Raw genomic sequence first — 56,006 nt, 5'->3', positions numbered from 1 at the left:
CGCGGTAATAGCGGCGGCGCAGGCCGATCTGCTCGAACCCGACGCTGGTATACAGCCCGATGGCGGCCTCGTTGTCGGTGCGGACCTCCAGGTACACCGCGCCGCCGTCGGCGAAGGTCAGCAGCTCGTCGAGCAGCAGCCGGCCGATGCCCCGGCCCTGATATGTGGGATCCACGCCGATGGTGTGCACCTCGTATTCGTAGGGCGGGGTGCGGCCCAGCCGCGAGATACCGGCGTAGCCGACCAGCGTCTCGCCCACCCGTGCGCCCACGTAATGGTTGTGCGCACTGGCCAATTCGCGGTGGAACGCCGCCGCGGGCCAGGGGTCGTCACCGTCGAAGAGCTGCGCCTCCAGCTCGGCGCAGCGCTGCGCGTCGGCCCGGGTCAGGCCGCCTACCGTGACGGCCTCGCTGTGGGCGGTCATGGGCGTGCCGCCAACGGTTTGGCGTCGGGGCGACGCAAGTACAGGGCTACCAGCGGCTCGGGCTCGACGGACCAATCGGCCACCGCCGCAACCAGTCCGGCCGGTGTCGGGCAGCCGGGCTCGCGCACCGGCAGGCCGAACAGGGCGGCGTGTTCGGGTGAGCCCGCGACGGCCGCGGCGGTGTCCGGGTCGACGTCGGCAGGCGCGCTCACCGCGGGGCCGTGGGTGCGTACGCCGTCGCGGTAGCGGGCCCAGTAGACCTCGCGGCGGCGGGCGTCGGTGACCACCAACGTGTCCCCGGTGGTTCGCACGCCGATGGCGTCCAGGCTGCACACACCGTGCACCGGGATCCCCAGCGCATGCCCGTAGGCGGCGGCGGTGGCCATCCCGGCCCGCAGGCCGGTGAACGGGCCCGGGCCGCAGCCCACCACGACGGCGTCCAGGTCAGCCATCGTCAGTCCTGTATCTCCCAGTGCCGCAACGACATTCGGGGTGAGCCGTTCGGCGTGGGCGCGCGGGTCGACGGTGACCCGCGCGGCCAGCACGCTCAGGTCGTCGCGGCGAACGAGGCCGGCCGTGACGGCCGGGGTGGCGGTGTCCAGGGCAAGCACGACGCTCATGAACGGCCCCGGGTGTCGACGTTGTCGGCGTTGTCGGTGTTGTCGGCCCACTGCCAGGTCGCGATCCGGACGTCGGAGTTGGTGACCCGCTCCAGCCGGATGTCCAGATGACGCTCGGCGAGCCGCTCGACCAGGCCCTCGCCCCATTCCACCACGACCACAGCGTCGTCGAGATCGCTGTCCAAGTCCAGTGAATCGAGTTCACCGAGCAGGTCGGCGCCCTGGTTGTCGGTGTGGTCGAGCAGCCGGTACATGTCGACGTGAATCATGGTCGGGGCGCCGGCGCGCCGGGGCGGATGCACCCGCGCCAACACGTAGGACGGCGAGGTGACCGGCCCGTCGACATCCATTGCCTCGGCGATTCCCTTGGCCAGCACGGTCTTTCCCGCCCCGAGCGGTCCGGAGAGCACCACCACGTCGCCCGCCCGCAGGTGTCGGCCCAGCCGCGACCCCAGCGCCATGGTGTCCTCGACGCGCTCCAGCGTCGCGGTGCCGACATTGACCTCAGCCACGGCGCCGCAACCTTTCCCGGATCCGTCGTAGCCGCAGCGCCGCCCTACCGGGGGTGGCCCGCCTCACCAGCCGGACCAATCCGCCGTTGATGGCCTCGGGATTGTCCAGCAGCGCCAGGTGGCTGGCCCCGGCGACGATGACCAGTTCGGACTGCGGCAGGCTGGCGGCCATCTTTCGTGAATACTCGTCGGGGGTGAGCAGGTCGTGGTCGCCGCAGGCGATCAGGGTCGGGACGCGCAGCAGCGTCCACAGCCCCGCGGTTTCGTCATGCTTTTCCAGCGCGTCGAGGAAGCCCACCATGGTGGGGATCGGGGTGCTGTTCATCATCCGCTGGGAGAACGCGTCCAGGCTGCGGCTGACCTGCAGGTCGCTGTAGGAGGCGGCCCGCAGCACCGGACCGATCAACGAGCGGGACACGTTGCGCCCGCGGTGCATCAGCTTCGGCGCGGACCGGGCCGCGACCCGGACGGCTTCCAGCGCAGGGTTTTTCAGTATCTCGCCCAAAGGCGACCTCGAAACACCTTCGGCCGCGGAGGAAATCAGCGCCGCGGCCACGATGCGCCGCCCGTACTGCTCGGGGAACTGGCGGGCATGGGACAACACCGTCATGCCGCCCATCGAATGACCCACCAGCACGATCATCCCGCGCGGGGCCACCACGTTCAGCACGGTCTGCAGGTCCCGGCCGAGCTGGGTCAGCGTGTAGGTCTCGGGGGCGGCCTCGCCGGACCTGCCGTGCCCGCGCTGATCGTAGAAGACCATCCGCACGTCGGGGCCCAACTGATCGGGCAGCCGCGTGCGCTGAAAATGAAAGGCGCCCATCTGCAAGCAGAATCCGTGCACAAACACCAGGGTCAGCGGCGCGTCGGCCGGGCCGGCCTCACGGACCGCCAGCGGTATCCCGTCGGGCGTGGTCACCACCAGGCTGGCGTCGTCCTCGAGCCGGTTGAAATCCTCGTGGGCGTAAGGGTCTTCGACCGTGGCGCGCTGGGTCATCGACCGCCGGGCCGAGGCTCCGATGATAGTGGCCACGGCGGTCACCCCCGCGCCTCCCGCAAGCCAGGCCCTGCCCTTGCGGCGCCTGCGGGATTCCTCAGGACTCAACGGTTTGCGCCTCGCGGTAGGTCCTGGTGATCCGCCCGCGGGGGCTGGTCACCACTTCGTAGTGGATGGTGCCGAGCAGATCGGCCCAGTCCTGCGCGGTGGGCTCGCCATTGGTGCCCGGCCCGAACAGGATCGCCTCGTCGCCCTCGGCCACGTCGGTGCGCCCCGGGCCGAGGTCGACGACGAACTGGTCCATGCAGATCCGCCCGACGCCCGGTCGCCGGGTGCCGTTGATCGACACCTCCAGCCGACCGCCCAGCGACCGGAAGACACCGTCGGCGTAGCCGACCGGGATGAGTGCGAGGTTGGTGTCGCGCTGCGCGGTCCAGGTGTGGCCGTAGGACACGCTCTCGCCCGCACGAATCGACTTCACCAGCGCCACAGTGCATTTCACCGTCATCGCCGGGACCAGGCCCATGTCGCCGCGCTCGGGGACCGGGCTCAGCCCGTATATCGCGATGCCGGGGCGCACCATGTCGAAGGCCAGGTCGGGACGGGACATGGTGGCCGACGAGTTCGACAGGTGTGCCACGTCGAACCGCACACCCCGCTCGCGCGCCTGGGCCAGCATGTCGCTGAATCGTTGCGCCTGAACGTTATTCACCGGGTTGGCGGGTTGGTCGGCGTACACCATGTGCGACATCAGGCCCCGCAGCGCAATGGCCTCCTCCGCGACGGCCTTGCGCAGCGCGGTCAGCATCGCGGGGTATTGCCCCGGCGGCACCCCGTTGCGGTTCAGCCCGGTGTCGACCTTGACGGTCACCGGCGCGGTCCGGCCGGTGCGGCGGGCCGCGTCCAGCAGCTCGTCGAGCTGGCGCTCGGACGACACCGCGATCTGGAGGTCGGCCAGCAGCGCGGGCCCGAAGTCGAAGCCGGGCGGGTGCAGCCAGGCCAGCACCGGGGCGGTGATTCCGGCCGCGCGCAGCGCCAGACCCTCGGCGACGGTGGCGACGCCCAGCTCGGTGGCCCCCGCGGCCAGCGCGGCGCGCGCCGTCTGGGGGGCGCCATGGCCGTAGCCGTCGGCCTTGACCACAGCCATCACCTGCGCGCCGCCGGCCTGCTCGCACAGCAGCCGCACGTTGTGCTCAATCGCGCCCAGGTCGACCAGGGCCTCGGCGAGGACGCCCGGTGTCAGGGATATCGGCGTAACGGCCAAGGAAGTCGCGCTCCACTCGTCTGTCTGTCAGTTCGCAGCAGCCATTGTCCCAGAACCGGTCGGACACACCGTTCGCCGACGGCGCGCCGGCCGCACCCAGCAGGGGGCGCTCCGTCGCAATGGTCACAGCCGCCACACGCGCCCCGCCCTGGATGCGCCCGTGTGACCAAGCCCCCACAACGGCTCAGTGTGCGAAGTGCTCGGCGCTGTAATGCCCACCCGGCTTGAGCTTGTCCAGCGACGCCAGCGCGGTGCGGGCGTCGTCGTGCAACGCCCGGGCCAGGTCGGCGGACAGGCCCTCGCGCACCACGATGCGCAGCACCGAGATGTCGGTGGCGTTGTCGGGCATGGTGTACGCCGGCACCTGCCAGCCGTAGCCGCGCAGCTCGTGGGAGACGTCGAACTCGGTGTAGCCGCGGTCCCTGGCAAGCCGGAAGCTGACCACCGGGATCGCCGAACCGTCGGAGATCAGCTCGCAGTGCTCGCCGACGCGCAGCTGCTCACCCAGCCACCGCGCGGTCGACGACAGCGTCCGCATCACCTGCGTGTAGCCCTCCCGGCCCAGCCGCAGGAAGTTGTAGTACTGGCCGACCACCTGGTTGCCGGGCCGGGAGAAGTTCAGCGTGAAGGTCGGCATGTCGCCGCCGAGGTAATTCACGTGGAACACCAGGTCCTCGGGCAGGTACTCCTTGCTGCGCCACACCACGAACCCGACACCGGGATACGTCAGCCCGTACTTGTGCCCGCTGACGTTGATCGAAACCACCCGGGGCAGCCGGAAGTCCCACTTCAGCTCGGGATGCAGGAACGGCACCACGAAGCCACCGCTGGCGGCGTCGACGTGCACCGGGACGTCCACCCCGCCACCGGCGGCCAGTTTGTCCAGCGCCGCGCAGATCTCCGCGATCGGTTCGAGCTCGCCGGTGTAGGTGGTGCCCAGGATCGCCACCACGCCGATGGTGTCCTCGTCGACGGCGTCGAGGACCTGCTCGGGGGTGATGACGTAGCGCCCCTCCTCCATCGGCAGGTAGCGCGGCTCGACGTCGAAGTAGCGGCAGAACTTCTCCCAGACGACCTGGACGTTGGAGCCCATCACCAGGTTCGGGGTGCGCGTCTTCCAGTCTTTGCCGACCTTCTCCCGCCACCGCCATTTCATCGCCAGGCCGCCGAGCATCACGGCCTCGCTGGACCCGATGGTGGACACCCCGCACGCGCTGGACGGGTCGTCGTCGCGCAGGCCGTCGGCGTGGAACAGGTCGGCCACCATGCAGACGCAGCGCTGCTCGATGGCCGCCGTCGCCGGGTACTCGTCCTTGTCGATCATGTTCTTGTCGAACGTCTCGGCCATCAACCGCCCGGCCTGCGGGTCCATCCAGGTGGTGACGAAGGTGGCCAGGTTCAGCCGCGAACTCCCGTCGAGCATCAGCTCGTCGTGGATGAAGCGGTAGGCGGCGTCGGGGTCCATCGACTCGTCGGGCATCCGCAGGGCCGGCACCGGCGCGGTGAACAGGCGGCCGGTGTATGCGGGGGCGATGGAGTGCGCGGGCATGGAAGGGTGTTGGGGCACAACGATTTCCTTTCTGAAGGTCTGCTCCTACAGGGCGGCCAGGGCGGCCCGGATGTGTGGCACCATGCGCGACGACGAGGTGGGCGCCTCGCCGGGGCCCGGGTCGGCGGCCGACAGTGCGGCCGCGCGGGCGTGCACGAAGGCCGCGGCGGCGGCCGCCTGGGCCGGTGGCAGGCCCGACGCCAGCAGCGCGCCGATCATGCCGGACAACACGTCACCGGAGCCGGCGGTGGATGCCCACGACTGCCCCGCCGGATTGAGATAGACGGGGCCGCCCGGGTCGGCGATGACCGTGACGTTGCCCTTGAGCAGCACCGTGGCGCCGAACGCGTCCGCCAGCTTGCGGCACGCACCCACCCGGTCATCACCGGGCGGGTTACCCGCTAATCGGGCGAATTCACCGGCGTGCGGGGTCAGCACCGTCGGCGCGGTGCGGTTGGCCACCAGTTCGGGATGGGCCGCCAGGATGGTCAGCCCGTCGGCATCCACGATCACCGGCAGGTCGGTTTCCAGCGCGAACCACAGCGCCGCGGCCCCGACGTCGTCTGTGCCCAGTCCCGGCCCGACGACCCAGGACTGCACGCGCCCGGCCGACGCCGGGGTGGGCGAGGCGATCACCTCGGGCCAGACCGCGAGCACCTCGCGGTGGGCGCTGCCGGCGTAGCGGACCATGCCGGAGGTCGCCGCGACGGCGGCGCCGGTGCACAACACGGCCGCGCCCGGATACGTCGCCGAGCCGGCCATCACGCCGGTGACGCCCTGGGTGTACTTGTCGTCGTGGGGTCCGGGCACCGGCCAGCGGGCGGCCACGTCCGCGGCCTCGAACCCCAGCATGTCGGTGTCGGGCAGATCGAGCCCGATGTCGATCAGCTTCACCCGCCCGCACTCGCCGAGCGCGTGCACGGGTTTGAGCCCGCCGAAGGTGACGGTCAGCGCGGCGTGCACCGCGGGGCCGCTGATCGCCCCGGTCGCCGCGTCGATGCCGCTGGGGATGTCGACGGCGATCACCGGGATTCCCGCGTCGTCGACGGTGGCGAACACCTCGGCCGCCGCCGGCCGCAGCGCCCCGGAGCCGGAGATGCCCACCACGCCGTCGATCACCAGATCCGTTGTCGGCGAGACACTTTCGACGACACGACCGCCGGCCTGCCGAAACGCCGCCAACCCCTTGGCGTGGGCGCGTTCCGGGTTGAGCAGGATCGCGTCGGCCGCCGCGCCGCGACGGCGCAAAAAGGTGGCCGCCCACAGCGCGTCACCGCCGTTGTCTCCGGACCCGACGACCGCGCACACCCGTCGCCCGGTCACCCCGCCGGTGCGGTCGGCCAGCTCACGGATGATCTCGGTGGCCAGCCCATAGGCCGCGCGCCGCATCAGCGCACCGTCGGGCAGGCTGGCCAGCAGTGGCGCCTCGGCCTGGCGGATCTCGTCTACGGAGTAGTAATGCCGCATCAGAGTCAGATTACGTGGCAGCGTCGCGGTGTACAGCCGCGCTCGGATCGTCGGCGTGCACGGCGGCCGGCGCCATTACGGAGTGGCTTGGCGCCCAAGGTCTTTCGGTGCCGGCCGGAGCCGGCATCAGGTCGGGGTATCCGGCGGCACGTTGCGGCGCGCCATGACCTTGAGCCGCGCGGGACTCAACGGGCTGCTGCGTTTGGAGCGCGTGCGGGTCATCGGGTAGAAGCACAGGCCGATGAGGATCGAGGTGAAGTGCCCGATCGCGGTGAAGTTCAGCTCGCTGCCCATCGTGATCAACGGGAAACCGAAGATGATGAACAACACCCCGAGATATCCCCAGCGCCACGGCCGGGCGATGTGGTAGCTCAGCACGGCCATCACGCCGACCAGGAAGTAGCTGACCCCGATGTCGCGGGCGTGCACCAGCCGTTGGGAGGCGTCGTGTTCCTCGATCGCGAAGTAGAGGATGCCTTCGCTGATGTAGGTGGCGAGGATGTGCGAGCTCAATCCCACGCTGAGCCAGCGCAGCTGGCCGAGCCAGTGTTCGGCCGGCGCCAGGAACAGGGTGAACAGCAGCAGGTAGGGCTCGAAGTTTTTGCCGTCGATCCACAGCAGACTGGAGAACAGGACGTGGAGCGGGTCGCGACCCAGCTCGTGAATGTTGGTGGAGCGGTGCAGCAGTACCGAGTGCAGCTCCCGGCCGGTGAGATGGGTCTGAATGAACGTCGTGATCATCAGCACGACCAGCCAGCCGTAGGTCAGCGGGGCGCTGATGACGAAATGCCAGACGACCAGCGTCATGCTGCGCACCCGTTCGCGAACCGATGGACCTGCCACGACATCAACCTTCGCACGCGGGGCGGGGGGCCGGACAACTTCGGCGGCAAACACGCCGCCGGCGATCGGCTACTTCGCCGGTGCGGGTGCGGGTTCCGGTGCGGGCGCGGGTTCCGACGGTGCGGGAACGGGCACCGGTTTCAAATGCCGCCACCAGCAGCCGATATAGAGGATCATCGAGACCGCCAGCGCGACCAGCACCCAGATGACGACGGTGATGTCGACCCAGCTGCCGAACGGCGGCGAGCCGGGCAGCGCGTTGCGCAGCGGCACCACCGCGAACAGCATGGCCGCGTACCACGTCGTCATCGGCGGCTGAAACGGCCGCCGGTCGCGCGCCGTCTGAATCGCCACCACCAGAGCCAGACTGGCGATCGTGATGAGCACGCCAAGGATGACGATCGCGAACGCCGCGGTGCTCAGCGAGCGATGCACGTTCAGCCGGTAGGGACCGTCCGCCTGGGTTCTGGTGGCGGACAGCCGCCAGCCCGACAGGTGATCGACGAAGGTGACCGGCACGTGGTCGGGCGCCCGGTCGGTGTCAGGGCCGTAGAAGATCTCGACTTCGATCGGCCCCGAACGGTATTGGTCGAACGGCCACCGCTCGATCTGGCCGGCGATGGTCAGCGGGACGGCCATCAGCCCGGGCAGCATGCCCTTGGTCCAGGTGTGCCGGGCCGGCATCGCCGACGACCTGACGCGCAGGCTGAGGTCGTCCTTGAGGTGGTGGGTTTTCGGGTCCAGCAACGCCGATCCGGGATTGAACGCCAGATTGACGGCGAGCACGCTGTTGTTGGACTGGATGTCTTCGACGTTGATGGTCGCCGACGGTTTGTCGCCGTCGACGCTCGGAGCGGTCACATCCAGACGCCGGCCGGTGCCGCTTTGCGCGTACATCGCGACCGCCACCACGTATGCCGCGAGGATGAGGACGATAAGACCCACGACGCCGAATTTTGTGCCGGCCGAACGCATACTTCCTCCCGTACGGACTTAGCCCAACCCACCTGCCGCAAAAGCTGTCCCAGGGCAATGTAATGGATCGGCCGCGCGTCCGCCGGGGATCCGGGCGAAGCGGCGCACGCTGTTCGCCGTCTATTCGACGGTGACGGACTTGGCCAGGTTTCGCGGCTTGTCGACGTCGTAACCGCGGGCCTGCGCCACCGACGCCGCGAACACCTGAAGGGGGATGGTCGACAGCAGCGGCTGCAGAAGTGTTGACACAGAGGGAATTTCGATCAGGTGGTCGGCGTAGGGCCGCACGGTGTCGTCGCCTTCCTCGGCGATGACGATGGTGATCGCGCCGCGGGCCTGGATCTCGCGGATGTTGGACAGCAACTTGGCGTGCAGCACGGCCGACCCCTTGGGCGACGGCATGATGACGATCACCGGCAGATCGTCCTCGATCAGCGCGATGGGTCCGTGCTTGAGCTCGCCGGCGGCGAATCCCTCGGCGTGCATGTACGCCAATTCCTTGAGCTTCAGCGCACCTTCGAGCGCCACCGGGTATCCGACATGGCGGCCCAGGAACAGCACCGTCGGCGACTGGGCGAATTGATACGCCAGGGCGGCCACCGGTTTGATCGTCGCGATGACCCGCGCGACAAGGTCCGGCATCGCTTCCAGCTCGTGGTATTCGCGCCAGACCTCGTCGGGATACTTGGTGCCGCGGGCCTGCGCCAGCGCCAGCCCCACCAGATAGTTGGCCGTGATCTGCGCCAGGAACGTCTTGGTCGAGGCCACCCCGATCTCCGGGCCGGCGCGGGTGTACAGCACCGCGTCGCACTCGCGCGGAATCTGCGAGCCGTTGGTGTTGCAGATCGCCAGGACCTTGGCCTTCTGCTCCTTGGCGTGCCGGACGGCTTCGAGGGTGTCCGCGGTCTCGCCGGACTGTGAGATCGCGACCACCAGTGTGCTGCGGTCCAGAACCGGGTCGCGGTACCGGAATTCGCTGGCCAGCTCGACCTCGACCGGCAGCCGCGTCCAGTGCTCGATCGCGTACTTCGCCAGCAGGCCGGAGTGATACGCGGTGCCGCAGGCCACCACGAACACCTTGTCGATCTCGCGGAGTTCCTGGTCGGACAGCCGCTGTTCGTCGAGGACGATCCGGCCGTCGACGAAGTGGCCCAGCAGCGTGTCGGCCACCGCGGCGGGCTGCTCGGCGATCTCCTTGAGCATGAAGTACTCGTAGCCGCCCTTTTCGGCGGCGGCCAGGTCCCAGTCGATATGGAACTCGCGGTACGCCCCGGGCCCCAGGTCCTCGTTGCCGTCGAAGTCGGTGATCCGGTAGCCGTTCGCGGTGATCACCACGGCCTGGTCCTGGCCGAGTTCGATGGCGTTGCGGGTGTGCGGGATGAACGCCGCCACGTCGGAGCCGACGAACATCTCGCCGTCGCCGATGCCGATCACCAGCGGGGTGGAGCGGCGGGCGGCGACGATGGTGCCGGGGTCGTCCGCGTTGGCGAACACCAGCGTGAAGTGGCCGTCCAGGCGGCGCAGCACCGCGAGCACCGACGCGGCGAAATCGCCCGCGGTGGGGCCGTGCCGGTATGCCTGTGACACCAGGTGCACCGCCACCTCGGTGTCGGTGTCGCTGGCGAATTCCACTCCCTGCGCCTCCAACTCGTGGCGCAGTCCGGCGTAGTTCTCGATGATGCCGTTGTGGACCACGGCGATCTTTCCGGCGGCGTCGCGGTGCGGGTGGGCGTTGCGGTCGGTGGGACGTCCGTGGGTGGCCCACCGGGTGTGGCCCAGGCCGGTGGTTCCGGTCAGCGACGACGCCGGCATCTCGGCGATCGCCTCTTCCAGGTTGGCCAGCCGACCGGCGCGACGGCTGACCGTCAGGGTGGCTGCTGAGGGGCCACTGCCGTTGACCAAGGCGACGCCCGACGAGTCGTAACCCCGGTACTCCATCCGGCGCAGCGCGGCCATGACGACCTCACAGGCGGGCTGCTGCCCGACGTAGCCGACGATTCCGCACATTCTGAACAGGGTAGTGCAGGTGGACCACCACCCCCGCACTCCGCGGCCGGGGTCAGGCCGCCCACCTGCGCGAACGGCCCACTGTGACCTACCCCTACCGCGAGTTCCCCATCCGGCCCGTCGAGCCCGGGCGCCTTGGACCCGGCCGTCATTCACTCAGTCGTCATATACGGCGGAAATGTTTTCACCTGATGTATGTGCGACGTTTTCGTGTCGCAACAACGCCCACCCGAAATACCGCTTTAATATTCGAAATATCAGCAAAGACTGGAAAGGACCGGATCCAGCGGAAGGACGAGCTGCTTGAGGCCCGCCCGATCACGATCACGCAGCGTATCAGCGACAAATCCGTGGTCATCGATTAGCATTCCGATTTTTATTGGGCATAGGACAGATATTCTGGCTATCTGGGACCACGCTTTTAGCCGAGCCATGAATTCTCTTCGTCAGTGGTTGTTAACCGGGAATTGTGCAACGGGTCGTATTGAGATGCGTAACTTTCTGGACCGCCCGCCGGGCGCCATGAGGAGGCAATCATGACCGCTGTTCGCTACGAGGACGTGGTGCCCGCCCCCATGGCGCCGGCGCCCCAGGCCCGCAAGGGCCGGCCGCAGTCGCCGGCCGCTTCCGGAAACCCCTTGATGGACATGACCACCCAGCTGCTGTCCATCCCGCTGCACCAGCTCTACGCGGCGCTGTGGCGGATGGGTTTCATCGAGGTCAGCGGCTAGAAAGCGCCCGCGCCCGCGCCGGGCAAGCCGGCCGGCGTTCCTTCTCCCCCGGCGCCCGATCGCGATGCGCTAACGTCAACGCGTGGCCCGCATCCGCAAGCTCGTCGCAGCTCTCAGCCGCCGTGGCCCGCATCGGGTTTTGCGTGGTGACCTGGCTTTTGCCGGCCTGCCGGGCGTGGTGTACACCCCTGAGGAGGGGCTGAACCTGCCCGGCCTTGCGTTCGGGCACGACTGGCTCGCAGGCGCGACCCGTTATTCGAACCTGCTCGAGCATCTGGCGTCGTGGGGCATCGTGGCCGGCGCCCCCGACACCCAACGCGGCGTGGCCCCCTCGGTGCTGAACCTCGCCTTCGACCTCGGCACCGCGCTGGACATCGTGTCGGGCGTGCGCCTGGGCCCCGGCAAGATCAGCGTGCATCCGGCCAAGCTGGGCGTGGCCGGTCATGGCTTCGGCGGTTCGGCGGCGGTGTTCGCGGCGGCCGGGATGCCGGCCAAGCCCGCGGCGGTGGCGGCAATCTTCCCCAGCGTCACCAGCCCGCCCCCCGAGCAGCCGGCCGCGACTCTGAAGGTTCCCGGGGTGATCTTCACCGCGCCGGGCGATCCGAAAAGCCTGAACTCCAACGCGTCGGCGCTCGTCGACGTGTGGGACGCGGCGACCCTGCGCATCGTCAGCAAGGCCGAATCCGGCGGCCTGGTCGAGGGCCGGCGGCTGACCAAGGTGCTGGGTCTGGCCGGACCGCACCGACGCACCCAGCGGTCGGTTCGGGCGCTGCTGACCGGCTACCTGCTCTACACCCTGGGCGGCGACAAGAAGTACCGCGACTTCGCCGACCCGGAGGTGCACCTGCCGGGCACCGATGCGATCGACCCCGAGGCCGAGGCGATTCCACTGGAAGACAAGATCGTCGCGCTGCTGAAGTGAGAAAGGGTATTCGCCCCTTCATGTCGACCGTGCACGCGCTCTACGACCGCTGGATCATCGAACTGTGGAACGGTCAGCCCATCGCGGCCGAGATCGTCACCGACGACTTCGTGGGCCACTGGCCCGGCCGCGAGGTGCACGGGCCCCAGGAGCTCGCCCAGGTCATCGAACAGACACGAAACATGTTCTCGGACTTGAGCTTTGCCATCGAGATCGGCCCGCTGCGCGACGGCGACCTGGTCGCCGGGCGCTGGGTGGGCACCGGCCTCGGCCCGGACGGCCCGGTCTCGTTCACCGGCAACGACATCCTGCGCCTGGCCGCTGAAGGGCAACGGTTCGCCGAGTACTGGACCGGTACGTCCGCGGGCTGAGGCTCCCGGCCCGCGCGTAGGCGTGGTAAGTGTCAGGGATGCGAATCGGGATCGCTCTGAATTATTCGGGTGGCTTTCACGAGGCCGTGGACCGCGTGGTCGAACTCGAGAAGTCCGGCATCGAGGTCGTGGTGGTGGCCGAGGCGTACGCCTTCGACGCCATCAGCCAGCTGGGTTATCTGGCCGCCAAGACGAACACCGCCGAGTTGGCGTCGGGCGTGCTGCCCATCTACATCCGCACGCCGTCGCTGCTGGCGATGACCGCCGCCGGGCTGGACTACGTGTCCGACGGGCGATTCCGCCTGGGCATCGGTACCTCGGGGCCGCAGGTGATCGAGGGGTTCCACGGCGTGCCGTTCGACGCCCCGATCGGCCGCACCCGCGAGATCGTGGAGATCTGCCGCAAGGTGTGGCGCCGCGAACGCGTGCAATACGCCGGCAAGCACTACCAGCTGCCGCTCCCCGCGGATCGCGGAACGGGCCTGGGCAAATCGCTACAGCTCATCAATCACCCTGTGCGCGAACGCATCCCGGTCAGCATCGCCGCGCTGGGCCCCAAGAACGTGGAGCTCACCGCCGAGATCGCCGAGGGCTGGCAGCCCGTCTTCTACCTGCCGGACAAAGCCGACTCGATCTGGGGCGAGGCCTTGGCGGCCGGCGCCGCCAAGCGTGATCCCGCGCTGGGCCCGCTGGACGTGATGGTGCACGCGTCGCTGGCCATCGGGGACAACCTCGACGAGCGGCTGGCGTGGGTCAAGCCGCAGCTGGGCCTCTACATCGGCGGGATGGGCGCCAAAGGCCGCAATTTCTACCACAATCTGGCGACACGCTACGGATTCGGCGAGGTCGCCGACCGCATCCAGGAGCTGTATCTGTCCGGTCGCAAGCAGGAGGCCATCGACGCGGTACCCGACGAGTTGGTGCGCGGCATGTCGCTGATCGGCCCGCCCGGTTACGTCGCCGAACGCATGGCCGCCTTCGCCGAGTCCGGCGTGACCACGCTGCTGGTGAACCCGCTGTCCACCGACCGCGCCGAATCCATCCGCTTCGTCGAGGAAGCCCTGAAGCTCAAGCCCGCCTGAGGCCTCACTGCCCCGCCTGAGGAAGCTGGTCCGCCGCAATCTCGCACGGCGTTTTCTCGGGGCCGGCCGCGGGTTCCGGCTCGGCGACGGAAGCGGCGGGCGGCGCGTCCGGCGGTGTGTCGGTCGGCGGTGGTGTGGCGGTCGGCGGTGGTGTGGCGGCCGGCGGTGGCGCCGCGACCGGTTGGATCGCGTCGTCGGGCTCGGGTTGAGGTTCGTCCACGGGTTGAACCTCATCGGCTTCGGCGGCGCCGTCCGCATCGTCGGCGGTCTTGTCGGTGGCCGGGACCTCGGGATCGTCGGCGTGGAACGGCTTTTCGTCGAAGGCGTCCTCGTCGCCGGTCAACGCGTCCGCGCCGGTGTCCGCGCCGTCCAGCCCGTCACCCGCCGATCCGATCAGGCCGCCCAACGCATCGACGATCCGGCCCGCCAGCCCGAGAATCCCACCGCCGCCGCCCAACCCACTGCCACCGAGTCCACTTCCCAGGTCGCCGAGTCCGCTTCCCAGGTCGCCGCCCAGGCCGCCGAGGCCGCCGCCCACATCGCCCGCGGGCATACCCAGGGCGTCACCGAGAGCAGATCCCCGGTCCGCTGGAGGTGCTGCAGCGGCCGGCGGCGGCGCCAGGGCCGCCGAATCCGGCACGGCGCCAACCGGTCCGGGCACGGCGGCCGTCAACGTCGGGGCGGGATCGGCCGCCGGGACGGGCGCGACGGATATCGGCGGGGCGAGCTGCATCGGCGCGACGCCGGTGCCGAGATCGCCGGGAAACTCGAAGCGCGCCGTCGGGACGGCGGCCATCTTGTCGATCACCATGGCGTAGGACGTCTCGACCCCGTCCGAGGCCGACCGCATCGCCGTCAACCAGTCATTGCGAATATCGTTGTCCACGTAGGGCATTACCTGGTCGCGCACCACGTCGGCCACGCCGTCCCGGTCGCCCGCCGTCACCGCGGCGGCGGCCGTCAGCCACGCTGGCCGTTGAGCGCGCACGCGGTCGTCGACGGCAATGGCGCTCGCCACCTCCGAATCGACCAGGTACCACAGGTTGTCGCGCAGCGACTCGCATCGTTGAGCCGCCGCGCGCAGTTCGGTGGCGACTGCGTCCGCGGTCTCGCAGTGCCGCTGCAGCAGCTGCACGGCGGCGTCCCCGCCCGGACCCGTCCACGCCGCGGCCAGCTCGGCCACCTGGGCGCGCTGCATCCGCAGCGCTTCGGCCGTCACCACTCCCGCCGCCCGCAGCTCGGCACAATCGCGGTCCAGCGCACGCAGGTCCAGGCCGTCCTCCCCCGCGTACCATTCCCGAATCTGCGCGGGATGCGTTGTCAAATCGGGGTTTTGGTAGCCCAGCGCATGACACGCCTGCACGTAGGCCTCGGTGCGCTCGACGGCCGCCCGGCCCTCGGCGAGCCGCCCGGCCACATCCAATCGGTCGGCCACGGCTTAGGCGATCCGCGCCGCGGCATACAGTTCGGCGTCGGCGTAGCGCTCGGCGCTGGACCGCAGCGCGGCGCCGATCTCCGCCGACACGCGCGACCACTGCGACACCTGGGCCGCCAGCCGCTGCAACTCGGCGCGCAGCGCGTCACCGCGGGCGGCGTGCGCCCGCCCGGCATTGGCGCCGCCGAAGGACAGCCGGGACAGGTGGTCGCTGACGGCGCGGTCGATGAAGTCGGCCGCCATGGCGAATTGGTTAGCGGCCCGCAGCGCCGCCGGCACGTCGATCTGCGTGTAAGCGATGGCTACGGGGCGTGTTCCCCCAACGGATTTCATGCCTTATCCGACGCCCGCGGGCGCGACGGGGTTCCGGGGAGATCTACAGGGCGTCGCTGACCGCTTCCGCGACCCGGGTGGCGACCCGCTGGGCGATCTCCTTCTCGGGCGCTTCCACCATGACGCGGATCATCGGCTCGGTTCCCGAGGGGCGCAACAGGATTCGTCCGGTGTCGCCCAGTTCCGCCTCGGCCTGCCCGAGGGCGGTCTGCACCGCGGGCGCGGTGGCGGCGATGTCCTTGTCGGGGACGGTGACGTTGATCAGCACCTGCGGCAGCGTCTTCATCGCCGAGGCCAGCTCGGCCAGCGATGAGCCGGTCTGCACCATGCGGGTCATCAGCCGCAGGCCGGTGACGATGCCGTCGCCGGTGGAGCCCAGCGCGGGCATCACGATGTGGCCGGACTGCTCGCCGCCCAGGCTGTAGTCGCCGGCGCGCAACTCCTCCACCACGTAGCGGTCGCCAACGCCGGTGGTGCGCACCGTGATTCCGGCCGAGCGCATGGCCAGGTGCAGCCCCAGGTTGCTCATCACGGTGGTGACGAGCGTCTTGGACGCCAGCTCGTCGGCCTCGTGCATCGCCAGGGCGAGCACCACCATGATGTGGTCGCCGTCGACCAGGTTGCCTCCTGCATCGATGGCCAGGCAGCGGTCGGCGTCGCCGTCGTGGGCCAGGCCCAGGTCGGCGCGGTGCGCGACGACGGCCGCGCGCAGTGAATCCAGGTGCGTCGAACCGCAGTTGTCGTTGATGTTGAGCCCGTTGGGGTCGGCGTTGATCGCGATCACCCGGGCACCGGCGGCACGGTAGGCGCGCGGGGCCACGGCGGAGGCCGCGCCGTGGGCGCAGTCCACCACCACGGTCAACCCGTCGAGGCGCAGCGTGCTGGCCTTGCTCAGGTGGCGCAGGTAGCGGTCGTCCGCGTCCTCGGCGTCGATGACCCGGCCGATCCCGACGCCGACCGGACGCAGCCCGGGATCGATGCCGAGCAGCGCCTCGATCTGGTCCTCGGTGCCGTCGTCGAGCTTGCGGCCGCCGGGTCCGAAGATCTTGATGCCGTTGTCGGGCATCGGGTTGTGCGAGGCGGAGATCATCACGCCGAAGTCGGCGTCGTAGGCGCCGGTCAGGTAGGCCACCGCGGGGGTGGGCAGCACCCCGACGCGCAGCGCGTCGACACCCTGGCTGGTCAGCCCGGCGATCACCGCGGCCTCCAGCATTTCGCCGCTGGCCCGCGGATCGCGGCCGATCACGGCCACACGTCGGCCCGGCGCCGGAGCGCTCGCCAGCTGCCGCGCCGCCGCGGAGCCCAGCGCCAGCGCCAGCTCGGCGGTCAGTTCGCGATTGGCGACCCCACGGACACCGTCGGTGCCGAATAGTCGACCCATGCGGATAAACCTCTCACAGTTGTCGGGCTTGCACCTAACGTGCCCGTTCCTTTGTGGACGAAACGGGCGGCGTCCGGGCGCAGACACGCCGCAACCGGCCACAACTTGTGCATCACGATGCCAAGTTGTGGCCGGTTAGCGACGGCTGATCAGCGCTTGCTGTACTGAGGCGCCTTGCGGGCCTTCTTCAGGCCGTACTTCTTGCGCTCGGTGGCGCGCGGGTCACGGGTCAGGAAGCCGGCCTTCTTCAGCGGGGGCCGGTCCTCGGGCTGGGCCAGGATCAGGGCCCGGGCGATGCCCAGCCGCAGCGCGCCGGCCTGCCCCGAGGGGCCGCCGCCGTGCAGCAGCGCGTAGATGTCGAAGCTGTCCGCCCGGTCGACGGTGACCAGCGGCGCCTTGATGAGCTGCTGGTGCACCTTGTTCGGGAAGTAGCCCTCCAGGGTGCGGCCGTTCAGGTTGAACTTGCCGGTGCCGGGCACCAGGCGCACCCGCACCACGGCCTCCTTGCGGCGGCCGACGGTCTGGATGGGCCGGTCGAACACAAAGGACTCGGCGGGCGCGGGGGCCTCCGCGGCCTCGACGGGGGCTTCCGCGGCCTCGACGGGGGCTTCGGTCACCTCGGCGACGACCTCGACGGTCTCTGCGGCTTCTGGGGTGGCCGGGTTCTCCGGGTTTTCGGGGTTTTCCAAGGCCTCGGTCGTTTCGGTCACTGGGCCACCTGCTTGATCTCGTACGGAACGGGCTGTTGTGCGGCGTGGGGGTGCGTCGGGCCGGCGTAGACGTGCAGCTTGCGCGCGATCTGCCGGGCCAGCTTGTTCTTGGGCAGCATGCCGACGATCGCGTCCTCCACGACGCGGTCGGGGTGCTTGTCCATCAGCTCGCGGATGGTTCGGCTGCTCAGACCGCCGGGATACCCCGAGTGGCGGTAAGCCAGCTTCTTGTCCAGCTTCTGGCCGCTGAAGGCGACCTTGTCGGCGTTGATGACGATGACGAAGTCACCGCCGTCGACATTGGGGGTGAACGTCGGCTTGTGCTTGCCGCGCAGCAGGGTGGCTGCCGCGACGGCAAGGCGGCCAAGCACCACGTCCGTGGCATCGATGACGTGCCACGACCTCGTGGTGTCACCCGCCTTTGGCGTGTACGTAGGCACAGCGCTTACCTTCTTCTTCTCGAGGGTGGATCCCGGTGTGACCCGGGGGCCGGTCAGGCGCTGCGGTGAGGGCTTGGTTTCGGCGACCGACATTGACCCGAGGCCCCGGCGTACCGCACGCCAACGGAGCAGCTTACCGACCGCCATCCCCGCAGGTCAAAATGACTGTGTGGTCCCGACGGCTCTCCTCCGTCAGGACCACACAGTCTCACGGCGCGGCTAGGACCGCGCGGTGGTCTGGTCGGCCGCTACCGCGCCCACACGCCGGCGGCCCGGCGGTCGGCGTCGGCCACCTCTTCGGCGCCGTCGCGCACGGCGTTTCCCAGCTCGACCAGTATCTCGTTGAGCGCGGTCGCCGACTGGTGCCATTTCAGCTGCTCGGCCTGGTAGGCGGCGGCCGCCTCGCTGGTCCACAGCTGCCGCAGCGGCGCGATGTGCGAGCTCAACTCGTCCAGCGCGGCGTTGAAGCGGGCCGAGGTGGCATGGATCTCCTGTCGCACGGAGTGTTCGATCTCGCCGAAGTTATAGGAAAGCACCGGGTCCACGGGAATCCTCTCTCGTCACAGGTTTCCGCCGGCGGCGGCGATGTGGTGTGCATGGTTCTGGCCGGCCTCCTGCAGGGTGGCCGCGTTGTGCCGGATGGTGTCGGCGATGGTGGTGAGGGCGTGATAGAGCCGAAGCGACTCGGCGTTCCAGCGGTCCATCACGTCTTTGAAGCGTGCGGCCGCGAGCCCACCCCACGCCGAGGGCGGCACGCCGTTCATGCGGCCGACGAAGGCCTGCAGCATCGCCCTGATTTCCTCGTTGCGGGCGTCGGTGACCCCCGCCACCGACCGCATCAGGTCGAAGTCGGTGCTCAGCGTGTTCGATGCAGTCATACCAACTACGACCCCGGGGCGGGTCGTTCGGTTCCACCGAATTTCATCCGATCGCGTGGGCGGACCGCACCGCCTGCTCGCAGGCGTCGCGGACGGCGCCTTCCTCGCCGGTGCGGCTCTGGCAACCGATGCTGATCCGGACGGGGCCGTCCACCAGCACCGTCCACCGCACCTGATGTCCCCGGCGCACTTCGCGATAAGTCACCGCCGGTCGGCCGGCACTGGTCGCGGACGGATTGAAGTCGACGAACACCCCGGGGGCCTCGGCATCGATCGCGCGCTTCAACCGCTCGGCGGCGCCGCTCAGGGTCTCGCCGGCGACGGGCGATTGGGTGATGTGCAGGGCCAGGTCGGGATCCGTCGGCGAGGTGACCTGCACCCGGGCCGAGCCCGGTCCGCCGACCACCCGCCGCGACGACCACGTCGCCGGCACCGACAGCGCCACCCCGCCTTCCACCAGAAACGTTGTGGGCGCGGTTGCCACCGGCTTGCGCGCCACCTCATCGGGTCGGCCCATCGTCACCGCGGTCGGCGCCGCCGCGGCGACCACGATGGCCGCCGCCCCGACCCCGCTGAGCATCCGGCCGCGCGCTCGCCCGGCACCGACGGGCGAGGAGGCGGCCGCTCCCGACGAATGCGTGGTCGCCGGGAAGGCCGACCGCGCGATGCGCGCCAGCCGAATGTCGTTGACTTCGATGATGTCTGGGCTGTCCCGGTCGGCGCCGCGCACCGCGTCGGCAATGAGCCGCGCCAGCGCCGAGGCGCCGACTACACCGTTCGGCGTATCGATCAGCACGGCTTCGGGCGCCATCGCCGCAACGACGCCCGCTACGTCGCGGGCGACGCCACGCGGCGCCGCCGTGCGCGGTATCGCGGCGACCTCGCCCGCGGTGATCGCCACCAGTCGCTCGGCGATTTCGACCACCACCGTCGCGTCCGGTGCGACGCGGGACGCCCGCGTCAGCAGCGACGATCGGGTGTGCAGCTGACCGGCCACGCCCGCGGCGGCCGCGCTCACCACACCCACACGCGCGGCCGACCACCAGGACGGGTGCACGACGATCGTTGCGTCGCCATGGCCGCGGCGTGCTGACCGCAACGCGGCTTCCCACAGTGCATCGACGGCCACCGGCCGCTGCCCCACCAGCGCCACCCGGTCGTCGACCGCATCCAGCGCCGCCCGAGCGACGTCGGTCATCTCGTCGTCGACGAGGGCGCTTGTGGCGCAACACAACCGCCGGATCGTGCCGGGCCCGGCTTCGACGATTGCGCGGTGTGCACTCACGGTGGGCTCCAGGCGACCTGGACGAGTTCGCCGTCACCGGACCGAGTGGTCAAAGTGCCGCGTCCCGGCGGCAATCGCGGCGGCGCAGCCGAACCGAATGCCGCGCCCTCAGCCGGGCATCCGCTCATCATCAGCGACGCGCAACCGAGGTCGCGCAGACTCGCCAACAGCGGCTCGAACATCGCGCGCTCGAGCCCACCGCTGCGACGAGCAATGACCAGATGCAATCCCAGATCCGCGGCATACGGCAGGAATTCGACGATCGGCGCCAGCACATTGCCCGCGGGGCCGGCGACAAGGTCGTAGTCGTCGACGACGACATAGAGGTCCGGCCCGGACCACCAGGAGCCAGCGCGCAACTGGGCCTGGCTCGCGTCGGGCGGCGGCATCCGCTCCCGCAGAGAATCGAGAAGGTCGGGCAGCAACGCGGCCAGGGCGGCGGGCGACATGGCGTAGCCGCCGAGATGTTCCGACTCGACGACACCGAGCAGCGCGCGCCGGAAGTCCACGATCGTCAGCCTGGCTTGGGTGGGCGTCCTGGTGCGGACGATCTCCCGGCACACGGTTCGCAGCGTCGCGGTCTTCCCGCACTCGTTGTCACCGAGGACGAGGAGATGCGGCTGGTGTTCGAAATCGATTGCTATTGGCAGCAATTCGCGCTCCGCCACGCCGAGCAGCGTGCGCGCTCCCACCTCGGCGCCCGACCGGCGCAGCAAGGCTTCGCGATCGACATGCGTGTGCAGCAGCGGTATCGGCGGGGCGGCCGACGCACCGGCGGGCACCTCGGCGACGGGCAAGGCGATCACCATGTGCAGCCCCTCGTGGGAAAGACCACGACCCGGACTGTCACGGGGCACGTGCTGCGCGGCCTTTCGGTCGATTTCGGAGTCCGCGGGATCGCCCAGCCGCAGCTCGATGCGGGTGCCGATCTGGTCCCTCAGCGAGGGCCGCACCTCGGCCCACCGCGACGCCGTCAACGCGACGTGCACGCCATACGAAAGGCCTTGCACCGCAAGCATGCCGATCGACTCCTCCAAAGTGCCGAATTCTTGGCGCACGCTTGCCCAACCGTCGATGACGAGGAACACGTCACCGAACGGATCATCGGCTGCGTCGATGCCCCTGCGCCGCTCGCGGTATTCGGCGATCGACGCGACGCCTCGCTCCCGGAACAGCGCTTCACGGCGACGAACGACCGCCTCGCATTCGGCGACTATCCGGCCGGCGAGACGGGGGTCGGCTCGCCCGGCGATGGCACCCACGTGCGGCAGCGTTCGGATCGCCGACAGCGACCCGCCACCGAAATCCAGGCAGTAGAACTGCACCTGGCCAGGATCATGCGTGGCAGCCAGGGCGGTGACGAGCGTGCGCAACGCCGTCGACTTTCCCGATTGGGACGCGCCGACGACCGCCAGATTGCCCGCGGCCCCGGACAAATCGACCATCAGCGGCGCTCGGCACTGATCGAGGGGCCGGTCGACAGCGCCGATGGGGACCGCCAGGCCCCCCGGCGTGCCCGCGACGTCGGCCAGCACGGTGGCCAGCGCCGGCGCCGGCCCGAGCGGAGGCAGCCACACCCGATGCGCGGGTGGCCCCTGGCCGTCCAGCCGGTCCAGGACGGCGTCCGAGATGGTCCGTTCGGGGGTCCCGGCCTCCTCTGTGGCCCGGCTGACCGCCCCCACGATCCGGGTGCCGAATACCCGCACCGCCGCCACTGTGTTCGCGCGTGCATTCGTCCGCAGCGGCGCCGACACCAGCGCCGCCTGGAAACGAATCGGCTCGCCGGCGCCGATGCGCAGGTAGCCGGCGCCAGGCGTGCTCGGCAGCCGATACGCATCGAGACTGCCCAGCACGGTCTGGGATTCGCTGGCGGACAGCGTTTTCAGGCATAGCCGGTATGACAGGTGGGCTTCCAGTCCGCGTAGCCGTCCCTCGTCGAGACGCTGACTGGCCAGCAGCAGGTGCATGCCCAGCGACCGGCCCAGGCGGCCGATCGCGACGAACGTGTCGGCGAAATCTGGGTGCTGGCTGAGCAATTCGGAGAACTCGTCGACGATGACGAACAGCGTGGGCAGTGGGGGCGATGCCCGGCCCGCGCGCGCCCGTTCATACGCCGCGACGCTGACGCACCCAGCGGTCCGCAGCAGCTGCTGTCGACGGTTCATCTCGCCGGCCAGGGCATCGCGCATCCGGGCCACCAGCGGCGCGTCGTCGGCCAGGTTGGTGATCACCGCGGCGACGTGTGGGGCCCGGGCGTAGTCGAGAAATGTTGCGCCGCCCTTGAAGTCGACGAGCAGCAGGTTCAGCGTTTCCGGCGGGTTGTGGGCCATCATGCCCAGCGCGATGGTGCGAAGCAGCTCCGACTTGCCCGACCCGGTGGCGCCGATGCACAGTCCGTGTGGGCCCATCCCGGCCTCGGCCGGCTCTTTGATGTCGAGCTCGAGTGCAACACCGTCACTGGTGGTTCCGATCGGCACGCGAAGCCGGTCGCGGTGCCGTTGACGTCGCCACAAAGCGGCGGGGTCGAAACGGTCCAGGGCGGAAAGCGACGTCAGCTCTGGCCAATTGGGGCCGGCGCCTCCCGGGCGCGCCGAGCGGGCGTGATACCCGGCCAGCCGGCGCGCGCAAACCAGCGCGTCGATCGGCGCCATCTGGTCGGGACACCACCCGGGTGCCGTCAGGGCGGGCGGTCGAAATGTCAGCGATCCGCCGTCGCCGCCGGTGCCGGCCCCGATGACGGCCGCGCCGACGATCGGATCGACGCCCTCGGACAGCTCCGTGACCACGACGAGTTCGGGACCTTGCACCGCGGCGAGCGCACCCCGCGCCTGCGCCACGCTCGAGTAGATCATGCGCACCGGGCCCGCCTCGTCGTCGTCCAGCGGATGATGGTTGTGCGGAAGCCATTTGAGCCAATCCCAGTGGCCGCGATTCTCGTCGTCGACGGCGGCCGCGATCAGCATCTGGTCTGGCGCATGCAGCACGGCGAGTTGGCAGACAATCGCGCGCAGTAACCCGCGCACCTCGCCCGGATCGCCATCGATCGTCACGAGCGTTCCCGCTCGCAGGCCGATCGTGACCGGGGCGTGGATCGTCGAATGCGCGTGCAGGAAGCGCCGTAGCGCCGTGGCGGTGACAGGATCGCAGAGCTGCTCCGACGGAAGCTGCGGGGCCACCAAGCGGCGGGCGAGCGGCTGGCTCCCCATGCCGACGCGGGCGAGGCCGAAGTCGGGGTCGCCTGGCCGCCGCTCCCACATCCGGGGGCCGCCGACCAAAGTCCACAGCGTGTCGGGATCGGGATGGCGGCGCATCGTTGACCGGCGCTGTGTCACAGCAATTTCGGACACGGACCGAGTGAGACCGTTGAGGTAGTAAAGATATTCATCGCGGTCGGCATCGAGCCCAGCGCCGCGCCGACGCGCACGACCGGTCATCCCCGTCACGACTGTCGACACCAGCATCATCGCCGGCAGCGACAAGAATGCGGGGTTGCGCGTCACGCCGCTCCCCGCGGAGAACACCACCGCCGTGGCGCCCATGCACACCAGCGAGACCACAACCGGCAGCATCCGTGGCAGCATGCCCGGCGACGCCGGGGAGGGCAGTTCGGGCGGGGCGTCGACGACGATGTCCCCGGTCGGCGCCGCGGGCACCAAAGCATTTGTCATCTCACACCTCCCGGTCCGACGACGGTAAGTAGCACCGAAATCGGCCACAAGTCAGCTGTGCACAACCGGATACCGGGCCGGGCAGACCTGGCTATCCTCTTGGCAATTCGACCGAAGGGTTCGCTGTTGCCTGCATCCGACAACGGGTTGCGGCGCGTCGCAGTGCATTGGGGCACTACGGCCGCCGACGTCACCCTGCCCGCGGGACTGCCTGTCGCTGTTCTGATTCCGTCGGTCGTCGATATCCTTGGGATCGACCACCCCGACCGCGAGGCGGCGCGTTATCACCTGTCGGCGCCCGGCGCGGCCGGGCTGGATCCGTCGATGACGCTGGCGGAGCAGGACATCGGGGATGGAACCATCCTGCTGCTGAGTCGGCGCAGCACCTCGTTGCCTGCGCCACGCTACTTCGATGTGGCGGAGGCCGTGTCGGCCACACTCGACGGGGCGGCCGCGCCGCGCAGCGGCGCCCCACGTAAACGCGCGGCCCGACTCGTCGGCGCCGCGGCGGCCATGCTGTTTACCGGCATCGGAGCGCTGGTGATCGTGCGCGACACGTTCGGCGCCAACGCCGGCCACGATATCGCCGCGACGGTCGCCGCGCTCGTGTCGGCCGGCGCCCTGGCCGTCGGCCTGGCGGCCATCGCACACCGCGGCTATCGAGATCCGACCGCCGCGCTGGCGTTGAACGTGATCGCCACGGCGTTCGCGGCGGTTGCCGGTTTTGTGGCGGTTCCCGGGGCGCCGGGAATGCCCACTGTGTTGCTGGCCGCGACGGCCGCCGGCGTCACCGCGGTTGTCGCGATGCGCGTATCGGGTTGTGGTGTGGTCACATTGACGGCCGTGTCGGGCTGCGCCGCGGTGATCGCGGTGGCGGTTCTGGTGGGTGTGATCAGCGCGGCGCCGCTGCGCGTCGTCGCTTCGGCTGCTGCGCTGGTATCCGTCGTCCTGCTTCCTGCCGCGGCGCGCGCATCGATCGTGCTGGCCGGGCTGTCGCCCCGGCTGGAGGCGCCGCACCCGGCGAAGAGCGAACCGAGCGACGCGGACACCCGCTCTCAGGTGGCCCGCGCCGACAGGTGGCTGACCGGCCTGCTCGCCGGGTTGTCGGTATCGGCCGCCGTGGGCGCGATAGTCACCGTGTTGGCCGGCGCGCCGCGCCTGTCGTGCACCGCATTCGGAACGCTCACCGGCGCGCTCCTGCTGCTGCGCGCACGATGCACCGACATCGAAAGAATGCTGGTGTTTGCGGTCGGCGGAATCGCCGTTGCCGCAACGACGTTCGTTGTCGCCACCTCACACGCACCGGCGCCCGGTCCCTGGATCGCTACGGTGACGACACTGGCGGTCGCCGCGGCGATGTATCTCGGCTTCGCCGGCCCGGCGCGACCCGCCTCGCCCGTTCTGCGCCGAGGCGCCGAACTGCTGGAGTGGCTAGCGCTGGCCACGATGGTTCCGCTGACCTGCTGGATAGGTGGACTCTATGGCGCGGCCCGGGGATTGAACCTCACATGATGGGGGCGTGCGCCGGCCGCCTGCTGGCGGTGTCGGGGATCACGCTGGCCTCGGCGTTCGGAACGCCGATGGCGCAGGCGTTTTCGCCGCCGGACATCGACGACAAGTGGTTGCCGAATCCCGCCTTGCCGGCGGCCCCGTGGCCAACCGTGCAACGCGAGGTGTGCGCGCCGATGACGGTGGACGCTGGACCGGGCCGCAACCAGCCGACGGGCCTGGGCGACCTGTCGGCGGTCTGGCCACTCACCCGCGGCGCCGGTCAACGGGTCGCGGTCATCGACACCGGAATCTCACGACACCGCCGGCTACCCGATGTGGTGCCCGGTGGCGACTACGTGTCCACTGGCGACGGCACGCAGGATTGCGACGCACACGGCACGCTGGTGGCCGGAATCATTGCGGCCACAGCCGATTCCAAGGCTGACGGCTTCAGCGGGGTCGCGCCGGAGGCCACGTTGATCAGCATTCGTCAGTCCAGCGCCAAGTTCGCCCCCGCCGGCGACCGGTCCCGCGTCGGCGTCGGCGACGTCGACACCCTGGCGAGGGCCGTCCGGACGGCCGCCGATCTAGGGGCCTCGGTGATCAACATTTCGTCGGTTGCGTGCGCACCGGTGGCCTCGGCGCTCGACGACCGCGCGCTGGGTGCGGCACTGGCCTACGCCGTCGACGTCAAAAATGCCGTCGTCGTGGCCGCGGCCGGCAATACCGGCGGCGCCGGTCAGTGTCCACCGCAGCGGGCCGACGCGACGTGGCAGACGATCACGGTCGCCGTCAGCCCCGCGTGGTACGACGACTACGTCCTGACCGTCGGCTCGGTGAATGTCCGCGGCGCGCCATCGCCATTCACGCTTGCCGGCCCCTGGGTGGACGTCGCCGCGCCCGGCGAGGCGGTGCCGTCGCTCGCGACGGAACCGGTATCCGGCACCAGCTACGCCGCTCCGGCGGTCAGCGGTCTGGCCGCGCTGATCCGGGCCCGCTTCCCGGCGTTGACCGCCCGCCAGGTGATGCAGCGCATCGAGACGACGGCGCATCATCCCCCCGCCGGATGGGATCCCTTCGTCGGCAACGGCACCGTCGACCCCGTCGCCGCCGTCAGCACCGGCACGGGCCCGGCCGCCGACAGCGCCGGCCCACCGCCGGCACCGGTGCCGATCGCCGCGTCGCCGTCGATCCCGCCGCGCGATTTGCGCGCGCGGGACACCGCGCTCCGGGGCGCCGCGGTCTGCCTGGTCGCGCTGACCGTCGCGTTGGGCACCGCGGCGATGAGGGGTCGTTCACGGCGAGCGCGCGACCACATCGCGTGCGATTGACGCGTTCTGTCGGCTCAACTCGGGCCCGGCCGGCAACAGCGTGAGCGCCGGCCACGGCGCCGGTCCCGCGTCGCCGAGGCCGAGATCGTGCGCGGCGGCGTCGTCATGAACGGCGAACCGCACCCCGGTGTCGGCGATCAGGTAGCGGGTGCCGGCCCGATCACCCGCCCGCACGTACACGCATGCGCCGGGCGGCACGTACGCGCCGTCCAACGCGGGGCCGTCGCCGTCGGCCTGCGCCAACGCCACCGGCGCCCGATCGGACGGGATCGGCAGCCCGACCTCCTCCAGAAGCGCGACCCCGGATGCCGCCCCCTCCCAGCCGGCGCACACGGTGCCGGCGGACTGGGAGAGCGCTGGCGCCCGGTCGGGAAAGAGGGTAACCGGCAGCTCGGCGACGACGGGAGCGGCGCGGATCGCATCCGGCGCCACGGTGACGGGGTTCGCCGTCCCCTGCGGGTTGCTGAGGCGCAATAGGTCGGCCGCCACCTCACCGATGCGCTGCACCCCCGCAGCCAGGACCGCGTAGTATTCGTCGCCGTCGGCCCGTGTGATGCGAAGCACACTGCCGACCGCGAATCCGGGCAGTTCCGGCGTCCTGGCGCCACGGCCGCGGATCCGTGGCGGCGCGATCGGCGGGGCTTCCGGCACGGCATTCAGCAATGCCTGCGAGACGAGCAGCGGTGTGCGGCCCTCGATGCGCAACGCGCGGACCACGGCGGCATCGTCGAGGTCCACCAGCGCCCGGTGGCCGTCGTAGAGCAGGTAGACGGGCGAGCCGGAAGGCGGAGCCACCAGGATCGCGTGCCCGGCGGCCAGGCGGTGCACCGCCGGCGCCTCGGAGCGACGGCCGATGATGACCGTCGTGGTGGTAGCGCCGGCGCTGGCGCATATCGACCAACCCACATCCCCCGGGGGCAGCGGTTTACCGAGAAATTGCGGGGCGCCCGGAATGCCCAGCAGCGGGCCGCGTTTGGTGGCGCTCAGGTCGAACTCGGTGACCGGCTGGGGGTCGGCGGACGTCGCCGCGATGAGCCGCGCGGAGGCCAGGTTGAGCACCGGATGCCAGACGTTGCCCACCCGGACGAAGAGGGCACCCGACTCCCGGCTCACCACGATCTGGGCGCGATCCAGCGCGACATGCGGTCGCAGCAAAGCGAGGACCGCGCAGCCCGCCACGACGACGGCCGTGACGACGCACCCGAGCGCCAGCGGTGCCGAGCGGGGGCGCAAACGAACCGCTGTCGCCCGGAAATTCTCGCCCAGCAACGCGCTTTCGGTGCGCCGCAGCAAATACCGATACGCGCTGGCATACAGCCACGTGGCCGGCTGACGCGGCACTGAATCTCCCCATATCGTGAATTCGTCAACGCCCACGGTAAGCCGCCGTTTCCGGGCGCCAGAGCGGTTATCCACAGGTCGCGGGAGTTTCGGCGCATAACAATTTGGGTAAAATTGGCCGGTGCAAACTCACCGTGTACTCGCCCCTGCGGCCCGTCGGGCCGGAGTCGCGCGGTCAGCGGGCCGTTTGATCGGCCTGGGTGCTTCTGCCCTGGTTATCGCTGCTGGCCTGCTCGCCGCCCCCGCCGCGGCGCCCAAAGCCTCCGCCGACGACTGCCCGGACGTCGAGGTCATCTTCGCCCGCGGCACCAACGAGCCGCCCGGCCTGGGTCGGGTCGGCGACGCGCTCGTGGACTCGCTGCGCCAGCAGACCAACGGCCTGAACATCCTGCCCTACGGGGTGAACTACGCCGCCAGCAAGCTGCAGCTGCACGGCGGCGACGGCGCCAACGACACCATCGACCGCGTCAAGAAGAGCGTGGAGAAGTGCCCCAACACCAAGATCGTGCTGGGCGGCTACTCCCAAGGCGCCTCGGTGATGGACATCGTGGCCGGCGTGCCGATCGGCGGCATCAGCTGGGGCAGCACCCTGCCCGCGCAATACGCCAGCAACATCGTGGCCGTCACCACCTTCGGCGACGTGGCCGACCGCGCCGGCGGCACCCTGCCCAGCCAGAGCAAGTTGCTGGGCTCCAAGGCCGTCGACTATTGCAACCCCAACGACCCGATCTGCCACGCCGGCCCCGGTAACGAGTGGAGCGGCCACACCGAGGGCTACGTTCCCGTCTACACCACCCAGGCCGCGGCGTTCGTCGCGCAGAAACTGGCGGCCGCCGGTGTCGGCCAGCAATCGCCCGCGTTCGGGCCGCCGCTAGGCCCCGTACCCGGGACTCCTGGATACGGCCCGCAGTCGCCCGGCTACGGCCAGCCGTCGCCCGTCTACGGACAGAACCCGCCCGGATCGGGCCCCTCGATCCACGACGGCACCGGCACCGCTCCGGCGCCCGCGCCGTCGCTGCCGACGCCGGCGACCGACTCACCGCAAGCACCTCTCGTCTAAATCGTTACCGTCGGGTTATCAACGCCCCCTTAACATCGCTGTGTGAGGCTTATCCCGTTAGGGCTGGGCATCGTCATCGGCGCGGTTGGCGCGTTATTGGTTGCTCCCCAATTGGTTCCGCGTGCGTCGGCGTCGTGTCCCGGCGTTGAGGTGGTGTTCGCCCGCGGCACCGACGAGCCGCCCGGCGTCGGCAAGGTGGGCGGTGCGTTCGTCAGCTCGCTGCGCGAGCAGACCCGCAAAAGCGTTGGCGCATATGCGGTGAACTACCCGGCCAGCAAGGACTTTCTTGCCGCGACCAACGGCGCCAACGACGCCAGCACCCACATCCAGCAGATGGCCGCCAACTGCCCCAACACCAAACTGGTGCTGGGCGGATACTCGCAGGGCGCCGCCGTCGTCGACATCGTCACGGCCGCACCGGTGTCCGGCCTCGGCTACCGCCAGCCATTGCCGCCCGCGGCCGCCGATCACGTCGCCGCGGTCGCCCTGTTCGGCAACCCGTCCGGCCGGGCGGGTCAGCTGATGAGCGCCCTGTCCCCGAATTTCGAGGGCAAAACCATCGACCTCTGCAACCCGGGCGACCCGATCTGCTCGAGCGGCATGCAGTGGAGTTCGCACCTGGGCTACGTCCCCGGATTGACCAACAAGGCAGCGAATTTCGTGGCGGCCAGGGTCTAGCCTTGGGCCACCGCCGGTACGGCGCGGCATGCGCCGCGTCCATCGCCGTGGCGTCGCTGCTCGCCCTGGCGGTCACGACATTCGCCGCGCCGGCGGCGTCGGCCGGGTGCCCCGGCGCCGAAGTGGTGTTCGCCCGCGGACGTGAGGAACCACCCGGCGTCGGCTACGTCGGCGCCGCGTTCGTCAATTCCCTGCGCGCCAAGACGCGGATGCCGGTCGGGGCCTATGGGGTCAACTATCCGGCCGACGTGAGTCCGGCCAAGGGCGCCAACGACATGAGCGCCCACATCCAGCAGATGGCGCGCATGTGCCCGAACACCCGTGAGGTGCTGGGCGGCTATTCGCTGGGCGCCGCCTCCGCCGACCTCGTGGTCGCGGTGACCGAACCGGCATTCGGGTTCACCAACCCGCTACCGCCGGCCCTGGATCAGCAGGTCGCGGCGGTGGCCCTATTCGGTAACGGCACCCGCGGAATCCTTGGCCCAGTCCCCGATTTCAGCCCCGCCTTCGCCGGCAAGACGATCGACGTGTGCGCCAAGGGCGACCCGATCTGTTCCGGCGGCTTGAACTGGCCGTCGCATCTACAGCCCTCCTACATCGACTCCGGACTGGTCGACCAGGCCGCCGGTTTCGTGGCCGCCAGGCTGTGACCGCTCAGTCGCGCGAGCGGATATCCCGGGTGATCAGGTTGCGCGCGGCCAGCTGGTCATCGGGTGGATAGTCGACGCCGATCAGCGACAACCCGTGCGCGGGCGCGGCGGCGAAGTCGCTGGAACGCTCTGTGGCGCTGAGTAATTCGCGGCAATACGAGACCGGGCGGCGGTGTTCGCCGACGGCCAGCAGCGCGCCGACCAGTGAACGCACCATCGACCAGCAGAACGCGTCGGCGCTGACCTGCGCGGTGATCAGGTCACCGTCGCGGGCCCACTCCAGCCGCTGCAGGTCGCGGATGGTGGTGGCGTTCTCACGGTGACGGCAGAACGCGGCAAAATCGTGCAACCCCAGCAGGTCTCGCGACGCGGCGGCCATCGCCTCGATGTCCAGCGGACGCGGCCAGGCGGTGACATAGCGGGCCTGCAGCGGCTGCACGCCCCACGGCGCGGTCGAGATCCGATACTCATAGTGCCGCCGCAACGCCGAGAACCGGGCGTCGAAACCCGCAGGGGCGCGGCCGATATCGACGACCCGGACGTCGGTGGGCAAAAATCGGCCCAGCCGGCGCAGCAGCGGCAGAAACTCGGGCTCACCGACATGCGGCGCGCGCGGGTAGGCATTCGGCAGCGCCTCGAGCGGCACGTCGACGTGGGCCACCTGTCCGGTGGCGTGGACTCCGGCGTCGGTGCGTCCCGCCGCGCGCAGCCGCACCGGCGTGCGAAAGACGGTCGTCAGCGCCTCGTCGAGAATTCCGGCCACGGTCCGCTGGCCGGCCTGGGCGGCCCAGCCCGCGAAACCTGTTCCGTCGTAAGCGATATCAAGCCGCAGACGGACGTCCTCGCTAACTCTCGTCAGCCTCGTCGTTCGCCTCGGCGGCTTCGGCCTCGGCCCGTGCGGCCACGGCCTTCTCGGCCTTGTCCTCGGCTTCGGCCTGCGCCTTGGTCGGCTCGGCCTCGGCCGTGGTCTCCTCGACCTCGGCGGTGGCCTCCTCGGCCGTCGGGCCGACGGCTTGCTGCGGCTCGACAGCCGCCTGAGGTGCCGCCGCTGCCGCGACAGGAGCGTCAGACTTCTTGGAAGCCTTCACCCGACGAGCCCGATCGGCCTCGGAGGTGACCGTCTTCTCCCGCACCAGCTCGATCACGGCCATGGGCGCGTTGTCGCCCTTGCGCGGCTCGACCTTGATGATGCGGGTGTAGCCGCCGTTGCGGTCGGCGTAGAACGGGCCGATCTCCGCGAACAGGGCGTGCACCACGTCCTTGTCGCGGATCTTCTTCAGCACCTCTCGACGGTTGTGCAGCGCACCCTTTTTCGCGTGGGTGATCAGCTTCTCCGCGTACGGCCGCAACGCCCGCGCCTTGGGCTCGGTCGTCTTGATCCGGCCGTGCTCGAACAGGGAGGTGGCCAGGTTGGCGAGAAGCGCCTTCTGGTGCGAAGACGACCCGCCGAGGCGAGGTCCCTTGGTGGGCTTGGGCATTGCGACTATCTCCTAATTGGGGCCGGCCCCCGTATCAGGTAGGGCCGGGACGGAATTCTTTACAGCTGTTCGGTTTCCGCGTAGTCCTGGTCGTCGTAGGACGCCTCGTTGGACCAGGTGCCGGTGGCGACGTCGTAGCCCGCGACCTGCGAGGGGTCGAAGCTCGGCGGGCTGTCCTTGAGCGACAGGCCCAGCTGGTGCAGCTTGACCTTCACCTCGTCGATGGACTTCTGACCGAAGTTGCGGATGTCGAGCAGGTCGGACTCGGTGCGGCTGACCAGCTCACCGACGGTGTGCACACCCTCGCGCTTGAGGCAGTTGTAGGACCGCACCGTCAGGTCCAGGTCATCGATGGGCAGCGCGAACGACGCGATGTGGTCGGCCTCGGCCGGCGACGGCCCGATCTCGATGCCCTCGGCCTCGACGTTGAGTTCGCGTGCCAGACCGAACAATTCGACCAGGGTCTTACCCGCGGACGCCAGGGCGTCGCGGGGGTTGATCGAGCTCTTGGTCTCGACGTCCAGGATCAGCTTGTCGAAGTCGGTGCGCTGCTCGACACGGGTGGCGTCCACCTTGTAGGTGACCTTGAGCACCGGCGAGTAGATGGAATCGACCGGGATGCGGCCGATTTCGGCACCGGAGGCGCGGTTCTGCACGGCGGGCACGTAGCCACGGCCGCGCTCGACGACCAGCTCGACCTCGAGCTTGCCCTTGTCGTTCAGCGTCGCGATGTGCAGGTCGGGGTTGTGCACGGTGACACCAGCGGGCGGCACGATGTCCCCCGCGGTGACCTCACCCGGGCCCTGCTTGCGCAGGTACATGGTGACCGGCTCGTCCTCCTCGGAGGACACCACCAGGCTCTTGAGGTTCAAGATGATCGCGGTGACGTCTTCCTTGACGCCCGGCACGGTGGTGAACTCGTGCAGCACGCCGTCGATGCGGATGCTGGTGACGGCGGCACCCGGAATCGAGGACAGCAGCGTCCGGCGCAACGAATTGCCCAGGGTGTAACCGAATCCCGGCTCCAGCGGCTCGATGACGAACTGGGAGCGGCTGTCGGTGAGGACTTCCTCCGACAAGGTGGGTCGCTGAGAGATCAGCATGGTGTTTCTTCTTCTCCTTCTCGGCACCCGCTATTTGATGCCGTCAAGACCTGCGCCGGGTTGCGCGCAGGGGGTCCTTACTTCGAGTAGAACTCGACGATGAGCTGCTCGGTGAGCGGCACGTCGATCTGCGCCCGCTCCGGCAGCTGGTGCACGAGGATGCGCTGACGCTCCCCCACGACCTGCAGCCAGCTCGGGATCGGTCGGTCGCCCGCCGTCTCCCGCGCGATCTGGAACGGCACGGTGTTCAGCGAGCCGTCCCGCACGTCGATGATGTCGTACTGCGACACCCGGTAGCTGGGCACGTTGACGTGCACGCCGTTGACGCTGAAGTGTCCGTGGCTGACCAGCTGACGCGCCATCCGGCGGGTACGAGCCAGGCCGGCGCGGTACACGACGTTGTCCAGCCGGCTTTCCAGGATGCGCAGCAGCTCTTCACCCGTCTTACCGGGCTGGCGCACGGCCTCTTCGTAGTAGCGACGGAACTGCTTCTCCATCACGCCGTAGGTGAAGCGGGCCTTCTGCTTCTCCTGCAGCTGCAGCAAGTATTCGCTCTCCTTGATCCGCGCGCGGCCGTGCTGGCCGGGCGGGTAGGGGCGCTTCTCGAACGCCTGGTCGCCGCCGACGAGGTCGGTGCGCAGCCGGCGCGACTTGCGGGTAACGGGTCCGGTGTAACGAGCCATTGGGTTCTTTTCCTCCTAGACCCTGCGTCGCTTCGGGGGGCGAACGCCGTTGTGCGGCTGGGGGGTGACGTCGGAGATCGCGCCGACCTCCAGACCGGCGGCCTGCAGCGACCGGATCGCCGTCTCCCGGCCCGAGCCCGGGCCCTTCACGAACACGTCAACCTTCTTCACACCGTGCTCCTGCGCCTTGCGGGCCGCGTTCTCGGCGGCCAGCTGCGCGGCGAACGGCGTCGACTTCCGCGAGCCCTTGAACCCGACGTGACCCGACGACGCCCAGGCGATGACGTTGCCCTGCGGGTCGGTGATCGTCACGATCGTGTTGTTGAACGTGCTCTTGATGTGGGCGGCACCGTGCGGGACGTTCTTCTTTTCCCGGCGACGGGTCTTCTGCCCCTTCTTGGGGGCAGCGGCTGCCTTCTTGGCTGGTGGCATGGGTGATTACCTGGCCTTCTTCTTGCCGGCGATGGTGCGCTTGGGGCCCTTGCGGGTGCGCGCGTTGGTCTTGGTCCGCTGGCCGCGCACCGGCAGGCCGCGGCGGTGCCGCAGACCCTGGTAGCAACCAATCTCGATCTTGCGCCGGATGTCGGCCTGAACCTCGCGGCGCAGGTCACCCTCCACCTTCAGGTTCGCTTCGATGTAGTCACGCAAGTGGGTCAGCTGGTCATCGGTCAGGTCCCGGGTGCGCAGGTTCCGGTCGATGCCGGTAGCTGCCAGGATCTCGTTCGACCGGGTGCGGCCGACGCCGAAGATATAGGTCAGCGCGATCTCCATCCGCTTGTCACGCGGAAGATCGACGCCTACTAGTCGAGCCATAGGTGGCGTTTCCTCTTTTTCTAGGCGGAGGTCTGATCCCAGCCCGTTCCCTGCCCAAAACAACTTGAGCTCGGGGCCCGGCCTCCGACCGGGCGTAGATGAGCTGGCCCATCTCTAAAGATGCGAGCCGCTCAGTGGTGCTGGGAGGTCTGCATTCAGTTGTTCTCGGTTGGATCGTCCGACTCCTCCACAGTCCGTTTCACCGGACTGCATCGTCGCCGGACGGGCAGGCCCACTAGCCCTGGCGCTGCTTGTGGCGCGGATCGGAGCAGATCACCATGACCCGCCCATGCCGACGGATCACCCTGCACTTGTCACAGATTGGCTTGACGCTCGGGTTCACCTTCACGGCTGTTCGATCCTGTTCTGTATTCGTTCGTAGGTTTTCTGATCAGGCGCTTTACTTGTACCGGTACACGATGCGGCCGCGGGACAGGTCGTAGGGAGACAACTCCACCACCACCCGGTCCTCGGGCAGGATGCGGATGTAGTGCTGCCGCATCTTGCCGCTGATGTGGGCAAGCACCTTGTGGCCGTTCTCCAGCTCAATGCGGAACATCGCATTGGGCAGAGGCTCGACCACCCGGCCTTCCACCTCGATGGCGCCGTCCTTCTTGGCCATAACTACGTAAAAATCCTCGCCGTATAGTTTCGTTCTCGTCTGCGCCTAGCCGACGCAGCATTGCACCGACTTGGAACGTGAGCCGGTGACAGGAAATTCCTAGGGACTTGGCACACAAAAAGTCGGCGCGGATGCCGCACCGTTGTTCCACGATACCTGGTTATTCCGCTCCACCAAAATCGCTGTCGGCGCAACGCGGCCCACCTCACTCGACCTCCCGCAGGGCCGCTGACGAGCGCATACTTAACGCCGATGACCAACCCCTCGAGCCCGCGCAAGCCCGTCATGTTGACCGTCGACGACGATCCGTCGGTGTCCCGGGCGGTCGCCCGCGACCTGCGCCGCCACTACGGCGAGGAGCATCGGATCGTGCGCGCGGAGTCCGGGCCCGACGCGCTGGGCACGCTCAAGGAGCTCAAGCTGCGCGGCGAGACCGTCGCGCTGCTGATCGCCGACTACCGGATGCCGCAGATGAGCGGCATCGAGTTCCTCGAGCAAGCGATGGACCTGTATCCGGGGGCCCGCCGCGTGCTGCTGACCGCCTACGCCGACACCCACGCCGCCATCGACGCGATCAACGTCGTCGACCTGGACCACTACCTGCTCAAGCCGTGGGATCCCCCGGAGGAGAAGTTCTACCCCGTCATCGACGGGCTGCTGGAGGCCTGGCGGGCCGCACCCGAGCACCCCATCCCGCACACCAAGGTGATCGGCCACCGCTGGTCGGCGCGGTCCTGGCAGGTCCGCGACTTCCTGGCCCGCAACGGCCTCTACTACACGTGGTTCATGGCCGACGAGCCCGCCGGCGAGCGGCTGCTCAGCGCGGCCGGCGAAGACGGCAGGCGGCTGCCGGTGGTGGTCACCCAGCGCGGCGACACCCTGGTCGAGCCCACCGACGCGCAGCTGGCCGAGACCCTGGGCCTGACCACCACGCCGTCGCAGGAGTTCTACGACCTGATCGTGGTCGGCGGCGGCCCCGCGGGCCTGGCCGCGGCCGTGTACGGCGCCTCCGAGGGGCTGCGCACGGTGCTCATCGAGCACACCGCCACCGGCGGTCAGGCCGGGCAGAGCTCGCGCATCGAGAACTACCTGGGCTTCCCGGACGGGGTGTCGGGCGGGCAGCTGGCCGACCGCGCCCGCCGGCAGGCGGAGAAGTTCGGCGCCGAGCTGATCACCGCTCGCAAGGCCACCGCCCTCGAGGTGAGCGGATCCAAGCGCACCGTGCGGTTCGCCGACGGCGGCTCGATCGACGCGCACGCGGTCATCCTGGCCACCGGCGTCGCCTACCGCCAGCTGCAGGCCGAGGGCTGCACCGAGCTGACCGGCTGCGGCATCTACTACGGCGCGGCCATCTCGGTCGCCCCGGAGTGCGAGGACGAAGAGGTCTACGTGATCGGCGGGGCCAACTCCGCCGGCCAGGCCGCCATGTACCTGTCCCGGACGGCCAAGTCGGTCAACATCGTGGTGCGGGCCCCGTCGCTGGAGGCGTCGATGTCCTACTACCTGATCCAGCAGATCGAGGCGAACCCCAAGATCACCGTGCTGACCTGCACCGAGGTGCAGCGCGCCGCCGGCGACGGCCACCTCGAACAGCTACGCCTGGTCAACAACCGCACCGGCGAGACCGAGGATGTCACCTGCGGGCGGATGTTCATCTTCATCGGCGCCGCCCCGCGCACCGACTGGCTGGACGGGGTGCTGGCCCGCGACGATCACGGGTTCATCCTGACCGGTCCGGACCTGCGCAACGTGTGCGGCTGGACGCTGGACCGCCCGCCGCACCACCTGGAGACCAGCGTGCCCGGGGTGTTCGCCACCGGCGACGTCCGCTCCACGTCGGCCAAACGGGTGGCCGCCGCCGTCGGTGAGGGTTCGATGGCGGTCATGCTGGTGCACCGATACCTGGCCGAAGCATGACCGGCGCCGACTCCGTGACCGCCAAGACGCCCTGCGAGCCCGACGAGCTGCGCAGCCTGTTCCTGTTCGAGGCGCTCACCGACGAGCAGCTCGCGGTGTTGTGCAGCAACGGGCACATCCAGTACTACGAGCCGGGTCCGATCTGCGTCGAGGGTGAACCGGCGACCTGCTTCTACGTCCTGATCGAGGGCGAGCTGACCATGACCAAGCTCTCCGGCGGCCAGGACATCGAGACCAACCGCACCTCGCAGCGCGGCGTGTACTGCGGGGCCTGGCGGGCGTTCACGGGTGGCAAGCAGAAGAGTTACGACGCCTCGGTGCACGTGACCAAGCCGTCGCGCTTCTTCGTGATGGACGCGCCGGTGTTCGCGCAGTTCATGAAGGACCAGTTCCCCATGGCGGTGCACCTGCTCGACGGCATCGCCGTCGGCACCGACCGCACCCGGCGGATCATCGACAACCGCGAGAAGCTGTTGGCGCTGGGCCGGCTGTCGGCCGGGCTGACGCACCAGCTGAACAATCCCGCCGCGGCGATCTCGCGCTCCGCGGCGGATCTGCGCGAACGCGTGGCCAACATGCGCCACAAGCTGGCGATGCTCGCCGACGGCACCATCACCGCCGAGGCGCTGAGCGCGCTGGTGCAGCTGCAGGAGCGGGTCGCCGAACAGGTGGCCAAGTCGGCCTCGCAGCATCTGAGCGCGCTGGAGACCTCCGACCGCGAGGACGCCGTCGGCGACTGGCTGGAAGACCACGGCATCGAGGGCGGGTGGGACATCGCGCCGACGTTCGTCGAGGGCGGCATCGACACCGATTGGCTGGAGCGGATTTCCGCGGTCAGCCAGGAGCTCGCGTCGACATCGCTGGAGCAGGCGATCCGATGGATCAACTACACCATCGAGAGCGAGCTGCTGATGAACCAGATTCTGGAAGCGAGCAAACGGATTTCGGCGCTGGTCGCCGACGCCAAGCAGTATTCGCAGCTGGATCGGGCCCCGTTCCAGGTGACAAACGTGCACGATCTGCTGCGCAGCACGCTGGTGATGTTCGCCGATCGATTGACCAAGGATGCGGGCCGGGACGCCGGCACCCAGCCCGTCGTCACGGTGGTCAAGGAATTCGACCAGACGCTGCCCGAAATCCCTTGCTATCCAGGCGATCTCAATCAGGTGTGGACCAACATCATCGACAACGCGATCGCCGCGATGCGCGAGACCGGCGGCACGCTGACCATCCGCACCTGCCGGGAGGGTGAGAAGCTGGCCCGCATCGAAATCTGCGACACCGGCCCGGGGATACCCGAGGACGTCCGCGAGCACATCTTCGAGCCGTTCTTCACCACCAAGCCCTTCGGCGAGGGCACCGGGCTGGGCCTGGACCTGGCGTTCAACATCGTGGTGAAGAAGCATCGCGGGGACCTGCGGGTGGAATCCAGGCCCGGCGACACCCGGTTCATCGTGCTGCTGCCGCTCAAGGCGCCCGCCGCCGGCGTCGCCGGTGCCGTGCTCGACGACACCGAGGAGGACGTGGCCGACCCGGAATAGCTTTCACCGGGCACGGGTTGGGAACACCATGACCGATGCAGCGAGCAAACCCAATCTCGGCCGGTTCGGATCGTTCGGACGCGGCGTCACACCTGAGCAGGCCAGAGACATCGAAGCGCTGGGCTACGGCGCCGTCTGGGTCGGCGGCTCACCGCCCGCCGAGCTGGCCTGGGTCGAGCCCCTCCTGGAGGCGACCACGACGCTGCAGGTGGGCACCGGCATCGTCAACATCTGGACCGCGGCCGCCAAGCCGGTGGCCGAGTCCTTCCACCGCATCGACAAGGCCTACCCGGGCCGCTTCCTGCTGGGCATCGGTGTCGGCCATCCCGAGGCGCACACCGAGTACCGCAAGCCCTACGACGCCCTGGTCGACTACCTCAAGCAGCTCGATGATTACGGCGTACCCGCCAACCGCCGGGTGGTGGCGGCGCTGGGCCCGCGCGTGCTGAAGCTGTCTGCGGAACGCTCGGCCGGGGCGCACCCCTACCTGACCACCCCGGAACACACCGCGAAGGCCCGCGACATCATCGGGCCGTCGGCGTTCCTGGCGCCCGAGCACAAGGCGATCCTGACCACCGACGCCGAGAAGGGCCGGGCGGTCGGGCGCAAGGCGCTCGACGTCTATTTCAACCTCGCCAACTACCGAAACAACTGGAAGCGGCTGGGTTTCACCGAGGACGAGGTCACCCGGCCGGGCAGCGACCGCCTGGTCGACGCGGTCGTCGCATATGGCACCGTGGACCAGATCGCGGCGCGGCTCAAAGAACACCTCGACGCCGGCGCCGATCACGTCCCCGTGCAGGTTCTGACGAAGGATGAAAACCTTGTCTCGGCGCTGGCCGAACTGGCGGGGCCGCTGGGGTTGAAACAGTCCTGACATGGCGTAGGGGGAGCAGATGACCGAGGGAGTTTCGCTCAAGCCCGAGCTGGGCCGGTTCGGCGTGTGGTTGCCCACCCGGTCCATCTCCCCCGAGTTGGCCGCGGGCATCGAATCCCTGGGCTACGGCGCCGCGTGGATCGGTGGATCGCCGGACGCCGACCTGTCCTGGGCCGACCCGGCCCTGGCGGGCACGACGTCGCTGCAGTTGGCCACCGGGATCGTCAACATCTGGAACGCCCCCGCCCCGCAAGTCGCCGAATCCTTCCACCGCATCGAATCCGGCCATCCGGGAAGGTTTTTGCTGGGCGTCGGGGTGGGCCATCCGGAGCACACGCAGGAATACGTGAAGCCCTACGATGCCCTGGCCTCCTACCTCGACGAACTCGACGCGGCCCTGGTGCCGACCAGCCGACGGGTGGTCGCGGCGCTCGGGCCGCGGGTGCTGGGCCTCGCGGCGCGGCGCAGCGCCGGTGCGCACCCGTACCTGACCACGCCGGAACACACCGCCAAGGCGCGCGATTTGCTCGGCGGTGCAGTGTATTTGGCTCCCGAACACAAGGTGGTGCTCACCACCGACGCGGAGCAGGCCCGCGCGATCGGGCGTCAGACCGTGGAGTTCTACCTGGGCCTGAGCAACTACGTGAACAACTGGCTGCGCCTGGGATTCGCCGAAGCCGACGTGCACAAGCCCGGCAGCGACAGGTTGATCGACGCGGTGGTCGCCTACGGCACCCCGGAGGACATCGCGCGGCGGTTGGGTGAACATCTGGAGGCCGGAGCCGATCACGTGGCGATCCAGGTGCTGGGCGCCCACGACGAAGCAACGCTGCTACCTGCGCTAAGTGAATTGGCCGCAGCTCTGGGGCTAACTCGCGCAAACTGACCGATCGGCTCCGTTAGGGTTTGGGCATGCGGTTACTGGTCACCGGCGGCGCTGGATTCATCGGCGCCAACTTTGTGCACAGCACGGTCCGCGAACACCCCGAGGACTCCGTGACGGTGCTCGACGCCATGACCTATGCGGGTCGGCGCGAGTCGCTGGCCGACGTCGAGGACTCGATCGAGCTGGTGGTCGGTGACGTCACCGACGCCGAGCTGGTGTCGCGGCTGGTCGCCGAATCCGACGCGGTGGTGCATTTCGCCGCCGAGAGCCACGTCGACAACGCGCTGGACAGCCCCGAACCGTTCCTGCACACCAACATCGTCGGCACCTTCACCATCCTGGAGGCGGTGCGACGTTACGGCGTGCGGCTGCACCACATCTCGACCGACGAGGTCTATGGCGACCTGGAGCTCGACGACCCGCAGCGGTTCACCGAGGCGACGCCCTACAACCCGTCCAGTCCGTATTCGGCGACCAAAGCCGCCGCCGACATGCTGGTGCGCGCCTGGGTGCGCTCGTATGGGGTGCGCGCCACGATCTCCAACTGCTCCAACAACTACGGGCCGTATCAGCACGTCGAGAAGTTCATCCCGCGCCAGATTACCAACGTGCTCACCGGCCGGCGGCCCAAGCTGTACGGCGCCGGCGCCAACGTCCGCGACTGGATTCACGTCGACGACCACAACAGCGCGGTGCGGCGCATCCTGGACAAGGGCGAGATCGGGCGCACCTACCTGATCAGCTCCGAGGGCGAGCGCGACAACCTGACCGTGCTGCGCACGCTGTTGCAGATGATGGGCCGCGAGCCCGACGATTTCGACCACGTCACCGATCGCGTCGGCCACGATCTGCGTTACGCCATCGACCCGTCGACACTGTATGACGAATTGTGTTGGGCGCCAAAGCATACCGACTTCGAGGAGGGGCTGCGTGCCACCATTGACTGGTATCGCGCGAACGAATCGTGGTGGCGTCCGTTGAAAGACACCTCGGAAGCTCGCTACGAAGAGCGTGGGCAGTAGCGTGGACGTTCGCGAACTGAAAGTTCCCGGCGCCTGGGAGATCACCCCTACCGTGCACGGCGATTCGCGCGGCCATTTCTTCGAATGGCTCACCGACAAGGGCTTTCGCTCCTTCGCGGGCCATCGCCTGGACGTCCGGCAGGCCAATTGCTCGGTGTCGTCGGCCGGTGTGCTGCGCGGACTGCATTTCGCCCAGGTACCGCCGAGCCAGGCCAAGTACGTGACCTGCGTTCGCGGTTCGGTGTTCGATGTCGTCGTCGACATTCGGGTGGGTTCGCCGACGTTCGGGCAATGGGATTCAGTTCTGCTCGACGACACCGATCACCGAACGATCTACCTGTCCGAAGGCCTGGGGCACGGCTTCCTGGCGCTGCAAGACAATTCGACGGTGATGTATCTGTGCTCGGCGGAATACAATCCGCAGCGCGAACACACGATCTGCGCAACCGATCCGGCGCTGGGCATCGACTGGCCGCTGGTGGACGGCGCTCCGCCCAACCTGTCCGACCGCGATGCCGCGGCGCCCAGCCTCGAGGAAGTGCGCGCCTCCGGCCTGCTGCCGACCTGGGACGAGACAACGGCTTTCATCGACGGTCTGCGCGGCTGACGGCGCATGCCGGCGTAGCCAGACACGCTTGTAGCCAGGTCAATTGATGGCGGACGCGTCGGCTCGCCGCTTTGCTAGACACGCATAAATCGGCGGTGCGTTTGCGGTCACCTGATCCATCGGATAACGTGAAGCGGCCATTTTCTCTCTTTGAGGGCGCTAAGATTGCGCCGATGATGCCGATGACGCCCGATGCGGGTGGCGGGGGACGCCGATGAAGCTAGGGCAGGTTTTCGATCCGCGAAGTAACGCGCTGAACGCATGGCGGTTAGCGCTCGCGGCGGAAGTCATCTTCTGGCACACCTACCCGGTTCGCGGCCATCTGCCCTCGCTGCGGGCCGTTCTGCAACTCCTGCTGTCCGTCGGGGTGGACGGGTTCTTCGCGATCTCCGGATTCCTCATCACCGCGAGCTGGCTGAGCAACCCGAAGCTGCGCGAATACCTCGCCGCCCGTGCCCTGCGCATCCTGCCCGGCTTCTACGTCTGCATGATCGTGACGGCCTTCGTGTTCGCCCCGCTCAGCGTGGCGATCCAGGGCGGTTCTCCGACCAAGCTGCTGTTCTCGTTCGCGCCGTTCGAGTACGTCCTGAAGAACATCGCGGTCCTGTGGCTCAAGCCGGATGTGGGCGGCACGCCGTTCAACATCCCCAACGCCGGCATCTGGAACGCTTCGCTGTGGTCACTGTTCTGGGAAGTGATGTGCTATCTGGTCGTCGCCGCCATCGGCGTGGCCGGACTGGCCAACCGCCGGTGGGTCTCCCCGGTGATATTGGTGGTGGCCGCCATCGGGGCGTCCATGATGCCCCCGGTCACCTTCCCCGAGGTGTTCAACAAGCCGACCGGCAACGTGGGCATCGTCATCGTCTTCCTGGCGTGCCGGGCCGCGATCATGTTTGCCGCCGGAGCGCTGCTCTATCAGTGGCGCGACGTGATTCCGGCCCGCTGGTCGCTGGTCGCGGTGAGCGTGGTCATCGTGCTGGTGGCCGGCCAACTGCCGGACTACCGGGTGGTCGCCGCCGTGCCGCTGGCCTACGCGGTCATCGTCTCCGGGTCCCTGCTGCACAACAAGCGATTGCGGTTGCGCACCGACGTGTCCTACGGCATGTACATCTACGCGTATCCGACCCAGCAGCTGCTGGCGGTCCTCGGGCTGCTCAGCCTGAATCCGATCGTGTTCTGCCTGACCGTGGCGCTGGCCACGCTGCCGCTGGCCGCGGCGAGCTGGTTCCTGGTCGAAAAGCCGGCGAGGTCGCTCAAGGCGCGACTGCGACGGAGATCTGCCGACTCCCGCGGGCAAGCGGCCATGGCGATGCCGCCGGAGGTTCCCGGTGCCGCATAGCCACGATCGCGGCAATGTGAAGACGCAAGACGCGGCGCCACCGGCAAAGGATCGCGGGGCGGCGACCTGATCAAGGCCACCGCCCGCGTCGGCGCCCGTCGACTTTCGGCCCGTACGATGGCGCCGGTGACGAGTGGTGTGCAGGGGGCGGAGGCTGGATGAAACTAGGGCAGGTATTCGATCCGCGAAGAAACGCGCTCAACGCACTTCGGTTGGCGCTGGCGGCCGAGGTGATGCTCTTCCACTCGTGGCCCATCACCGGCCACATGCCGCCCAAGGCGACCCTGCAGCTGTTCTTCTCGGTCGGCGTCGACGGATTCTTTGCGATCTCGGGCTTCCTGATCACCCGGAGCTGGCTCACCGACCCACGACTGCGTGACTATCTCACCGCCCGCGCGCTGCGTATTCTGCCCGGCTTCTACATCTGCCTGCTGGTGACCGCGTTCGTCTTCGCACCGCTCAGCATGCTGATCCAAGGTGGTTCGGCCACCAAGCTGCTCGCGTCCACCGCCCCGCTCTTGTACGTCGTGAAGAACAGCGCGATCGCCTACCTGCAGCCCACCATCGACGGAACGCTGCACGGCGTGCCGGGCGGACCCGCCTGGAACGGTTCCATGTGGTCGCTGATCTGGGAACTGTTGTGCTACCTCTTCGTTGCCGCCATCGGCCTGGCGGGCCTGGGCAATCGCCGCTGGATCTCCCCCGCGGTTCTGGTAGTGGCAACGCTGGCGGCGTTGGTCGTTCCGCCCCTGACCTTCCCCGGGGTGTGGACCATTCCGCAGCTCGCGGTGCGCTCGGCCATCATGTTCGCGGCCGGAGCCATCATGTACCAGTGGCGCGACGTCATCCCCGCCCGATGGTCGCTCGTCGCCGTCTGCGTCGTCATCGTCGCGGCGGCCGGGGTGCTGCCCGATTACCGGGTGGTCGCTGCGCTTCCGCTGGCCTACGCCGTCGTCGTGTCGGGCTCCCTGCTCAAGAGCGAGCGGTTGAGGCTGCGCACCGATCTGTCCTACGGCGTCTACATCTACGCATTCCCGGCCCAGCAATTGCTGGCCGTCAGCGGGCTCGCGACGCGCCTGCACCCGGTGCTGTTCTTTCTCGTCTCGGTGGCGACCACCCTGCCGCTTGCCGCGGTGAGCTGGTTCCTCATCGAGAAACCCTCGATGTCCCTCAAGCGCCGGCTTCGGGTCAAGTGGTCGGCTCCCGTCGCGTCGAGCTCCGACGAGCCCGGGCCGGTCGGCGCGGCCGACGCCCGGGCTGACCAGCCGGCTCCGGAGGCCCCGGGCGCCGCGTAGCCCCGCCCGGCCGCGAGCACGCCCGCTTACAGCGGCATTGGGGCATACCATTGGCAGGCCGATGGCTCTCGGGCAGGTATTCGATGCGCGAAATAACGCGCTGAATGTGTGGCGGCTGGTACTGGCCGCCCGTCTGCAACCCTTCGCGCTGTTCTTCGTGGCCGCAATGGCCGCGCTGCCGCTCGCGGCGGCAAGCTGGTTCCTCATCGAACGGCCCTCGCTGTCACTCAAACGCCGGCTCAAGCGACGGTGGTCTGGCCGCGTCGAGGCCGAAGGCGTCCACCAAGCCCCCACAGCACCACCGTGGCCACCTCGGCCGCCACGCTGACGGCCGCATACGGTGCCGGCTCCCACCCCCGTTCGGCGAAGCCGGACAGCCCGACGGTGCGCGACAAGACGAACGCGACCAAAGAGCCGGCCGCCACCGCGGCGCTGGCCCAGCGCAGCCACGCGGGACCGCCGACCAGGATCAGCAGCGCGAGCGAAAATGAAAGGCTGGCTTGGGCCATGAACGCGGGACCGATCTGCGGAATGTGTTGATAGCCATGCATATAGAGGTAGGCGTGGCTGGCGGCGCTGATGATCAACGACGCGACCAGGCCGAGCCGGATCAGGGTGTTCGTCAAAGTCATTGCAGTGCAGTCTCCTTCAAGGCCAGGGCCACCTCTCCCCTGGTGTAGCTGACCTCGCGGATGCCCAGCGCGTCGCGCAGCTTGCCGGCCGGCAGCGTGACCGGCTTGGGCGCGGGCCCGTCACCCGGTCGGGGCAGCGGGTACGCGGTGGTGGTGCCGCTGTAGAACGCGACGTTGCCCTCCGTCTTGGAGAACAGTTGGTGGACATGGCCGTTGAGGCACGTGACCGACGAGAACCGGCGCAGGTAGCTCAGCGCCTGGGTGGCATCGTCGGTGCCCCAGCCCCACTGCGGGTACATCGCGAACAGCGGGATGTGGCTGAACACGATGATGGGGGTATCGCTGGACAGGCGCGCGACGTCCTTCTTGACGAAGTCCAGCTGATCGGCACCCAGATGCCCGAGCTTGCGCAGATTCAATGTGTTGACCAACGCGATCAGGTGCACACCGGCGATGTCTTGGCTGTACCACCCGTCGCCAACCGAGCCGGCGCCGAACGTGTTTCGGTACTTCTGGCCCGCGTCATCGATCGAGTCGTGCTCCCCCGGCACGGTGAACACGTGCGGCGTCTTGAGGCCGGTCATCAGCTGCTTCACCTGGTCGAACTGCTCCGGAGTGGACAGGTGGGTGAGGTCTCCGGTGTGGATGACGAAATCCGGTGTGTACCCGAGGTTGTTGACCTGATCGATCGCGTGCCCGAACGTACCGGCGACGTCCGGGTTGGGCGCCCCGGTGAAACCGATATGGCTGTCGCTGATCTGGGCGAACCGCAGGGTGGGCCGGCCCGCCGCGTGCTGTGCCTTCGCCTGGCCGGCGACGTGCGAGAGGACCTCGCCGCCGGTTACCGCGAACCCGACGGCCGCCCCGAACCAGGCCGTGTGCCTGATGAGCTGGCGGCGGGTCATGCCGTTCGCCTGGTCGCTCATCCCGTCACCACCACGGTGCCGCGCATCATCGGGTGGATCGAGCAGACGTAGTCGAAAGTCCCTGCGGTGGGGAACGTATGGGTGAAGGTGGCTCCGGTTCCCATCCCGGGTGAGTGAAATGAGCCGTCGCTGGCGGCCACCGTGTGGGGTTCTTCGTCGCGGTTGGTCCACGTGACGGTGGTCCCGGCGGGCACGGTCAAGGTCACCGGCGCGAACGCGAAACCGTCGATGGTGACCTGGTCGCCGCGCACCGGAGCCGCCGGAGCGGTGATCGACATTCCGGTGGTGGGGGCGGCGGTGGTGGCCACCGGCCGTGACTGGGAGCAACCGGCCAACAGCAGCACACCCGCGGCCGCCATGGCCGCCGAACCGCGAAGCATGGGGATATCCATGCCCAGAGATAGGGCGGCGGGTTACACCGCTCAGGTCGGCCGCTCGGTGCGCGGCGGGGCGAATACCTCGATGACCCCGTCGACCTCGCGAACCATCAATGCGGGCAACGGCTTCGGCGCGATCGGCAGCTGGTGGGTGAGCACCTGCCCGCTGGGCGAGAACGACGTGGTGTGGCAGGGGCAGCGCAGCGTGTCGTCGGGTCCGTCGAACCAGAGCTTGCAGCCCTGATGCGTACACACCCCGGAGATCGCCTGAACTTTGCCGTCGACGCGGCGGACGAATCCGGTGACCGAGCCCAGGTCGAAGGCGCGCGTCGCGCCGTCGGGCACATCCGAGCCGGCCGCGACGCGCTGCCAGCTGCCCTCGTTGGGCGTGAGTTGCCCGGCGGCGACCTCGGGAGCCCGACCGTCGCCGGATTGCCCCGCGATCAGCGCGCGATCGACGGACACCGCGGCGACCGCGGCGGTGGCGGCGGCCGACGTGCCGACGATGACCTGGCGGCGCGTGCTGCCGCGCGCCTGCGGGGTTTCCGTTGGCGCGCCGGACATCTGCTCGGCGATACGCCGGTGCAGATCGGTGACGAATTCCTGGCGCGGAGCGTCACCGCCCTCGCGGGCGGCGCGCAGCTCGATGGCCGTGCGCAGTTGGGCCGCCTCGAAGTCGTCGGGCGCGAACGGCCTGGGCCGGCGCCCCCGCAACAGGTCATCGACGTAACGTCGCAGCCCTCGCGCGTTCATGGCTGCCCCCCATCGTTGACCTGCGCCGCCAGCCGCAGGGCGCGGTGCTGGAGCACTTTGGCATTGGCCACGCTGATCCCGAGTTCCGCGGCTGACTCCTTGATCGAATTGCCCCGCAGGAAGCGCGATTCCAGAATCTGGCGGTAGCGGTCCGGCAGGTTGTCCAGAACCCGGGCGACACGCTGCGGCGCGGTGCTGATCGCGTCCTGACTCTCGGCTGGTTGTTCGATGTCCTCGATCGAGGTTATCTCGCGGCCCAGCGTCTCGCGCCAGTGCGCGGCCAGCACCGTCCTGGCCGTCGCCCGCAGGTACGCGCGCACCTCGGCGACGCTCGCGGTCAGCCGCAGCGGCCGCAGCGCGGCGAGGAACACCTCGGCGGTGAGGTCCTCGGCGTCGGTTCGGTTGCCGACGCGCGCGAACAGCGTGCGGTACACCCAGGTCACGTTGTCGGAGTAGACGGCTTCCCAGTTCGGGTAGCCGGTGTCATCGCCACTGTCGGGCACCGCGCGCAGGGGTCGCGGCCCGACGGGTTCGTTTCTTGCCGCCACATGCCTCCTTCACCCGATGAATACCGACTCGGGTTACACGGGTCAGGGCGCCGCGAGCGCGGCTTCGGCGGCCATCAGCCGGTCGAGCTTGGTGGCGGTGGCGGAGAAGACGGACTTGGCGATGCCCAGAATCCGTTCCCGCACCCGGGGCTTCGCCGACGCCGACGGCAGCAGGTGGCCGATCAGGTGGCCGAACAGGTCCAGGCGTGCCGCGGACAACCACGACATCAGCCCCGGGTCATCGAACCAGCGCAGCTGGTTGCTGTAGTCGGCCAGCGCCAGCCGCAGCCAGTCGACGTCGGTGTCCGGATGCGGCAGGGGCACGCACAGCTCGTTTTTCACGGCGTCGTCACGGTAGGCGGCTTCGACGTGGGCGATCAGCGCGGAACTGAAGATCTGTTGGCAGCCGCGCACGCTCTGCAGCGTGATCCGGCCGGAGTCGAAAATGGGTGTGGCGGGCCGCTTTTCGGCGCCGTCGGCGGTGCAGTCGATGAACAGCTCGTCACCGCCGAGCGCGACGGTGCCGCCGTCCAGGACCATCCTGGCCGGCTCGACGGCCGATAGGTGGCCCATGCGCACCACGTCGGTGATGCGGCGCAACTGCTCGAGTTCGAGCCGGGTGACCGTCGCGCAGCGGTACATGGCGGGCCGGACCGACGGGTCGATCCGCAACAGCACGCCGGCATCCTCGAGGCGCGTGAACAGATCGTGTACGGAGGCCGCATCGTTGATCGCGCGCAGCTGTGCGGTGAAGCTGGCCTTGAGCTTGTCGGCGAACAGCGCGCCGGGCTGCATCGTCGCACGGTCCAGCAGCCAGGAGTCGCGGGGCATGATCCAGGTCAGCCGGTCCGGCCCGACGCCGTGACTGAGCAGCCACAGGCAGGTGTCGATGCCGGTCTTGCCGGCCCCGACGACGACGTAGCGCGCGTGCGCGGCGAGCCGGGGCAGGTCGTTGGGCGGCACGCAGCCGATGCCGGCGGCGACGTCGTATGGCGGGCGACGCATGGCGGGAACGGTCACCCGCATGTAGGTGGCGTCGACGACGCGGCGCGTCACGCGGACGGTGTGCTCGGCGCCGCCCAGCGTGCGGAACCGGCCTTCACCACAGCTTTGGCCGAGGTATTCGCTCATCGGGAAGTAGCCGACCCGCCCGGTCGGCAACCACTCCCGGCGCATGATGCGGTCGTAGTACGCGCAGATCTCGCCTGCTGTCGCCAGCTCGTAAAGGCCGCGGTTCCAACCCACTTGGTCGATGGTGTCGCTGCCCAGCCGTGACGAGTTGACGCCGTAGAACGCGGAGGGCTGATGCAGCCGCACGAACGGGTAGGCCATGGTCCAGTGCCCACCGGGCGCGTGGTGGCGGTCCACCAGCACCACGCGGGCCTCCGTCTCGGCGACCAGCGTGTCGATGAACGCCATGCCCATGGCGCCCGCGCCGACTACCAGGTAGTCGGCCTCGATGGTGTGCATACAGCTGTCAGGCTAGCCCGGCTCCCACCTTGCCAAGGGTCGAACAGAGTTACTAGGATATGCAAGTATCCGCTTACGCCCGTCAACCACACTCGAGGGCCCCATGACCACACAGATTCCGCACTTCATCGATGGGCAGCGCACCGTCGGCCAATCCGGCCGCAGCGCTGACGTCTTCGACCCCAGCACCGGGGCTGTTCAGGCGACGGTGCCCATGGCCGGCCAGGCCGACATCGATGCCGCGGTGGCGTCGGCCGTCGAGGCCCAAAAGGGTTGGGCCGCAACAAACCCGCAGCGGCGCGCGCGTGTCATGATGCGCTTCATCGAGCTGGTCAACGCTCACAACGACGAGCTGGCCGAGCTGCTGTCGCGCGAGCACGGCAAGACGCTGGCCGACGCCAAGGGTGACATCCAGCGCGGCATCGAGGTCATCGAGTTCTGCATCGGCATCCCCCACCTGCTCAAGGGCGAATACAGCGAGGGCGCCGGCCCGGGCATCGACGTCTACTCGCTGCGCCAGCCGCTGGGCGTGGTCGCCGGCATCACCCCGTTCAACTTCCCGGCGATGATCCCGCTGTGGAAGGCCGGCCCGGCGCTGGCCTGCGGCAACGCGTTCGTGCTCAAGCCCAGCGAACGCGACCCGTCGGTGCCGGTGCGGCTGGCCGAGCTCTTCTTGGAGGCGGGCCTGCCGCCCGGCGTGTTCCAGGTCGTGCACGGCGACAAGGAGGCCGTCGACGCCATCCTGAACCACCCCGACATCCAGGCGGTCGGGTTCGTCGGCAGCTCCGACATCGCCCAGTACATCTACGCCGGGGCCGCGGCCACCGGCAAGCGGTCGCAGTGCTTCGGCGGCGCGAAGAACCACATGATCGTGATGCCCGACGCCGACCTGGACCAGGCCGTCGACGCCCTGATCGGCGCCGGCTACGGCAGCGCCGGCGAGCGGTGCATGGCGATCAGCGTCGCGGTGCCGGTCGGCGACCAGACCGCCGACCGCCTGCGCGCCCGGCTCATCGAGCGGATCAACAACCTGCGCGTCGGCCACAGCCTGGACCCCAAGGCCGACTACGGTCCGCTGGTGACCGAGGCCGCCGTGGCGCGGGTGCGCGACTACATCAGCCAGGGTGTCGACGCGGGAGCCGAACTGGTCATCGACGGCCGCGAACGCGCCAGCGACGACCTGGCTTTCGGGGACGCCAACCTCGAGGGCGGGTTCTTCATCGGCCCCACCCTGTTCGACCATGTCACCCCCGACATGTCGATCTATACCGACGAGATCTTCGGGCCCGTGCTGTGCATCGTGCGCGCGCATGACTACGAAGAGGCGCTGCGGCTGCCGTCCGAGCACGAATACGGCAACGGCGTGGCGGTTTTCACCCGCGACGGAGACGCCGCCCGCGACTTCGTCGCCCGGGTGCAGGTCGGCATGGTCGGTGTCAACGTGCCGATCCCGGTGCCGGTGGCCTACCACACCTTCGGCGGCTGGAAGCGTTCCGGCTTCGGCGACCTCAACCAGCACGGTCCCTCGTCGATCATGTTCTACACCAAGACGAAAACCGTGACGTCGCGGTGGCCGTCCGGCATCAAGGATGGCGCCGAGTTCGTCATCCCCACAATGGATTAGGGCCGAGGCGCTTCATGGCTACATTTACCCTCGACGACGACGAACGGGTGATCACCGAGACGGCCGCCGCGTTCGCCGCCAAGCGCCTGGCCCCGTTCGCCCTGGAATGGGATGCGGCCAAACATTTCCCGGTCGACGTGCTGCGCGAATCGGCCGAGCTCGGCATGGCGGCGATCTACTGCCGCGAGGACGTCGGCGGCAGCGGACTGCGCCGCCTCGACGGCGTCCGCATCTTCGAGCAGCTGGCCATCGCCGACCCCACGACGGCCGCGTTCCTGTCCATTCACAACATGTGCGCGTGGATGATCGACACCTTCGGTACCGCCGAGCAGCGCAAGGACTGGGTCCCGCGGCTGGCGTCGATGGACGTCATCGCCAGCTACTGCCTCACCGAGCCGGGCGCCGGGTCCGACGCCAGCGCGCTGAGCACCCGCGCGGTCGCCCACGGCGGCGACTACGTGCTGGACGGCGTCAAACAGTTCATCTCCGGCGCGGGCGCCTCGGACGTCTACGTGGTGATGGCCAGGACCGGCAGCGAGGGCCCGCGCGGCATCTCGGCCTTCGTCGTCGAAAAGGGCGCCGCGGGGCTGAGTTTCGGCTCGCTCGAGGAGAAGATGGGCTGGCACGCCCAACCCACCGCGCAGGTGATCCTGGAACGGGTGCGGGTGCCGGCCGATGCGATGCTGGGCGGCGCCGACGGCGAGGGTGCGGGATTCGGCATCGCGATGAACGGACTCAACGGCGGTCGCCTCAACATCGCCGCGTGCTCGCTCGGCGGCGCCCAGGCCGCCGTGGACAAGGCCGGGGCCTATGTCCGCGATCGGCAGGCGTTCGGGTCGTCCCTGCTCGACGAGCCGACCATCCGCTTCACCCTGGCCGACATGGCCACCGGCCTCGAAACATCGCGAATGATGTTGTGGCGGGCGGCCAATGCGCTGGACACCGACGATCCCGACAAGGTCGAGTTGTGTGCGATGGCCAAGCGTTACGTCACCGACACCTGCTTCGAGGTCGCCGACAAAGCCCTGCAGTTGCACGGTGGCTACGGCTACCTGCGCGAGTATGGTCTGGAAAAGATCGTCCGCGACCTGCGGGTGCACCGAATCCTGGAAGGCACCAACGAAATTATGCGGGTGGTCATCGGCCGGGCCGAGGCCGCACGGGTCCGCGCAACCGCATAGACAACCGCATAGAAAGGTCTCCAGATGACCGAGCACCTGACGGTGGCCTTCCTGGGCCTGGGCCACATGGGCGGGCCCATGGCGACCAATCTTGTTGCGGCCAAACATGCGGTGCGCGGATTCGATCCGGTCCCCGCGGCGCTGTCCGCGGCGGCCGAGGCCGGGGTCACCGGATTCGGCAGCGCCACCGACGCGGTGGCCGGGTCGGACGTGGTGATCACCATGTTGCCCAACGGGGAGCTGGTCAAGCGTTGCTACGCGGAGATCCTGCCCGCCGCGCGGCCCGGCGCGCTGTTCATCGACAGCTCCACGATCTCGGTCAACGATGCCCGTGAGGTGCACGCGCTGGCCGAGTCGAGCGGCGTCGCGCAGCTGGACGCCCCCGTGTCGGGCGGGGTGAAGGGCGCGGTCGCGGGGACGCTGGCGTTCATGGTGGGCGGCGACGCGGAGGCACTGCAACGAGCGCGTCCGGTGCTGGAACCCATGGCGGGCAAGATCATTCACTGCGGCGCGGCCGGGGCCGGACAGGCCGCCAAGGTGTGCAACAACATGGTGCTGGCGGTGCAGCAGATCGCGATCGGCGAGGCGTTCATCCTGGCCGAGAAGCTCGGGCTGGCGTCCCAGTCGCTGTTCGACGTCATCACCGGGGCGACCGGCAACTGCTGGGCGGTGCACACCAATTGCCCTGTGCCGGGCCCGGTCCCGACATCCCCGGCCAACAACGACTTCAAACCGGGCTTTGCCACCGCGCTGATGAACAAGGACCTTCACCTGGCGATGGATGCGGTGTCCTCCAGTGGCGCCGCGGCGCCGCTGGGTACCCACGCCGCCGAGATTTACGCGGAATTCGCCGCCGAGAACGCCGACAAGGACTTCAGCGCCGTCATCGAGATGCTGCGCGGCAGCTGAGCGTCAGCCGTCTCTAAAAGTCACCGGCGTTGCGCCGCAGCGTCTCGATCGTCGACGCCAGGTCCTGCGATTCGGCGTCGGTCATCCCGATGTCGGCGAAGACCTGCTTGTTGAGGGTGACGGTGGCGTCCTCGACCGTGGAGCGGCCCAGCTCGGTGATCTGCACCAGCGTGGTGCGCCCGTCGGTGGGGTGCGGCACCCGCTGCACCAACCCGTCGGCCTCCAGCCGGCGGATAGCGTGGGTCACGCTGGTGACGTGGACCTGCAACCGGTCGGAGGCCTTGGTGATGGGCAGCGCCCCGGTCCGGCTGAAGGCCAGCAGCCGCAGCAATTCATACCGCGAGAAGCTCAGGTCGTAGGGGCGCAGCGCCGTCTCGACGCGGGCCAGCAGGATCTGGTGCGCGCGCATCACCGAGGTCACCGCCACCATGCCCGGCGCCACGTCGCCCCACCCGGCGCGCTCCCAGTTGGCGCGCGCCGCGGCGATCGGATCACGCTTCTCCGGTTGTGATTGCGCCACGCCCCTTCTTACCGCACTTGGCGCCCGAGCGTGGCCTTTCCCAACGCCGACAGCACCGCGGTCGTCGACGCCCGCCCACCCACGGTGATTCGCGCGCCACCGTCGGCGTAATACCGCACCCGCGGCCCGCTGTCGCCGAAAACCTCACGCCAGGGCGGAGACTGCCGCCCACCGGACGGCAGATACGTGAAATTCGCATGCGCGTCGGTCGTGTAGATCCCCATCGCGCTCAGCTGCATCCGGAGGTAGCGGCGTTCGGCGGTGATCAGCCGGATCCGTCGCAGCAGTTCGTCTTCGGCGCCATAGGACGCCGCGACGGCAAGCAGGCTGGTGATCGCGATGCCGAACGGCAGCTGCTGGGACCACAACATCGCCGCCAGCTCGCGCGAGGCCACCGCGTACCCGATCCTCAGCCCGGCCAGGCCGTAGGCTTTGGAGAAGGTTCGCACCACCACCACATTGGGAAAGCGCGCGACCAATGCCGCCACGTCGAAACGGTGCTCGGCGGCGGCGAACTCGATGTAGGCCTCGTCGAGCAGCACGACGGTGTCGCGCGGCACCCGGCGCAGAAACTTCAGGACCGCGGCCGTGGGCTCAAGCGTGCCGGTCGGGTTGTGCGGCCGGCACACCACCACCACGCGGGCCTGCGCGGCCGCATCGGCCAGCGCGTCGAGGTCGTTGTGCCCGCTTTCGTCCAGCGCAACGAGCGACGGATTCAGCCGCGCCATCTGCGCGACGATCGGATAACCGTCGAACGTCGGCGAGGCCATCGCCATCGTGTCACCCGGCGTGGTGAACGCCTGCAGGGCCTGCAACACGACGCCCGTCGCCCCGGCGCCCAGCACCACCCGGTCCGCGGGCACACCGACATGGGCGGCGATCAACTGCCGCAACCGCTCCGGCAGGAACTCCGGGTACCGGTTCGCCGCGGAAACCGACCGAATCAACGCCGAACGCACCGCCGGCAGCGGCGGAAAGGGATTCTCGTTGAGCGACAAGGCAAACGGATCCACCGCGCTTGGCAGCGCATCGCAGATCTCGCCGGACATCAGCGGCGGGGCGGATTGCATCAGCCTCGCCCACCCCAGCGCACCGCGGCCGCGCCCGCGAAGTCACCGGCATGCGCGAACGCCGCCATCATGACCACCTGCCCGGCCTCGAGCTGGCCGTCGGATATCGCGCGGTCCAGGTTGATCGGGATCCCGGCGCCGAACAGGTTGCCGCATTCGTCGAAAGTGTCGCGATGGCGGTGCGCGGGCAGCTCCAGCGCGTCGCGCCAGTTGCGCAGGAAGGCCCGGTTCGGCTGGTTGGTGACCAGCAGGTCGATGTCCTTGGCGGCCAGCCCGATTCGATCGCACACCGCCAGCGCCACCTCCGGGACCTGCCGGTTGCCGCGGGCCAGCACCTTGGTGATCTTGCTTTCGGTGAAGCCGATGCTGCCCTCGCCGGAACCCGCCTGCCACCACTTGCGCGGCGGGTCGTAGGACAGCGTCATCTCACCCGCGTACTCGCCGAAGGTGCGGCACTCGACGTCCAGGATGGGTGACTGCTCGCCCACCGTGACCAGGCCCACCGCGGCACCGTCGCCGGGCACCGCCGACTGCGCCTTGCGGCGAATCGTCGGTTGATCGAAGAATTGGCCGGCCGCGTTCTGCGCGATGGCGATGAGCGCGGTGTGTCCCTCACCGGCCGCCAGTAGCTTACGGGCCACGTTGAGCGCCAACACGAATGCGGCGCAGCCGCCGTTGTTCAGGTCGAGCACCCAGGACGGCCGCATGCCCAGCCGATGCGCGATGCCGCCGCCTTGGCCGTAGAACGCCATGTCGGGTACCTGCGTGTGGGTGATCAGCACGTCGGCGCCCTCGACCACGTCGTGGCCGTGCCGCTCGATCAGGCCCTGGGCCGCGCGTTCGATCATGTCGATGGAACTCTCGTCCGCGGCGACGTGATGGCGAAACTTCGGGGCGCGAAACATTACGTTGTCCCGCAGGTCGTCGGATTCGGCGAATTGCGCGTAGTAGTCGGCGGGGATCGGCTCGCCCGGCAGATACGTGGCGACGTCGATCAGGCTGACGCTCGGCTCACCCATGGCTCGCTCACCTCATCCATACCGGCGTCACCGGCAGCCCGTTGCGGTGGCGATACTCGGCGATCGCCTTGAGGTTGCGCATCTCCAGCAGGTGGCCGGCGCCGAACATGTCCCAGAAGTCGCCGACCCATACCGGTCGCTGGGCGGGCGCGGTCTCCGGATACGGGTTGTGGTCATAGAACGGGTGATGGCAATTGGTCCACAGCACAACCGATCCCGGTCGGTCGAGGACGGTCTGGGCGTCGACGACGCGCATCAAGTAGATCATCCACAGGTGCTTGCCCTGATCCCAGGCGCAGTGGTAATCCACGGTCCGCGCCTGTGCGTTGGCGACGGTGCGGGTGTAGAT

Annotated in this window: 57 protein-coding genes and 2 pseudogenes (1 of these 59 running past the window's edge); 21 read left to right on the top strand and 38 right to left on the bottom strand. The window is 69.1% G+C overall.

The genetic code is table 11. The features are described 5' to 3' along the window. From rimI to glmS, 10 genes are all read right to left on the bottom strand, one after another. On the bottom strand, positions 1 to 424 hold the 5' portion of the coding sequence (gene rimI / locus ACYQ8K_RS14655) for a ribosomal protein S18-alanine N-acetyltransferase (protein ID WP_459970052.1). It extends 44 nt beyond the left edge of the window; 424 of the gene's 468 nt are visible here — the first part of the coding sequence; it begins with the start codon at positions 422 to 424; the stop codon falls past the left edge of the window. After that, on the bottom strand, positions 421 to 1,044 hold the full coding sequence (gene tsaB, locus ACYQ8K_RS14650) for a tRNA (adenosine(37)-N6)-threonylcarbamoyltransferase complex dimerization subunit type 1 TsaB (protein WP_459970050.1): 624 nt from the start codon (positions 1,042 to 1,044) through the stop codon (positions 421 to 423). Before tsaB ends, rimI begins: the two co-directional genes overlap by 4 nt. Then, positions 1,041 to 1,556, bottom strand: coding sequence for a tRNA (adenosine(37)-N6)-threonylcarbamoyltransferase complex ATPase subunit type 1 TsaE (gene tsaE / locus ACYQ8K_RS14645; protein WP_459970048.1), 516 nt, complete (start codon positions 1,554 to 1,556; stop codon positions 1,041 to 1,043). The genes tsaB and tsaE overlap by 4 nt, the downstream gene beginning before the upstream one ends. Beyond that, a complete protein-coding gene (locus ACYQ8K_RS14640; RefSeq protein WP_459970046.1) occupies positions 1,549 to 2,598 on the bottom strand; it encodes an alpha/beta fold hydrolase in 1,050 nt (349 codons plus the stop codon). The genes tsaE and ACYQ8K_RS14640 overlap by 8 nt, the downstream gene beginning before the upstream one ends. Positions 2,599 to 2,650: 52 nt before the next feature. Further along, entirely contained in the window at positions 2,651 to 3,817 is a 1,167-nt protein-coding gene (gene alr / locus ACYQ8K_RS14635; RefSeq protein ID WP_459970044.1) for an alanine racemase, read from the bottom strand. A gap of 184 nt (positions 3,818 to 4,001) precedes the next feature. Then, positions 4,002 to 5,366 carry a glutamate decarboxylase gene (locus ACYQ8K_RS14630; protein WP_459970117.1) on the bottom strand — a complete coding sequence of 455 codons (1,365 nt, stop codon included), beginning with the start codon at positions 5,364 to 5,366 and terminating at the stop codon, positions 4,002 to 4,004. A gap of 45 nt (positions 5,367 to 5,411) precedes the next feature. Further along, a complete protein-coding gene (locus ACYQ8K_RS14625) occupies positions 5,412 to 6,833 on the bottom strand; it encodes an NAD(P)H-hydrate dehydratase (RefSeq protein ID WP_459970042.1) in 1,422 nt (473 codons plus the stop codon). 126 nt (positions 6,834 to 6,959) lie between these two features. After that, on the bottom strand, positions 6,960 to 7,676 hold the full coding sequence (locus ACYQ8K_RS14620; protein WP_459970041.1) for a rhomboid-like protein: 717 nt from the start codon (positions 7,674 to 7,676) through the stop codon (positions 6,960 to 6,962). A 69-nt stretch (positions 7,677 to 7,745) separates the two neighbouring features. Beyond that, positions 7,746 to 8,651, bottom strand: coding sequence for a DUF4436 domain-containing protein (locus tag ACYQ8K_RS14615; protein ID WP_459970039.1), 906 nt, complete (start codon positions 8,649 to 8,651; stop codon positions 7,746 to 7,748). Positions 8,652 to 8,771: 120 nt separating this feature from the next. Then, positions 8,772 to 10,658, bottom strand: coding sequence for a glutamine--fructose-6-phosphate transaminase (isomerizing) (gene glmS / locus ACYQ8K_RS14610; RefSeq protein WP_459970037.1), 1,887 nt, complete (start codon positions 10,656 to 10,658; stop codon positions 8,772 to 8,774). A 536-nt stretch (positions 10,659 to 11,194) separates the two neighbouring features. On the opposite strand from glmS, the gene ACYQ8K_RS14605 reads away from it, so the two are divergent. The 4 genes from ACYQ8K_RS14605 to ACYQ8K_RS14590 all read left to right on the top strand — a co-directional run bounded on the left by ACYQ8K_RS14605 (position 11,195) and on the right by ACYQ8K_RS14590 (position 13,764). Next, positions 11,195 to 11,389, top strand: a complete 195-nt coding sequence (locus tag ACYQ8K_RS14605) for an Rv1535 family protein (protein WP_459970035.1) — start codon at positions 11,195 to 11,197, stop codon at positions 11,387 to 11,389. An 82-nt stretch (positions 11,390 to 11,471) separates the two neighbouring features. Next, positions 11,472 to 12,311, top strand: coding sequence for a dienelactone hydrolase family protein (locus tag ACYQ8K_RS14600; RefSeq protein ID WP_459970033.1), 840 nt, complete (start codon positions 11,472 to 11,474; stop codon positions 12,309 to 12,311). 20 nt (positions 12,312 to 12,331) lie between these two features. Next, positions 12,332 to 12,682, top strand: coding sequence for an ester cyclase (locus tag ACYQ8K_RS14595; RefSeq protein ID WP_459970031.1), 351 nt, complete (start codon positions 12,332 to 12,334; stop codon positions 12,680 to 12,682). 38 nt (positions 12,683 to 12,720) lie between these two features. Continuing rightward, complete coding sequence (locus ACYQ8K_RS14590) at positions 12,721 to 13,764, top strand: LLM class F420-dependent oxidoreductase (RefSeq protein WP_459970116.1); 1,044 nt, start codon at positions 12,721 to 12,723, stop codon at positions 13,762 to 13,764. A gap of 4 nt (positions 13,765 to 13,768) precedes the next feature. On the opposite strand, the gene ACYQ8K_RS14585 is transcribed toward ACYQ8K_RS14590, so the two are convergent. From ACYQ8K_RS14585 to eccCb, 9 genes are all read right to left on the bottom strand, one after another. Continuing rightward, a complete protein-coding gene (locus tag ACYQ8K_RS14585) occupies positions 13,769 to 15,199 on the bottom strand; it encodes a hypothetical protein (RefSeq protein WP_459970029.1) in 1,431 nt (476 codons plus the stop codon). A 3-nt stretch (positions 15,200 to 15,202) separates the two neighbouring features. Then, on the bottom strand, positions 15,203 to 15,532 hold the full coding sequence (locus ACYQ8K_RS14580; protein ID WP_459970027.1) for a type VII secretion target: 330 nt from the start codon (positions 15,530 to 15,532) through the stop codon (positions 15,203 to 15,205). Positions 15,533 to 15,575: 43 nt separating this feature from the next. Next, complete coding sequence (glmM, locus tag ACYQ8K_RS14575; RefSeq protein ID WP_459970025.1) at positions 15,576 to 16,913, bottom strand: phosphoglucosamine mutase; 1,338 nt, start codon at positions 16,911 to 16,913, stop codon at positions 15,576 to 15,578. Between the two features lie 149 nt (positions 16,914 to 17,062). Then, positions 17,063 to 17,530, bottom strand: a complete 468-nt coding sequence (gene rpsI, locus ACYQ8K_RS14570; protein WP_459970114.1) for a 30S ribosomal protein S9 — start codon at positions 17,528 to 17,530, stop codon at positions 17,063 to 17,065. 89 nt (positions 17,531 to 17,619) lie between these two features. Then, on the bottom strand, positions 17,620 to 18,063 hold the full coding sequence (gene rplM, locus ACYQ8K_RS14565) for a 50S ribosomal protein L13 (protein ID WP_007773455.1): 444 nt from the start codon (positions 18,061 to 18,063) through the stop codon (positions 17,620 to 17,622). Between the two features lie 248 nt (positions 18,064 to 18,311). Continuing rightward, a complete protein-coding gene (locus tag ACYQ8K_RS14560) occupies positions 18,312 to 18,614 on the bottom strand; it encodes a WXG100 family type VII secretion target (protein WP_459970112.1) in 303 nt (100 codons plus the stop codon). A gap of 9 nt (positions 18,615 to 18,623) precedes the next feature. Next, a complete protein-coding gene (locus ACYQ8K_RS14555) occupies positions 18,624 to 18,941 on the bottom strand; it encodes a WXG100 family type VII secretion target (RefSeq protein WP_459970023.1) in 318 nt (105 codons plus the stop codon). Positions 18,942 to 18,984: 43 nt separating this feature from the next. Further along, positions 18,985 to 20,226 (bottom strand): type VII secretion-associated protein, encoded by a 1,242-nt coding sequence (locus ACYQ8K_RS14550; RefSeq protein ID WP_459970021.1) that lies wholly within the window; start codon positions 20,224 to 20,226, stop codon positions 18,985 to 18,987. Beyond that, a complete protein-coding gene (gene eccCb / locus ACYQ8K_RS14545) occupies positions 20,223 to 23,894 on the bottom strand; it encodes a type VII secretion protein EccCb (RefSeq protein WP_459970019.1) in 3,672 nt (1,223 codons plus the stop codon). The genes ACYQ8K_RS14550 and eccCb overlap by 4 nt, the downstream gene beginning before the upstream one ends. A gap of 93 nt (positions 23,895 to 23,987) precedes the next feature. Between eccCb and eccD the strand changes: the two genes are divergently transcribed. Further along, positions 23,988 to 25,406 carry a type VII secretion integral membrane protein EccD gene (eccD, locus tag ACYQ8K_RS14540; protein ID WP_459970110.1) on the top strand — a complete coding sequence of 473 codons (1,419 nt, stop codon included), beginning with the start codon at positions 23,988 to 23,990 and terminating at the stop codon, positions 25,404 to 25,406. After that, positions 25,403 to 26,716 carry a type VII secretion-associated serine protease mycosin gene (gene mycP / locus ACYQ8K_RS14535; RefSeq protein WP_459970017.1) on the top strand — a complete coding sequence of 438 codons (1,314 nt, stop codon included), beginning with the start codon at positions 25,403 to 25,405 and terminating at the stop codon, positions 26,714 to 26,716. Before eccD ends, mycP begins: the two co-directional genes overlap by 4 nt. Here the strand turns inward: mycP and eccB are convergent. Beyond that, positions 26,681 to 28,057, bottom strand: a complete 1,377-nt coding sequence (gene eccB / locus ACYQ8K_RS14530; protein WP_459970015.1) for a type VII secretion protein EccB — start codon at positions 28,055 to 28,057, stop codon at positions 26,681 to 26,683. The two genes, mycP and eccB, sit on opposite strands and share 36 nt — an antisense overlap. Positions 28,058 to 28,247: 190 nt before the next feature. Between eccB and ACYQ8K_RS14525 the strand changes: the two genes are divergently transcribed. From ACYQ8K_RS14525 to ACYQ8K_RS14515, 3 genes are read left to right on the top strand one after another with little or no spacing between them, the layout of a single operon-like run. Then, the gene (locus ACYQ8K_RS14525) at positions 28,248 to 29,117 is read left to right on the top strand and encodes a cutinase family protein (RefSeq protein WP_459970108.1); all 870 of its coding nucleotides are present in this window, start codon (positions 28,248 to 28,250) and stop codon (positions 29,115 to 29,117) included. Positions 29,118 to 29,168: 51 nt separating this feature from the next. Continuing rightward, the gene (locus tag ACYQ8K_RS14520) at positions 29,169 to 29,795 is read left to right on the top strand and encodes a cutinase family protein (protein ID WP_459970107.1); all 627 of its coding nucleotides are present in this window, start codon (positions 29,169 to 29,171) and stop codon (positions 29,793 to 29,795) included. 2 nt (positions 29,796 to 29,797) lie between these two features. Continuing rightward, on the top strand, positions 29,798 to 30,445 hold the full coding sequence (locus tag ACYQ8K_RS14515) for a cutinase family protein (RefSeq protein WP_459970013.1): 648 nt from the start codon (positions 29,798 to 29,800) through the stop codon (positions 30,443 to 30,445). A 4-nt stretch (positions 30,446 to 30,449) separates the two neighbouring features. Here the strand turns inward: ACYQ8K_RS14515 and truA are convergent, their stop codons facing one another. The 8 genes from truA to infA form a co-directional block, all read right to left on the bottom strand. Next, positions 30,450 to 31,304 (bottom strand): tRNA pseudouridine(38-40) synthase TruA, encoded by an 855-nt coding sequence (truA, locus tag ACYQ8K_RS14510; RefSeq protein WP_459970105.1) that lies wholly within the window; start codon positions 31,302 to 31,304, stop codon positions 30,450 to 30,452. Further along, a complete protein-coding gene (gene rplQ / locus ACYQ8K_RS14505; RefSeq protein ID WP_459970011.1) occupies positions 31,291 to 31,923 on the bottom strand; it encodes a 50S ribosomal protein L17 in 633 nt (210 codons plus the stop codon). The genes truA and rplQ overlap by 14 nt, the downstream gene beginning before the upstream one ends. Positions 31,924 to 31,982: 59 nt before the next feature. After that, the gene (locus ACYQ8K_RS14500) at positions 31,983 to 33,026 is read right to left on the bottom strand and encodes a DNA-directed RNA polymerase subunit alpha (RefSeq protein WP_064883660.1); all 1,044 of its coding nucleotides are present in this window, start codon (positions 33,024 to 33,026) and stop codon (positions 31,983 to 31,985) included. 77 nt (positions 33,027 to 33,103) lie between these two features. Then, positions 33,104 to 33,709: a 30S ribosomal protein S4 gene (gene rpsD / locus ACYQ8K_RS14495; RefSeq protein WP_008260255.1), complete on the bottom strand. Its 606-nt coding sequence runs from the start codon at positions 33,707 to 33,709 to the stop codon at positions 33,104 to 33,106. Between the two features lie 15 nt (positions 33,710 to 33,724). After that, entirely contained in the window at positions 33,725 to 34,141 is a 417-nt protein-coding gene (gene rpsK / locus ACYQ8K_RS14490) for a 30S ribosomal protein S11 (protein ID WP_007773475.1), read from the bottom strand. A gap of 6 nt (positions 34,142 to 34,147) precedes the next feature. Further along, the gene (gene rpsM, locus ACYQ8K_RS14485) at positions 34,148 to 34,522 is read right to left on the bottom strand and encodes a 30S ribosomal protein S13 (RefSeq protein WP_007773477.1); all 375 of its coding nucleotides are present in this window, start codon (positions 34,520 to 34,522) and stop codon (positions 34,148 to 34,150) included. A gap of 235 nt (positions 34,523 to 34,757) precedes the next feature. Beyond that, positions 34,758 to 34,871 (bottom strand): 50S ribosomal protein L36, encoded by a 114-nt coding sequence (gene rpmJ / locus ACYQ8K_RS14480; RefSeq protein WP_003879483.1) that lies wholly within the window; start codon positions 34,869 to 34,871, stop codon positions 34,758 to 34,760. A 51-nt stretch (positions 34,872 to 34,922) separates the two neighbouring features. After that, entirely contained in the window at positions 34,923 to 35,144 is a 222-nt protein-coding gene (infA, locus tag ACYQ8K_RS14475) for a translation initiation factor IF-1 (protein ID WP_003418601.1), read from the bottom strand. A 252-nt stretch (positions 35,145 to 35,396) separates the two neighbouring features. Here infA and ACYQ8K_RS14470 point away from each other — a divergent pair, with 252 nt between their 5' ends. The 9 genes and pseudogenes from ACYQ8K_RS14470 to ACYQ8K_RS14430 all read left to right on the top strand — a co-directional run. Further along, a complete protein-coding gene (locus ACYQ8K_RS14470; protein WP_459970003.1) occupies positions 35,397 to 37,061 on the top strand; it encodes an NAD(P)/FAD-dependent oxidoreductase in 1,665 nt (554 codons plus the stop codon). Further along, positions 37,058 to 38,602: an ATP-binding protein gene (locus ACYQ8K_RS14465; RefSeq protein ID WP_459970001.1), complete on the top strand. Its 1,545-nt coding sequence runs from the start codon at positions 37,058 to 37,060 to the stop codon at positions 38,600 to 38,602. Before ACYQ8K_RS14470 ends, ACYQ8K_RS14465 begins: the two co-directional genes overlap by 4 nt. Before the next feature lie 28 nt (positions 38,603 to 38,630). Next, positions 38,631 to 39,479, top strand: coding sequence for an LLM class F420-dependent oxidoreductase (locus ACYQ8K_RS14460; protein ID WP_459969999.1), 849 nt, complete (start codon positions 38,631 to 38,633; stop codon positions 39,477 to 39,479). Positions 39,480 to 39,498: 19 nt separating this feature from the next. Continuing rightward, positions 39,499 to 40,365: an LLM class F420-dependent oxidoreductase gene (locus ACYQ8K_RS14455; protein ID WP_459969998.1), complete on the top strand. Its 867-nt coding sequence runs from the start codon at positions 39,499 to 39,501 to the stop codon at positions 40,363 to 40,365. Positions 40,366 to 40,391: 26 nt separating this feature from the next. Further along, complete coding sequence (gene rfbB, locus ACYQ8K_RS14450) at positions 40,392 to 41,387, top strand: dTDP-glucose 4,6-dehydratase (protein ID WP_459969996.1); 996 nt, start codon at positions 40,392 to 40,394, stop codon at positions 41,385 to 41,387. A 1-nt stretch (position 41,388) separates the two neighbouring features. Then, entirely contained in the window at positions 41,389 to 41,994 is a 606-nt protein-coding gene (rfbC, locus tag ACYQ8K_RS14445; protein WP_459969994.1) for a dTDP-4-dehydrorhamnose 3,5-epimerase, read from the top strand. 214 nt (positions 41,995 to 42,208) lie between these two features. Continuing rightward, on the top strand, positions 42,209 to 43,333 hold the full coding sequence (locus tag ACYQ8K_RS14440) for an acyltransferase family protein (protein ID WP_459969993.1): 1,125 nt from the start codon (positions 42,209 to 42,211) through the stop codon (positions 43,331 to 43,333). 158 nt (positions 43,334 to 43,491) lie between these two features. Next, positions 43,492 to 44,628 (top strand): acyltransferase family protein, encoded by a 1,137-nt coding sequence (locus ACYQ8K_RS14435; protein WP_459969992.1) that lies wholly within the window; start codon positions 43,492 to 43,494, stop codon positions 44,626 to 44,628. A gap of 127 nt (positions 44,629 to 44,755) precedes the next feature. Beyond that, a pseudogene (locus ACYQ8K_RS14430) lies at positions 44,756 to 44,956 on the top strand (hypothetical protein); the annotation flags it as partial. Here the strand turns inward: ACYQ8K_RS14430 and ACYQ8K_RS14425 are convergent. The 6 genes from ACYQ8K_RS14425 to ACYQ8K_RS14400 are packed head-to-tail and all read right to left on the bottom strand — an operon-like array spanning position 44,868 to position 49,334. Next, the gene (locus tag ACYQ8K_RS14425) at positions 44,868 to 45,260 is read right to left on the bottom strand and encodes a hypothetical protein (protein WP_459969990.1); all 393 of its coding nucleotides are present in this window, start codon (positions 45,258 to 45,260) and stop codon (positions 44,868 to 44,870) included. The pseudogene ACYQ8K_RS14430 and the gene ACYQ8K_RS14425 overlap by 89 nt on opposite strands. Continuing rightward, a complete protein-coding gene (locus ACYQ8K_RS14420; protein WP_459969989.1) occupies positions 45,257 to 46,186 on the bottom strand; it encodes a metallophosphoesterase family protein in 930 nt (309 codons plus the stop codon). The genes ACYQ8K_RS14425 and ACYQ8K_RS14420 overlap by 4 nt, the downstream gene beginning before the upstream one ends. Beyond that, a complete protein-coding gene (locus ACYQ8K_RS14415; RefSeq protein WP_459970103.1) occupies positions 46,183 to 46,584 on the bottom strand; it encodes a cupredoxin domain-containing protein in 402 nt (133 codons plus the stop codon). Before ACYQ8K_RS14415 ends, ACYQ8K_RS14420 begins: the two co-directional genes overlap by 4 nt. 24 nt (positions 46,585 to 46,608) lie before the next feature. Continuing rightward, positions 46,609 to 47,316, bottom strand: a complete 708-nt coding sequence (locus tag ACYQ8K_RS14410) for a Rieske (2Fe-2S) protein (RefSeq protein ID WP_459969988.1) — start codon at positions 47,314 to 47,316, stop codon at positions 46,609 to 46,611. Then, complete coding sequence (locus ACYQ8K_RS14405; protein ID WP_459969987.1) at positions 47,313 to 47,864, bottom strand: RNA polymerase sigma factor; 552 nt, start codon at positions 47,862 to 47,864, stop codon at positions 47,313 to 47,315. The genes ACYQ8K_RS14410 and ACYQ8K_RS14405 overlap by 4 nt, the downstream gene beginning before the upstream one ends. 42 nt (positions 47,865 to 47,906) lie before the next feature. Next, positions 47,907 to 49,334: an NAD(P)-binding protein gene (locus ACYQ8K_RS14400; RefSeq protein ID WP_459969985.1), complete on the bottom strand. Its 1,428-nt coding sequence runs from the start codon at positions 49,332 to 49,334 to the stop codon at positions 47,907 to 47,909. A 103-nt stretch (positions 49,335 to 49,437) separates the two neighbouring features. Here ACYQ8K_RS14400 and ACYQ8K_RS14395 point away from each other — a divergent pair, with 103 nt between their 5' ends. The 3 genes from ACYQ8K_RS14395 to mmsB are packed head-to-tail and all read left to right on the top strand — an operon-like array spanning position 49,438 to position 53,048. Next, positions 49,438 to 50,958, top strand: a complete 1,521-nt coding sequence (locus ACYQ8K_RS14395) for a CoA-acylating methylmalonate-semialdehyde dehydrogenase (protein WP_459969984.1) — start codon at positions 49,438 to 49,440, stop codon at positions 50,956 to 50,958. Positions 50,959 to 50,972: 14 nt separating this feature from the next. Beyond that, positions 50,973 to 52,139, top strand: coding sequence for an acyl-CoA dehydrogenase family protein (locus tag ACYQ8K_RS14390; RefSeq protein ID WP_459969983.1), 1,167 nt, complete (start codon positions 50,973 to 50,975; stop codon positions 52,137 to 52,139). Between the two features lie 24 nt (positions 52,140 to 52,163). After that, positions 52,164 to 53,048: a 3-hydroxyisobutyrate dehydrogenase gene (mmsB, locus tag ACYQ8K_RS14385; protein WP_459969982.1), complete on the top strand. Its 885-nt coding sequence runs from the start codon at positions 52,164 to 52,166 to the stop codon at positions 53,046 to 53,048. 13 nt (positions 53,049 to 53,061) lie between these two features. Here mmsB and ACYQ8K_RS14380 read toward each other — a convergent pair whose 3' ends face one another. The 4 genes and pseudogenes from ACYQ8K_RS14380 to ACYQ8K_RS14365 form a co-directional block, all read right to left on the bottom strand. Next, complete coding sequence (locus tag ACYQ8K_RS14380; protein ID WP_065030707.1) at positions 53,062 to 53,568, bottom strand: MarR family transcriptional regulator; 507 nt, start codon at positions 53,566 to 53,568, stop codon at positions 53,062 to 53,064. An 8-nt stretch (positions 53,569 to 53,576) separates the two neighbouring features. Then, positions 53,577 to 54,638, bottom strand: coding sequence for a pyridoxal phosphate-dependent aminotransferase (locus tag ACYQ8K_RS14375; RefSeq protein ID WP_459969979.1), 1,062 nt, complete (start codon positions 54,636 to 54,638; stop codon positions 53,577 to 53,579). Then, complete coding sequence (locus tag ACYQ8K_RS14370) at positions 54,638 to 55,657, bottom strand: 3-oxoacyl-ACP synthase III family protein (RefSeq protein WP_459969977.1); 1,020 nt, start codon at positions 55,655 to 55,657, stop codon at positions 54,638 to 54,640. The genes ACYQ8K_RS14375 and ACYQ8K_RS14370 overlap by 1 nt, the downstream gene beginning before the upstream one ends. A gap of 7 nt (positions 55,658 to 55,664) precedes the next feature. Next, positions 55,665 to 56,006 (bottom strand): annotated as a pseudogene (locus ACYQ8K_RS14365) (SRPBCC family protein); the annotation flags it as partial.

The organism is Mycobacterium sp. MUNTM1, assembly GCF_054660795.1.
The sequence above is the reverse complement of the archived record's forward strand: the minus strand, read 5'-3'. Positions and strand labels throughout refer to the sequence as shown.

Coding starts and splice junctions, on each gene's coding strand:
- tsaB (WP_459970050.1), bottom strand. CDS start 1,044: ATGAGCGTCGTGCTTGCCCTGGACACCGCCACCCCGGCCGTCACGGCC.
- ACYQ8K_RS14630 (WP_459970117.1), bottom strand. CDS start 5,366: ATGCCCGCGCACTCCATCGCCCCCGCATACACCGGCCGCCTGTTCACC.
- ACYQ8K_RS14625 (WP_459970042.1), bottom strand. CDS start 6,833: ATGCGGCATTACTACTCCGTAGACGAGATCCGCCAGGCCGAGGCGCCA.
- ACYQ8K_RS14615 (WP_459970039.1), bottom strand. CDS start 8,651: ATGCGTTCGGCCGGCACAAAATTCGGCGTCGTGGGTCTTATCGTCCTC.
- glmS (WP_459970037.1), bottom strand. CDS start 10,658: ATGTGCGGAATCGTCGGCTACGTCGGGCAGCAGCCCGCCTGTGAGGTC.
- ACYQ8K_RS14605 (WP_459970035.1), top strand. CDS start 11,195: ATGACCGCTGTTCGCTACGAGGACGTGGTGCCCGCCCCCATGGCGCCG.
- ACYQ8K_RS14595 (WP_459970031.1), top strand. CDS start 12,332: ATGTCGACCGTGCACGCGCTCTACGACCGCTGGATCATCGAACTGTGG.
- ACYQ8K_RS14590 (WP_459970116.1), top strand. CDS start 12,721: ATGCGAATCGGGATCGCTCTGAATTATTCGGGTGGCTTTCACGAGGCC.
- ACYQ8K_RS14580 (WP_459970027.1), bottom strand. CDS start 15,532: ATGAAATCCGTTGGGGGAACACGCCCCGTAGCCATCGCTTACACGCAG.
- glmM (WP_459970025.1), bottom strand. CDS start 16,913: ATGGGTCGACTATTCGGCACCGACGGTGTCCGTGGGGTCGCCAATCGC.
- ACYQ8K_RS14555 (WP_459970023.1), bottom strand. CDS start 18,941: ATGACTGCATCGAACACGCTGAGCACCGACTTCGACCTGATGCGGTCG.
- eccCb (WP_459970019.1), bottom strand. CDS start 23,894: ATGACAAATGCTTTGGTGCCCGCGGCGCCGACCGGGGACATCGTCGTC.
- mycP (WP_459970017.1), top strand. CDS start 25,403: ATGATGGGGGCGTGCGCCGGCCGCCTGCTGGCGGTGTCGGGGATCACG.
- rplQ (WP_459970011.1), bottom strand. CDS start 31,923: ATGCCCAAGCCCACCAAGGGACCTCGCCTCGGCGGGTCGTCTTCGCAC.
- ACYQ8K_RS14500 (WP_064883660.1), bottom strand. CDS start 33,026: ATGCTGATCTCTCAGCGACCCACCTTGTCGGAGGAAGTCCTCACCGAC.
- rpsD (WP_008260255.1), bottom strand. CDS start 33,709: ATGGCTCGTTACACCGGACCCGTTACCCGCAAGTCGCGCCGGCTGCGC.
- rpsK (WP_007773475.1), bottom strand. CDS start 34,141: ATGCCACCAGCCAAGAAGGCAGCCGCTGCCCCCAAGAAGGGGCAGAAG.
- rpsM (WP_007773477.1), bottom strand. CDS start 34,522: ATGGCTCGACTAGTAGGCGTCGATCTTCCGCGTGACAAGCGGATGGAG.
- infA (WP_003418601.1), bottom strand. CDS start 35,144: ATGGCCAAGAAGGACGGCGCCATCGAGGTGGAAGGCCGGGTGGTCGAG.
- ACYQ8K_RS14470 (WP_459970003.1), top strand. CDS start 35,397: ATGACCAACCCCTCGAGCCCGCGCAAGCCCGTCATGTTGACCGTCGAC.
- ACYQ8K_RS14465 (WP_459970001.1), top strand. CDS start 37,058: ATGACCGGCGCCGACTCCGTGACCGCCAAGACGCCCTGCGAGCCCGAC.
- ACYQ8K_RS14460 (WP_459969999.1), top strand. CDS start 38,631: ATGACCGATGCAGCGAGCAAACCCAATCTCGGCCGGTTCGGATCGTTC.
- ACYQ8K_RS14455 (WP_459969998.1), top strand. CDS start 39,499: ATGACCGAGGGAGTTTCGCTCAAGCCCGAGCTGGGCCGGTTCGGCGTG.
- rfbB (WP_459969996.1), top strand. CDS start 40,392: ATGCGGTTACTGGTCACCGGCGGCGCTGGATTCATCGGCGCCAACTTT.
- ACYQ8K_RS14440 (WP_459969993.1), top strand. CDS start 42,209: ATGAAGCTAGGGCAGGTTTTCGATCCGCGAAGTAACGCGCTGAACGCA.
- ACYQ8K_RS14435 (WP_459969992.1), top strand. CDS start 43,492: ATGAAACTAGGGCAGGTATTCGATCCGCGAAGAAACGCGCTCAACGCA.
- ACYQ8K_RS14425 (WP_459969990.1), bottom strand. CDS start 45,260: ATGACTTTGACGAACACCCTGATCCGGCTCGGCCTGGTCGCGTCGTTG.
- ACYQ8K_RS14420 (WP_459969989.1), bottom strand. CDS start 46,186: ATGAGCGACCAGGCGAACGGCATGACCCGCCGCCAGCTCATCAGGCAC.
- ACYQ8K_RS14410 (WP_459969988.1), bottom strand. CDS start 47,316: ATGAACGCGCGAGGGCTGCGACGTTACGTCGATGACCTGTTGCGGGGG.
- ACYQ8K_RS14400 (WP_459969985.1), bottom strand. CDS start 49,334: ATGCACACCATCGAGGCCGACTACCTGGTAGTCGGCGCGGGCGCCATG.
- ACYQ8K_RS14395 (WP_459969984.1), top strand. CDS start 49,438: ATGACCACACAGATTCCGCACTTCATCGATGGGCAGCGCACCGTCGGC.
- ACYQ8K_RS14390 (WP_459969983.1), top strand. CDS start 50,973: ATGGCTACATTTACCCTCGACGACGACGAACGGGTGATCACCGAGACG.
- mmsB (WP_459969982.1), top strand. CDS start 52,164: ATGACCGAGCACCTGACGGTGGCCTTCCTGGGCCTGGGCCACATGGGC.
- ACYQ8K_RS14375 (WP_459969979.1), bottom strand. CDS start 54,638: ATGCAATCCGCCCCGCCGCTGATGTCCGGCGAGATCTGCGATGCGCTG.
- ACYQ8K_RS14370 (WP_459969977.1), bottom strand. CDS start 55,657: ATGGGTGAGCCGAGCGTCAGCCTGATCGACGTCGCCACGTATCTGCCG.